Genomic DNA, 57000 nt, shown 5'->3' on the forward strand with positions numbered 1-57000 from the left:
GTGCGGGCGAGCCGGGCGGCACTCATCGGTCCTGGAGCAGCCCGAGGACGTTGCCGTCGGGGTCGGTGACGGTGGCCACGAGACGGCCGCCACCGACGTCGTGCGCGGGCTCCTTCACGGTGGCGCCCGCGGCGGTCACCTCGGCGAGCTTCGCCTCGATGTCCTCCACGTGCCAGTAGGCCACCGGCGAGGTCATGCCCTGCGGTCCACCGTTCGGCACCAGACCGATGTGCTGGCCCCCGGCCTCGAAGCCGACGTAGTAAGACTCGTCGGTCTGCGGCGGTACGCCGAGCAGGGCGGCGTACACGTCCTTGGCCTTGGCCAGGTCGGAAACGGGATGCAGAACGGTCTTGATCCCCTGGGTCGAAGAGCTGGTCATCGTCACTCCTGAAGTCGTGGGTCCGGTCGGGACCGCCCGTCCGCAAGACGGACGGACGGGGGGTCCGGAGGCCGTCCGGCTCGATCGTCCGGCCCGGTGACCTCCAGGACGCCCACGCTAGCCGCGGCTCGGCGGCCGGGGCTTCTCGATTCCTGATCGGTCGGTCGCGTTCGCCTTCTGGAGGACGTGCACCGGGCAGATGTCGGCCCGTACCGGTCAGGCCGGCTTCTCCTTGTGGAATGCGCGTCGGTAGCTGTCGGGCGGGACGCCGACGACCCGTTTGAACTGGCGCCGCAGTGTCGTGGCGGTCCCCATGCCGGTGGCCAGGGCGACCGCCTCGATGGTCTCGTCGGTGGCCTCCAGCAACTCCTGGGCGCGGCGTACGCGCTGGGTGATGAGCCACTGGATGGGAGTCTGCCCGATCACCGAGTGGAACTGCCGTCCGAGATTGCGCGGGCTGGTGTTCGCCTTGCGCGCCATGTCGGTCACCGTCAGCGGCTGGTCCAGCCGCTGCTGGACCCAGGCCAGTAGCTGGGCGAGCGTGTGGTCGCCCGAGACGTGCACCGGCGTGGCCACGAACTGGGCCTGACCGCCGGGCCGGTGGGGCGGCATGACGAGGCGACGGGCGACGGAGTTGGCGACGGCGGCGCCGTGGTCGAGGTGGATCAGGTGCAGGCAGAGGTCCACCGCGGCGGCCTTGCCGGCAGCGGTGAGCACGCTGCCGTTGTCCGTGTACAGCACGTCCGGGTCCACCACGGCCCGCGGGTGGCGTGCGCTCAGCTCCGCCGCGTGCGCCCAGTGGGTGGTGGCCCGTCGGCCGTCCAGCAGGCCCGCCGCCCCGAGCACGAACGCCCCGGTGCACAGGGAAGCGATCCGGGCACCCGCGGCGTGGGCCGCGCGCACCGCTTCGATGACCTCGGCCGGCGGCGGATCGTCGATGTCGGCACACGCGGGCACGATCACGGTGTCGGCTCCGGCCAAGGCCTCCAGCCCGTGGTCGGGCTCGACCACGAAGGGGCCGACCCGCGCCGGCCCGGTGCCGCATAGCAGTACGTCGTACCAGCCCTGCGTGGCCTCGCGCGGGGGATTGCCGAAGATCTCGTAGGCCACGGCCAGCTCGAAGTGCAGCAGGTCACCGGCGGTCAGCAGCGCGACAGTGGGCATGTCCGAAAGTGTACGTGTGATGTCGTTCCGGACCATCACGGTCGGGTCCGGGCTGCCACGAGACTGGGTTCATCAGCACATCGAGAGCGGGGGAACCATGAGTACATCGGCTGCAGTTGTGGTCTACGGGGCGACAGGGCACACCGGTCGCTTCGTCGTCGCCGAACTGCGCAGGCGCGGCATCGCCACTGTCATCTCCGGCCGCGACGCTGCCCGGTTGGAGGCGCTGGCCGCCGAGTGGCCGGGTGTGGTGGTGCGGTCGGCCACCGTGGACGACGCGAGCTCACTGGACCGGGCCCTCGCCGGCGCTGCGTCTGTCATCAACTGCGCAGGTCCGTTCGCGGTGACGGGAGGACCGGTCGTCGAGGCGGCCCTGCGTGCGGGGATCCCGTACATCGATGTCGCGGCGGAGATCGAAGCGAACGTTTCGATGTTCGCCGACCATGCGGAAGCAGCCCGAAAGGCAGACGTCCCCGTGGTGCCGGCGATGGCCTTCTACGGTGGATTGGGCGATTTGCTGGTGACGGCGGCGATGGGGGAGTGGACCACCGCGGACGCGGTGCACGTCGCGTACGGGTTGACCAGCTGGCATCCCACGGCGGGTACGCGGGCGGCCGGTCAGGTGTCCCACGAGCGTCGCGCGGGCCGTCGGGTGCGGTTCGCGGACGGCGCGCTGCAGTACCACGACGACAAGGCGTCAGAGCTGGAGTGGGACTTTCCGGAGCCTCTCGGCCGACGAGCGGTGATCGCCGATTTCACCATGGCCGATGTCGTCACCGTTCCCAGCCACCTGGCCGTACCCGCCGTACACACCCACATGAGCGTCGAAGCCGCGAGGGACCTCGCCGACGAGGGCACGCCGTCGCCGGAGCCGGTCGACGGCCTGGGGCGGTCGGACCAGACGTTCGTCGTCGACGTCCTGGTCCGCGCGGGTGACGTCGAGCGTCGCGCCACGGCCCGGGGCCAGGACATCTACGCGGTCACCGCACCGCTGGCGGTGGAGGCCGTCCAGCGCGTCCTGGCCGGACGGACGCGGACGACGGGGGTGGCCTCGGCCGGCGCGATGTTCGACGCGGCGGACTTCCTCCGGGCGCTGGCCCCGCACGTGTCGGTCGAGCTTCCGCACTGACCGGCCGTACGAGGATGGGGCCGTCACCAGGGGCTATCGGTCCTCGGCGGCGTTCTTCGCGGTCTGAAGGGCCTGGTTGGCGATGGTGATGGCTTCTTGATCGTGGCCCGCCGCCTTCGCCGCCTGGGCCTGGCTGAGGGACACACGGAGCAACTCGACGGTGTGTTCCGGCAGGGTGGTCGAGGCGACGGTGTCTTCCAGTTGCCGGATGATGCCGGTAGCCAGGTCCTCGGACATGGGGCCGTCTCCTCTGTCGCAGATCAAGGTCATGCGACGGTGCCACGGCGCAGGGTGCAGAACAAGGCGCCTTGCGGACGGACCACTCTCATGCGCGACCTGAGGTGGTTTCCCCCTGCCCCGGGGTTTCCCGCCGGCGGGAGCGGGGCCCTCAGAGTCGCGGCAGGCCGCTGGTGATGCGGTTCCACACGGAGCGGGTGGCTCCGAAACCGGTCTCGTGCACCCAGACGTGGGTGCAGCCCGGGCACTGCAGGTGGAGCAGGCTCCCGGTGTTGGACAGCATGTAGCGCCAGTGCCGTGAGCAGCTCCGGCCTTCCCCGCACGGCGCGCACTCGCGGGTGTCGAGACAGTTGGGGCAGGGAACCCAGGCGCGGCGTCCGGGGTCGGCCTGCGGGTCAAGGGGCAGCATGGCCGCTCCCGCGCCGGGGGAGCACATGGGCCGCGACCAGGTCGTCGTACAGGCGCTGCTGCTGCTCGTCGAGACCGGAGTACAGCAGGTCGTACGCCGCCTCCTCGCCCTGCAGCACCTCGATCGGGTCCCAGTCGGGGCCCAGAGCGGCCATCACCTGAGCCCGTCGGAGCACCTCCTGGGAGGTGAGGTCGACGGCGAAGTCGATCAGCCCCGGGGCGGGCGGGCGCGGGTCGGCGGGGTTGCTGGGATCAGAGGGCGGAGTGGGCTGGGCCATGAGGCAGAACTTAGGTAGGCCTTCCTTTCCGGGTCAAGGGAGGGTGGGCGGATTCACATCGGCCGCCCCGGGCGGAGCCCGCCGACAGGGCGGCGGTGAGCGCGCCGTCCGCGTACGAGGCCGCTATCCGCGCCAGATCTTCTCGTACGCCTCGCGGTAGCCGGACGGGTCCCAGGACGTGGCACCGCCGCTGTTCTCGGCCGTGGCGACGTGGACGGGGGCGACGTAGCCGCTGGCGGGCCGGCCCGCGAACGCGCGATTGAACTCGTCGACGATCTGCCAGCCCTGCTGGGACAGGGGCTCGGGGACGGTCGCGGCCTGGAACTGCTTGCTGTTGATGCGCTGGAAGGCGGAGGGGTCGCCGTCGCCCGCGCCGATGTTGAAGGGCGGCCCGGACCCCGGTTTGCCGGCCGCGCGGAGCGCCGGGGCGGCGTCGGCGAAGTAGAGATCGTTGATGGCGACGGAGTACGTCCACTCGTCCTGGAAGCGGGACAGGAGGGAGGACACCTCCTGGGGGGTGCGGCTGCTCGCGTCCGGGATGGGGATGTTCACGTACGCCAGGAGCCGCACGCCGGAACAGGTTGCCAGCTCGCGCTTGATCAGTTCGGCCTTGTTCCTGGCGAACGGGATCGAGTCGTCGGTGAAGAGGACGGTTCCGGCGCTGCCCTTGGACCGGGCGATGATCCAGTCCGCGCTGATCTTCGCCACGTCCTCGACCTTCGTGGTGATGTTGGTGAAGAGCTCGGGCTTCTCGCTCGGGCCGGGGGAGGCCACCGCGTGCCAGCCGATGAGCGGGATCCCCGCCGCCTGGGCCCGGGCCACCTGCTGCGAGGTCAGACCGGGATCGAAACCGCCGATGACGATGCCTGAGGGCTTGAGGGTGATCGCCTGGCTGAGCGCGGCCTGGATGCCGGCGGGCGTGCCCTCTCCGTCGATCACCCGGACCTTCCAGCCGGTGATCTTCGCCGCTTCCTCGACGCCCTTGGCGACGCCCGCGACACCGGGGTTGGTCATGGTCTGCGCGACGTAGACGACGGTTCTGTCGGGAACCGCCGCGGGGCCCGTGGTGGGGCCGGTCCACGACGCATCGGTGTTCTCGGCCTGCCGGACGGCGGTCTCGGCCTTCGCCTGGGTGGCGGGGCAACCGGCGTCCGACGGCCCGGTGCCGGCCTGTGGGCCGCGCTCACAGCCGGCCACCAGGGCGGCGGCTGCCGCGAACAGGGCTGCGGCTGTGACGGTGGTCTTGCGGTTCGAGTACACGGTGCTCCTGACGCGGGTGCGCGTACGAAGTGTTCGAGTAGGGCTCTAAGGGCTCTGGCGGCTCTGGGGGCGGCTGTCCGCGGGGGAGCGGCGGGTCGCGGTGGCGCCGCCGCGCAGGCGGCGGCGGGCCTCGTAGCCGGCCAGGCCGACGGCGATGAGCAGGGTCATGCCGTTGAACAGCGGCGTGGCCCAGAACTGGGCGCCGAGCTGGCCGATGCCGGCGAGGCCGACGGCGAGGACGGCGACGGCCACGAGGGTGCCGAGCGCGTTGGCACGGCCGGGTCTGACCGTGGTGGACCCGAGCAGCGCACCGACGAAGGCGGGCAGCAGGTAGTCCAGCCCGACGCTCGGGTTGCCGGTCTGCTGCTGGGCGGCGAGCAGCACCCCGGCGAAGCCGACGACTAGGCCCGATCCGGCGAAGGCGTAGACGGAGTAGGTGCGGGTGGGGATGCCGATGATGCCGGCGGTGCGCGGGTTGGAGCCGATGACGTACAGGTACCGGCCGAGCGGCAGCCGCTCCAGAACCACCCAGAGGACGGCCGTGATGGCGAGGACGTAGAAGGCGGGCAGCGGCAGGCCGAGGAATCTGGAGTCGTAGACGTCGGTGAAGGAGGCAGGCAGGCCGGCCGGGCCCGGGACGATCCGGGTGCCGTCGGTGATCCAGCCGGTGCAGGCGTACATCATGCTGCCGGTGCCGAGCGTGGCGATGAAGGAGTCGATCTGCCCGAACTCGACGATGACGCCGTTGAGGGCGCCGGCCACCACGCCTCCGAGGACCACCGCGAGGCAGGCGAGGGGCCAGGGCCAGCCCTCGTTGACGATGAGCTGCATGACCATGACGTGCGCGAGGCCCAGCCCGTAGCCGATGGACAGGTCGAACTTGCCGGTGGCGATGGGGATCGTCGCGCCGAGAGCGAGGATCGCGGGGATGGATTGGTTCGAGAGGATCGAGGAGATGTTGTCCCGGGTCGGGAAGGTGCCGGGCAGAGCGAGGGAGAAGACCAGGAAGAGCAGGGAGGTGAGGGCCAGGAGGCCGTAGGTGCCCAGGAGATGGCCGTGCAGGCGGTCGGCCAGGGACCGGAGCGAGGGAGGGATGGTCATCAGCTCGTAGCGGTTCCGGTGACGGGGGGCACGGCCGAAGCGGTCCGGGTGAGTTCGGTGACGGTGAGGGCGTCGCCGGTCAGCTCGGCGCTCACGGTCCCGCGGACGAAGACCAGAGCGCGGTGGCACACCTTGACGACCTCTTCGAAATCGGTGGAGATGAGCAGGACCGCCAGGCCGCAGGCCAGCGCGTCGTCGAGCAGCCGGTAGATCGTCGCCTTGGCGCCGACGTCCACGCTGGCGGTCGGCTCCTCCAGGATGAGCAGGCGCAGGCTCCCCCGGAGCGACCGCCCGACCATCACCTTCTGCTGGTTGCCTCCGGACAGGGTGGCGATGGGCACCTCGCTGTCGCGGGGGTGCACCGAGAACCGGTCGATCAGCGCGGTGGCTTCGGCGCGCTCGCGCCGCGGGCTGATCCAGCGCAAGGCGGGCACGCCGGCTGCCCGGGGGTTCGCCAGGAAGTTCTCCCGTACGGTCAGTTCGGCCGCGCAGCCTTCCTCCTGACGGTTGCCCGCCACGAAGCCGACGCCGGAGGCGAGGGCCTCCGAGACCGTACGGGGGTGGTACGGCAGGCCGTCGAGCAGTGCCCGGCCGCCGAGGACCGGCCGGGCGCCGGCCAGGGCGCGGCCCAGGTCCATGTGGCCCGCGCCGGTCAGACCCACCATGCCGAGGATTTCGCCGGCCCGCAGGTCGAGGCTGACCTGTTCGGTGTACGCGGTGCTCAGGCCGTCGAGACTGAGGAGGGGCGGGCCGGCGGCGCGCACGGCGGCCGAGGTGGTGGTGGCGGGGGCGTATTCGGCCGGTTCGCGGCCCACGATGGCGCGCACCAGGCGGGCGGGGTCGTATCCGGCGAGCGGACCCCGGTCGACCAGGCGGCCGTCACGCAGGACGGCGAACGTGTCGGCGACCTCGTACACCTCGTCGAGCCGGTGGCTGACGTAGAGGATGCCGTGTCCGCGGTCGCGCAGGGCGTGCAGTACGTCGAACAGCCGTGCGCAGTCCTGGGCGGGGAGGGTGGCGGTCGGCTCGTCGAGGACGATGAGCTCGGCCTGTCTGGCCAGGGCGCGGGCGATGGCGACCAGCGAGCGCTCTGCGGGGGCGAGGTCGGCGATCCGGGCGTCGGCGTCCAGATGCCCGGCGACGATCCGCAGGGCCTCTTCGCAGCGCACTCGGGCCTGCCGCCAGGAGACCAGTCCGCAGCGCCGTGGGTAGCCGGTGCCCAGGGCGATGTTCTCGGCCACCGTCATCCACTCGACGAGACCGAGATCCTGGTGGATGAAGGACATGGCGCGGGTGGCGCCGTGGGAGCCGAGCGGGTGCCCGGCCACCGTCACCTCGCCCTCGTCGGCGTGGTGGATTCCCGCGAGCACCTTGATGAGGGTGGACTTCCCGGCGCCGTTGGGGCCCAGCAGCGCGAGGACGCTGCCCCTGTGGATGTCGAGGTCGACCGAGGCAAGCGCGAGGGTGCCGCCGAACCGCTTGCCGAGACCGCGCACGCGGACGAGTGGTTCTCCGTCGAAGCGCGAGGGCGAGGGCGAGCCCGCCGAGGTGTCGGGAGCGTCATGCACAGACTTCTCCGGGGGTCGGCCTCCGAGTTCTTCCCGACTGCATGAGGGATTCTATGTGGATCTGTCACTGTATGTCCGGCATTTGCGCCCCTCCCGAATGCGCCGGTCGCAGGTCACGCGGCGTCCAGGCTGCACTCCGCCCAGATGACCTTGCCGTCGGTGGTGTAGCGGGTGCCCCAGGCCTGGGCGAGCTGCGCGACGAGGAACAGGCCACGGCCGCCCTCGTCCGTGCTGGCCGCATGACGCATGCGCGGGGCGGTGCTGCTGGCGTCGTGCACCTCGCAGATCAGGGTGCGGTCGCGGATGAGGCGTACCCGGATGGGCGCGGTGCCGTACCGGACGGCGTTCGTGACCAGCTCGCTGAGCAGCAGTTCCGTGGCGAAAGCGGACTCGTCCAGCCCCCACTCGCTCAGGCGGCTCACGGCAGCGGCACGGACGTCCGAGACGAGGGCCGGGTCGGAGGGCAGTTCCCAGGTGGCGATCCGATCGGAGGGCACGGCGTTGGTGCGGGCGACGAGCAGTGCGATGTCGTCGCCGGGATGCTCGGGTGCCACGGCGTCGAGGACCGCTTGGCAGGTGTCCTCCGGAGCGCGGTCCGGGTGGGCCAGTACGAGGCGCAGCTCGTCGAGGGCCGCGTCGACGTCGCGATGGCGGTCGTCGAGGAGTCCGTCGGTGTAGAGGACCAGCTGGCTGTGTTCGGGGAGGTGGATCTCGGCTGATTCGAAGGGCAGACCGCCGAGGCCGAGAGGGGGCCCGGCGGGCAGGTCGAGGAGCGTCACGGTGCCGTCGGGACGGACCAGCGCGGGCGGAGGGTGGCCGGCGCGGGCCATGGTGCACAGCTGCGAGGTGGGATCGTAGATGGCGTACAGGCAGGTGGCGCCCACGATGCCGGTGCTGCCGAAGGGGGGATTGTCCCCGTCCTCCTCCCGGTCGAGGCGCACCATCAGGTTGTCCAGGTGGGTGAGGAGTTCGTCGGGGGCGAGTTCCAGTTCGGCGAAGTTGCGTGCGGCGGTGCGCAGCCGGCCCATCGTGGCGGCGGCGTGCAGCCCGTGGCCGACGACATCGCCGACCAGGAGGGCGACGCGGGTGCCGGAGAGGGGGATGACGTCGAACCAGTCACCGCCCACTCCGGACTCGGCGGGCAGGTAGCGGTGGGCGACCTCGACGGCCCCCTGCTCGGGAAGGCCGCGCGGCAGCAGGCTGCGTTGCAGGGACAGGGCCAGGGCGTGTTCGCGGGTGTAGCGGCGGGCGTTGTCCATGCACAGGGCTGCGCGGGCGGCGAGTTCCTGGGCCAGTGAGCGGTCGTCGTCCCCGTAGGGTGCGGGGTCCTGCGAACGGTAGAAGCTGGCGATGCCCAGGAGGACGCCGCGGGCGAGCAGGGGGACGGTGATGAGCGAGTGGATGTTGTGGGCGAGGAGGCGTTCGGCGTGCTCGGGGTCCTGGGAGATCCAGCCGAGGGCGGCCTTCAGGTCGGGGTCCAGCACGGGCTCCCCCGTGTTCAGGCAGCGCATGTGGGGCGTGGCCGGCTGCAGGGTGATCTGCTGTCCCACCGGGTAGAAGGGGCAGTCCTCGCGGATGCCGTGAACCACCGTACGGTGCATTTCGGCGGTGGGCTCGTGGGACTCCTCGCCGCGTAGCACGGCCTCGGGCAGGTCGATGGTGACGAAGTCGGCCAGGCGCGGGACCGCTGTCTCGGCGAGTTCCCAGGCGGTGCGGCTCACGTCCAAGGTGGTGCCGATGCGGTTGCTGGCTTCGGCCAGCAGCTCCAGGCGACGTCGTGCCGCGACGGCGTACTTCCCCACCTCCGGCTCGCCCACCAGCACCAGCCCTCTGACCATCCCGTCGGCGGAGTCGGCGGAGTCGGCGATGCGCGGTGCGCCGGGTGTACGGACCGTCGTCGGCGCCGGACCGGGTGTGACGCGGGGGCTCCGCCCCGGCGGCGGGACGTCGTGGGCGGGCGTCGGGGCGGGGGCGTGCCGCTCCGAGTCCTCGGGGATGAGCGCCTCGATGACGACGCCCTCCACCCCGGAGGTGCTCGTCACGGGACGGCTCACGAGGGTGATCCGGCGGTCGTGGGACAGCAATACCTCGACAGCCGCCCGGTGGGCCGCGGACATCAGCTCGGTGGCCTTCTGCTTGAGGAGCATCTGGTCGTTCTGGTCCAGGTCGCTCTGGAGCAGCTCGTCCATTCCGAGGGGGTACCCGTTGTGTGCGCCCTCGCTGATCCGGGCACGGCTCCCGGCGTCGAGGTAGGCCTGCAGCAGACCGCGCTCCCGCGCCGAACTCTGCTCCATCAGCCGCCGTTCGATGGCTTCGGCCGCCCTGCGTACCAGGGGGACCAGCGCCGGGTCCGCGTCGGTGTAGGGATAACCGAGGCACAGTACGCCCTCGATGTGACCGCTGATCTGGTCGCGAACGGGGATCGCGGTACAGGCACTTGACTGCGAGCGCTCGGCGAAGTGCTCGGCGCCGTAGACCTGGCAGAGCCGCCTCTCCGCGAGCGTGAGACCGATGCCGTTCGTCCCCGCGAACTGCTCGGCGAACACGAAACCGGGAACGCTCTGGATCGCGGGCAGGCGGGTGACCATGGACTTCTCTCCGAAACGGCGTTCGAGCACCGTGCCGTGCCCATCGGCGAGACTGATGTTCATCCGGCTGCCCGCGAAGATCGATTGCAGCCGGTCGAGGACGGGCTCGGCGGCGCGGACGAGCGGACCCTCCGCGTCGAAGTCCTGGGTGAAAGGAAGCTCGGACTGGTCCGGCGACAGCCCCAGCAGCCGACTGCGCTCCCACGAGCTCAGGATCGGATTTCTCACGCTCCCCTCGACCGACTCGACCGATTCGCCGTGCAGGAATCGGTCACGGGAACGCACGGGGCCGATGCGCTCTTCCACGACCCCCATCTGCACCACTTCCCTCGCCGGAATGGTCCCGATAGCCAGATTTGAGTATATTCCTCACGTTTTCAGGATGAGCAGGGGCGAGCGATCGGCAGGCCGGGCGTCACAGGATCGCGACCGGATTGACGGGTGAGCCGGTCCCCCCGGGGACGTTCAGCGGCGTCACGACGAGCATGAACTCGTAGCGGCCGGCCTCGGCGCAGGCGGCCGAGAGTGATTCGAGGTCGAGGTTGTCCAGCAGTGGCACCCCCATGGCCGTGACAGCGAGCGCGTGGACGGGGGAGTGCAGGCCCTCGACCGGCGACGGCCGTACGTCGCTGTCCCCGTCGGCGCCGAGCAGGGCGATGGCGCGCTCGGCCAGCAACGGCATGGCGTCCACGTGCCAGCCCGCACTTGCCGTGTCGGAGTTCCAGGGGCCGGCCTCCCTGCGGCGGCGGAAGCGCCCGGACCGCAGCAGCACCGCGTCGCCGCCCCCGATCGTCACGTCGAGGGCCTTCTCCGCTGCGACCACGTCCTCGGCGTGCACCGCATGCCCGGGTTCCAGCCATGCGATGCCGAGGGCGACGGGCAGGTCGAGGAGTACGCCCTTGGTGACCAGCGGGCCGAGCGCCGGCACGGCGCCGAAGCGGGCACCGCCGGCATCGATCTCCTCGCGCGCCGCGTGACCGTCGTAGAGTTGCCCTCGGTAGGCGACGTGCGACAGTGCGTCGAGATGGCTCACGCCCTTGCCGTGGTAGTCCACGGCGAGGAAGTCCTTGTAGGTGGACGGTTCCGGGGTCTCCACGTCGCCCAGGTCGGACATGTAGTGCAAGGCGGGCTTCGCGTTGTCCGGTCCGGTCCGGGTGTCCCAGGGCAGTCCCATCGGGACGACCGTGCCGGACCGGATCAGGTCGGCCGCCCTGCGCACGTGGCCCGCTGTCACCCTGTTCCACGCACCGCGGTCGGCTGTGGCCCACCGGCCCCATGCGCGGACCGCCTCGAAGAGTGCGTCGAACTCCTGACGGGAGACGGCGGCCCCGCCGCCGGGACCGGCCGGTGGGGGAGTGGGGGCATCGGCGGGGTTGCTGCTCATGTGTTCTCGGCGCTCCATGGTTCGTACGGCTGTCGGCGCGGGGCGCCGGGCGCTACGGCTCCCGGCGCCGGTGAGATCGAGGGCGGGGTCCGGCGCTTCGCGCGCACGATGCGCCCGGCGCCACCCCGGCCAGGATTCCCGCTCGTGTGCGGCACGGGAACGAGGGCGCGCGGACCTGCCGCCGCAATGTTTCAGCAGTCTCGGCCCGCGCCCTCGCGGCGCTCCCTGTTCGGAGTGCGGTGAGCTCGGCTGCGGCGCACGCTTGACGCAGACCGAACCGGCCCCGCTGAGCGCGCGCGACGCCACACGCTCGACACGGCAGAAGGAGGCCGCTGGTGGCTGAAGCGGAAACCTCGGGACGTACGGCCGGTGCGGTGCGCGGGGTGCTCGCCCCACTCGCGCTGGCCCAGTTCATCTGCAGCTTCGCCGGCTCGAACATGAACGTGATGATCAACGACATCAGCACGGACCTGAACACCACCGTGCAGGGCGTGCAGGTCGCCATCACGATCTTCCTCCTCGTCATGGCCGCGCTGATGATCCCCGGCGGCAAGCTGACCGACCGCTACGGCCGCAAGCAGTGTTTCCTGACGGGCCTGACCGTGTACGGCGTCGGCGCCCTGTTGAGCGCGGCCGCGCCCGGCCTGGGCGTCCTCATCCTCGGCAACTCGATCCTGGAGGGTGTCGGCACCGCGCTGCTCATCCCGCCCGTCTACATCCTCACGACGCTGCTCTTCACGGGAGTGACGTCACGTGCCCGCGCGTTCGGTACCGTCATGGCGCTGGGCGGCGTCGGCGCCGCCGCGGGGCCGCTGATCGGCGGACTCATCACCTCGGCCATCAGCTGGCGGGCGGCCTTCGTGTTCCAGGCCCTGGTGATCGCATTGATCATCATGCTGAGCCGCCGGATCAAGGATCCCCTGCCACCGGATCCCACCCGTCACTTCGACACCGGAGGGGCGGTCCTCTCGGCCGTCGGCCTCATCCTCATAGTCACGGGGATCCTGGCAGCCGACGACAACGTCTGGCTGATGATCGGTCTGATCGTCCTCGGTGCCCTCGTGCTGCTGTGGTTCTTCCGATGGGTACGTGCGCAGGAGCGGGCGGGCAAGGAGCCGCTCCTGTCGACGAGTCTGTTCCGCAACCGCACCTCCAACCTGGGTCTCGTCACGCAGAACATCCAGTGGCTCGTGCTGATGGGGACGTCGTTCGTCGTCGCGACCTACCTCCAGGTCGTCCGCGGATACGACGCGATCCAGACCGGCGTGATCTTCACGGCGTCCACGCTCGGCCTGCTCGTCTCGTCACTGGCGGCCGAACGCCTGGCGAAGCGGTGGGCACAGCGCACGCTCGTCATGACGGGGTTCGTCGTGGTGATCGCCGGAATCGTCGTCCTGCTGGCCGTGGTCAGCGGCTCGCCCAGTGCCTGGGCCTTCGCACCCGGACTGCTGCTGATCGGCCTCGGACTCGGTGTGATGCTGACCCCGTCGGTCAACGTCGTACAGTCGAGCTTCCCGGAGGAGCGGCAGGGCGAGATCTCGGGGCTGTCACGCAGCATCTCCAACCTCGGCTCGTCCCTCGGCACCGCGGTCGTCGGCACCATTCTCGTCGCCGGCCTCAGTACCCACGCCTACGCCGCCTCGATGATCACACTGGCAGCCCTGGGGCTCGTCGGCCTCGCCGCGGCGGCGTTCCTCCCCCGGACCCGGTCGCCTGCTGAGACCGCCTGACCGGTCGGGCCGGCCGAAGCCGGGAAGAGCGCGGCCGGCTCCCTTCCCTGCCCGGCCGGGGTCGGACGGCGGGAAGTTCCGTACGGACCTCCTGGGCCGCGGCGACCAGGTGCTCCAGGCAAACCCGCGTCTCGGGTAGCCGCGGGTCTTCAGGCCGCAGTCGGGATTGACCCACAGCCGCTCGGCCGGGATCGCCTCCAGTGCCTTCCGCAGCAGCGCCGACCAGACGCTTGCCGGGCAGGCCGCCCACGGCGGCGAGATCGGCGAGGTTGGCGGCGGCCCGCTCGGTGAAGTCCAGCGCCAGCCCCTCGACGGGCGCCTCGGCCAGCACCGGCAGCGCCTCGCCCAGCCGGTCGAAGTACGAGGCGACCAGCAGCTTGGGCCGGTCCGCGAGCGCGCCGGGCACGCGGTAGGCGCGGGCCGCGGCGCCCAGCTCGGCCCGGGTCCGGTCCTGGACGAGGGCGGGCCCGTCCAGCTGCACCCACTCGGCGCCCGCCGCGCGGAGGTCGGCGAGGACCCGGGCGTAGACGGGCAGCAGCCGGTCGAGCAGTGTCAACGGCTCGAAGCCGGCGGCAACGCCCGGGGCGGGCTTGGCCAGCAGGAGGTAGGTGACCGGGCCGACCAGCACGGGCCGGGCGGCCAGCCCGAGGTCGAGGGCCTCGCGCAGCTCCGCCACCTGCCGGCGGAGTCGGCGGCGAAGGCGGTGTCGGGGCCGAGTTCGGGTACGAGCTAGTGGTAGTTGGTGTCGAACCACTTGGTCATCTCCAGCGGCGCCACGTCCTGGTGCCGCGCGCCATCGCGAAGTAGCCGTCGAGGGCGTCGCCCTGGACCGCGGCGCGGTGCCAGGCGGGGATCGCACCGACCATCACGCTGGTGTCCAGCACGTGGTCGTAGTACGAGACGTCGCCGGTCGGCACGTCGGTGATGCCAGGCTCGGCGAGCCGCAGCCAGTTCGACCGCCGCAGGTTCCGGGCGCTCTCACGGAGGGCTTCGGCACTGACGCGGCCCTTCCAGTATCCCTTCGCAGTCGCGGGCACCGGCCTCTTCAAGAGCCGGGTCCCGGCGCAGGCGACCGGAGCCCCTCAGCCCCGGTCGTACGTGTGGAAGCCGCGGCCGGACTTCCGGCCCAGCAGTCCCGCCTGCACCATCCGCCGGAGCAATGGCGGTGGGGCGTACAGGGGCTCCTTGAACTCCTCGTACATCGACCCGGCGATGGCGGCGACGGTGTCGAGGCCGATGAGGTCCGCCAGCTTGAGAGGGCCCATGGGGTGGGCGCAGCCCAGCTCCATGCCGGTGTCGATGTCGGCGGGCGTGGCGTACCCGGATTCGGCCATCCGAATGGCCGAGAGGAGGTAGGGCACGAGGAGCGCGTTGACCACGAAGCCGGCCCGGTCCCGGGAGCGGATCGTGCTCTTGCCCAGGATGTCGCGGGCGAAGCCGTCCACCGCTCGGACGGTCTCCTCCGTGGTGTGGAGGGAGGAGACGATCTCCACGAGGGGGAGGACGGGGACCGGGTTGAAGAAGTGCAGGCCCACGACCCGGTCCGCGCGGCCCGTGGCCATACCCAGGCGCATGATCGGGATGGCGGAGGTGTTCGAGGCGAGGATGGCCTCCGGATCCTCGACGATCTTGTCGAGCGAGTTGAAGAGCTCCGTCTTGGCCTCGGCGTTCTCGGTGACGGCTTCGATGACGAGCTGCCGGTCGGCGAGCTCGTCGAGGCTGCCGGTGAAGACGAGGCGGGCGAGGGCGTCGTCCGCGGAGAGACGGTCGAGCTTCCCGCGCTGGACGGCCCGTTCCAGGGACATCGCGACACGTTCGCGGGCCGCCCGCGCGGCGGTGGCGTCGGCTTCGCAGACGACGGTGTCGAGTCCCGCGCGGGCGCACACCTCGGCGATCCCGGCTCCCATCTGGCCGCCTCCGACGACACCGACCCGGCGGACAGGGCTGTTCGAGATGTTCATGAGCGGGCGGCCTCCGTACGGCGGACGAGGTGGCGGGTGTAGGCGGCGGTGGTGAAGAAGGGCGGCAGGGTGAGGCCGAGCGCGGTCTCCTCCAGGAGCCGGCGCGCCTCGGCCACCAGGGCGCCGGGCTGTTCCCCGGCGAGAGCGGCGCACTCGGTGTCGAGGAGACCGAGGACGTACTCGCGGGTGAGGGCGCCGTGGCGCACCCACTGCCAGAGCTGCACGCGCGCGATCTCGGCCGTCGCCGCGTCCTCCATCAGCCCGTTCAGGGCGACCGCGCCCTGCCCGCGCAGCCAGGCGTCGGAGTACCGCAGCGCCACGGCGACGTCGGCGCGTACGCCCTCCGGTGTCGGCGGGCCGCTGATCCGGCGCACCGAGAGCAGATCGGCGGCATGGACGGCGACGTCGTCGCGGGTACGGTCCAGTTGGTGCGGCCGGTCGCCGAGGACCGCGTCGAAGACCTCCCGGCAGACGGGCACGAGGCCCGGGTGCGCGACCCGGGAGCCGTCGAATCCGGCCTCGGCCTCCCGTTCCTTGTCCAGCCGGACCCGGGCCAGTGCGGCCTCGTTGGCCGCCGCGTCCGTGCCGGGGACGTGGGCGGCCATGCCTCCGACGGCGTGGGCGCCGCGCTTGTGACAGGTGCGGACGAGCAGTTCGGTGTACGCCCGCATGAAGGGGGCGGTCATGGTGACCTTGGCCCGGTCGGGGAGCAGGAAGTCGGTGCGGTGGGCGAAGGTCTTGATCAGGCTGAAGAGGTAGTCCCGGCGGCCCGCGTTCAGGCCGGCGCTGTGCTCGCGCAGCTCGTAGAGGATCTCCTCCATCTCGAAGGCGGCGGTGACCGTCTCGATGAGTACGGTGGCCCGCACGGTGCCGCGGGGGATTCCGAGGAGCTCCTGGGCGAGGACGAAGACGTCGTTCCAGAGGCGGGCCTCGTAGCGGTTCTCCAGCTTGGGAAGGTAGAAGTACGGGCCGTACCCGGCGTCGATCTGCCGCTGCGCGCAGTGGAAGAAGTACAGGCCGAAGTCGACGAGCGAGGCGGAGACCGGGCGGCCGTCGATCTCCAGGTGCTCTTCGAGGAGGTGCCAGCCGCGAGGGCGGACCATGATCGTGGCGAGGTCCTGCCCGAGCCGGTACTCGTTGCCCCCGGGCGTGGTGAAGTCGATGCGCCGGTCGATCGCGTCACGCAGGTTCAGCTGCCCGCCGATGATGTTGTCCCAGGTGGGGGAGGTGGCGTCCTCGAAGTCGGCCATCCACACCCGCGCGCCGGAGTTGAGGGCGTTGACCGTCATCCGCCGCTCGGGCGGGCCGGTGATCTCGACCCGGCGGTCGGTCAGGCCCGGAGCGGGCGCGGCCACCCGCCAATGCGGGTCGGCGCGGACGGCCGAGGTGGCGACGGAGAAGTCGAGCGCAGTGCCCGAGGCCAGCTTGGCCGACCGGCGCCGTCGCTCCTTGAGGAGCTCCGGCCGGCGCTCGCCGAAGGCGGTGTCGAGACGGCCGATGAACTCCAGCGCCTCGGGGGTGAGGATCTCCTCGTGACGGTCGCCCGGTGCCCCGAGGACCTGGACACGGCGGGTCAGTGCGTGGGTGGACATGGGGTCTCCTGAGGGAGGACGTTCGGGGGAGGGCGTTCGAGCGAAGACGGTCCAGGCAGGGGGGCCGGCCCGGCCCCCGCCTGCCTGCCGGAGGCCGGGGTTCCCGGCAGCGGCCCGGCTAGTGGAACTGCTCTTCCTCGGTGGAGCCCGCGAGCGCGGTGGTGGAGGAGGCGGGGTTGACTGCGGTGGAGACGAGGTCGAAGTAGCCGGTGCCGACCTCGCGCTGGTGCTTGACCGCGGTGAACCCATGGGCCTGCGCGGCGAATTCGCGCTCCTGCAGGTCGACGTACGCGGTCATCCCGTGCTCGGCGTAGCCGCGGGCGAGGTCGAACATGCCGTGGTTGAGGGAGTGGAAGCCGGCCAGGGTGATGAACTGGAAGCGGTAGCCCATGGCACCCAGCTCCCGCTGGAACTTGGCGATCTGGTCGTCGTCCAGGGCCGCCTTCCAGTTGAAGGAGGGCGAGCAGTTGTAGGCGAGCATCTGGTCCGGGTACCGGGCGTGGATCGCCTCGGCGAACTCGCGGGCCTGCGCCAGATCGGGCGTGCCGGTCTCCACCCAGATGAGATCGGCGTACGGGGCGTATGCGAGGCCGCGGGCGATGACCGGGGCCATGCCGTTCTGCACGTGGTAGAAGCCCTCGGCGGTGCGCTCGCCGGTGACGAACCGCGCGTCGCGCTCGTCGACATCGCTGGTCAGCAGGTTCGCGGCGAGGGCGTCCGTACGGGCGATGACCAGCGTCGGGGTGTCGGCGATGTCGGCGGCGAGGCGGGCGGCGTTGAGGGTGCGGATGTGCTGGGAGGTCGGCACCAGGACCTTGCCGCCGAGGTGGCCGCACTTCTTCTCGGAGGCGAGCTGGTCCTCGTAGTGGACGCCTGCCGCACCGGCCGCGATCATCGCCTTGGTCAGCTCGAAGGCGTTGAGCGGGCCGCCGAATCCGGCCTCGGCGTCCGCGACGATCGGAGCCAGCCAGTCGGTGCGGTCCGCGCCGCCCTCGGCAGTGGCGATCTGGTCGGCGCGCAGCAGGGCGTTGTTGATCCTGCGCACCACCTGGGGAACCGAGTTGACCGGGTAGAGGCTCTGGTCGGGGTAGGTGTGCCCGGCCTGGTTGGCGTCGGCGGCGACCTGCCAGCCGGACAGGTAGATGGCCTGGAGCCCGGCCCGGACCTGCTGGACGGCCTGACCGCCGGTGAGCGCGCCGAGGGCGTGGACGTAGTCCAGCTCGTGCAGCTGCCGCCAGAGCCGTTCGGCGCCGCGGCGGGCGAGGGTGTGCTCCTCGCGGACGCTGCCGGAGAGCCGGACCACGTCCTCGGGGGTGTACGTGCGCTCGATGCCCGCCCAGCGGGGATCGGTCGCCCACCGCCGCGCGAGGTCCGCTGCTGCCGCCGTCGTCGTCTCTGCCTGAGCCATGAGGTCACGGTCTCCATGAGTGTGAAAGATGCCAAGCGATGGCACCTCGTGCCGAGTGATGGGTTGCGGCCGCCGGGGCTGGGTCCCGTGCTTCGCTTCAGCCGCCTGATCCGGCGGGCCGTGGTTACGACTCTCCCAGCGGCACCCAGTGCCAACAACCATGGACGGCTGCCAAGTTATGCGAATCTTCTGAAGGGCTTTTGCGAATCTTGCAAAGGTCGGAGCGGTCGGATCCTCGCGTACGCTGACGACTGTTCGGACGGGCCGGGGCGGGTGGACGAGTGGGCGAGGGGCGCGGTGAGCAAGACCTACGCGGGAACGCGGCTGAGGCGGCTGCGCGAGGAGCGGCGGATGAGCCAGGCGGAACTGGCCCGGGTCCTCGGCATCTCACCCAGCTACCTCAACCAGATGGAGCACGACTCGCGGCCGCTGACCGTACCGGTCCTGCTTCGCCTGACCGAGGCCTTCGGCGTCGACCCCGGCTTCTTCTCGGAACGCGACACCAGCCGCCTGGTGGCGGACCTGCGCGAAGCCCTCGCGGGTGAGGTCGCCGAGGCCCGCGTGTCCCCTTCCGACCTTGCGGAACTCGCCTCGCGGATGCCCGCCGTCGCGCAGGTCCTCCTGGACCTCGGCCGACGCGGCCAGGTGCTCGCCGAGCGGCTCTCGGACGCCGCGGAGAGCAGGGACGGCGCCGCCGGCGCGCCCCGCTCCCCGCACGAGGAGATCCGGGAATTCTTCTACCGCCGCCAGAACTACCTGCACGACACGGACCTCGCCGCCGAGAGCCTCGCCCGCGAGATCGGCATCCGCCCGGGCGACGTCCTGCGAGCCCTCGCCCGGAGGCTCACGGAGCGCCATCAGGTGCGGGTCACCTCCGCCACCGACATGCTCCACCACTACGACCCCGCCGCCCGGGTCCTGCGTCTCTCGGCCCGGCTGCGCCCCGGCCAGCAGGCATTTCGCATGGCCACCCAACTGGCCCTGCTGGAGTACGGCGAAGAGCTGGACCAGCTGGCCGCCGAGGACTTTCCGGACGGCTCCACCGAGCACGCCCTGGCGCGGATCGGGATCGCCAGCTACTTCGCCGCCGGACTGATCCTCCCGTACACCGCCTTCCACGCGGCCGCCGAGGAGTACCGGTACGACATCGAACGCCTCACGGACCACTTCGGTGTCGGCTACGAGACCGTCTGCCACCGGCTGAGCACACTCCAGCGGCCCCGGCTGCGCGGCGTCCCGTTCTCCTTCGTCCGGGTGGACCGGGCGGGCAACATGTCCAAGCGGCAGTCGGCCACCGGCTTCCACTTCTCCCGCGCGGGCGGCACCTGTCCGCTGTGGAACGTGTACGAGGCCTTCGCCGCGCCCGGCCGCATCCACGTCCAGATCGCCGCCATGCCCGACGGCGGGCGCTACCTGTGGACGGCCCGCGCCGTCACCCGCCACCGCGGCGGCTGGGGCGAACCCGGCAAGACCTTCGCCATCGGGCTGGGCTGCGAGATCCGGCACGCGTCCCGCCTCGTCTACTCCGACGGACTCGACCTCGACAACACCGCCGCCGCCACCCCGATCGGCATGGGATGCCGCCTGTGCGAACGGCTCGACTGCCCCCAGCGAGCGGTGCCTCCGCTCGGCCGGCCCCTGGCCGTGGACGAGAACTCCAGCACCTTCGTCCCGTACCGGATCGTCGGCGAAGCCCGCGACGGGGCCCGCGACGGGACCTAGTTGCGTTGTCCGGACATCTCGCGACCGGCTACGGCGCGCCCAACCGCCTGGCTTCCCGCTCCGTCACCGGCTCCCCGGCCCTGACCCCGTGCAGAACGTGCGCCAGCACCTCCGCGCCCCGGACCACCCGAGGACCCGGCCGGTTGAAGTACGCGGGCCCGTCCAGCACCCACACCTGACCCGCGCGTGCGGCAGGCAGGTCCGCCCAGCCGGGGAGCGAGGTCAGGAGATCCACCTCGCGCACGGTGCGTTCGGGGGAGAAGCCGCAGGGAAGGACGAGCGCGACATCTGGGCGGGCCGCACGCAGCGCCTCCCAGGTGACCGGCCTGGTGTGCTCGCCGGGCGAGGCGAGTAGCGCCTGCCCGCCCGCGGTGACGATCTGCTCGGGCACCCAATGCCCCGCCGGCCACAGGGGGTCGAGCCATTCGATGGCGGCCACCCGGGGGCGGGGCAGGCCCTTCGTCAGGCGCGCCACGTGCGCCAGGCGCTCCCGCAGTTCGGCTCGCCGCCGCTCGGCCCGGTCCCGCACGCCGAGCAGTTCGCCCACGGTGACCAGGCAGTCCAGTACCTCGTCCAGCGTGCGCGGTTCCAGACTCAGCACCCGTGGCCCGGGGCCGCCGCGGACACGTACGGCCTCGGACACGCCCTGGTACGACACGGCGCAGACGTCGCACAGGTCCTGCGTGAGGATGACGTCCGGGGCAAGGTCCGCCAGCGCCTCGGTGTCCAGCGTGTAGAGCGAGGAGCCGGAGTGGGCGGCGCCCCCGACCGCGTCGGAGATCTCCCGGCTGGTGAGCGTGTCGGCGGCGAACTCCGCGCCCGTGACGACCGGGACCGGGCCGATCACCTCGGCCGGCCAGTCGCACTCGTGGGTACGGCCCACCAGGTCACCGGCCAGACCGAGGTCGGCCACGATGTCGGTGGCCGCGGGCAGCAGAGAGACGATGCGCATGCGCCGACTCTAGGACAGGCCGGTCCCTTGTCCGCCATTCGTGTCATTCCCGCACATCATCGCCGTCCCACCGTCCTAGGATGATCCGGCCGCGGCCGCCGGCGGCGCGGCACGTCAATGCGATGTCCAGCAGATGGAAAGGGAGTTGAGGGATGAAGCAACTGCGCGTCCTGGTCGCTGTCGGAGTCCTCGCGCTGGGATCGGTCGGTGCGGAAGGCGTCGCCCAGGCCGCCCCGTCATACCCCGACTGCCCGGCAGCGCAGATCTTCGCCACCGACAACACCGCGATCATCACGGACCCCGCCGACCCCCGGCTCCAGACCCGCCTGATGCGCTTCGACCACGAGGTACGGAAGATCATCCACGCCAACGGCGCGAGGCCCGGCGCCTCGACCCTGCTCGACGGCGTGTTCTGGTCCGACGACCTGAAGCAGCCCACGTACGAGCGCTCGCGCGAGTTCGAGGTCAACAAGGCCGGCCGCGACGGGCTGCACCACATCGCCGGCGTCATCGCCAAGCAGTACCACCAGGAATCGGTCCTCACCTTCCGGTGCCTGCCGCGCACCGCCCCGGACACCGACGCGGTCGAGATCCGGGCCGACGGCGTCAGCGCGACCCGCCTGCACGACGCGCTGATCGCCGACCCCGAGGCCCGCGACCGGCTCGGCGGCGGTTCGGTCGCCCTCGACGGGCAGCTCATCCTCGTCGCCCCGCTCGAAGACCTCGGGCTCGCCCGGAAGTTCACCGCCGCTCTCGGCGTCGACTGGAACGCCGCCCAAGTCCGCTTCGGGGACGAAGAGTTCGTCGCATAGGCGGGATAGGCCAGGCGGGGCGCGGCGAGCTCAGGCTGTGCGACGGACCGTTCAGCCGGTGTTCTCGTCCAGGGGGACGACGAGTCCGATGCTCTCGGCCGCCACGGCGATGGCGTAGTCGAAGAACGCGGCTTCGTCCCTGACACTGTCGTGGGTACGGCTGAAGACCTGGAACACCAGGAGTCCGACCAGATTGCTCCACAGGACGATGCCGCGCTCGAGGATGTCCGAGAAGGGGGCCTCCGGCACGCCGCCGAAGAGCTCCGTGGCCGCCGGCAGGAGCAGCGGCGGGCCGGGTACCGTCCGCCGGGGCGGGGTGAGTTCACCGCCCTCCAGCGCAGACCGCACGATGCCGGCGAGTACCGCGGGGGTGCGCGAGGCGGGCGGCACCGTGTCCTGCGGGGCGTGGTAGCCCGGCACCGGCGAGCCGTAGATCAGCGTGAACTCAGCGGGGTTGTCGAAGGACCACTGCCGCAGGGCGCGCGTGACCGACAGGAGCCGTGCACCGGCAGACGCACGGGCCTGCACCGCGGCCCCGTCCGCCCGCTCCATCGCGGCGCCGGACGCGTTGTAGGCGTCGATGACCAGTGCGGTCAGCAGGTCGTCCCGGTGCGGGAAGAGGGATTCCACATCGGTGACGGCAAGACCGCTGTCGCGCGCCACGGCATCCAGGGACAGCCCTCCGGCACCCAGCTTCCCCAGCTGCTGCCGCGCGGTGTCCTTGATCACCGTCGACGCCGTCACATTGCCGACGGTCGAACCTGTTGCTGAAACGTCCATGCCGGAACCGTACCCGGCGGCGCCGACAGCCTTGGGTGCGGCCTCCCGAACTCCCCTACCGCGGACGGTGATCCGGCCACCCCCGACCGTCGGGGAACCTCAGCGCCAGCCGGGGTGGCCTTCGGAGGAGGTACCGGTGGTGAGCGCACGCTCGCCCGTCCCGTCGGTGCGCACGGCCCAGACGACGGGCTTCTCGTACGGGCCGCGGACGAATGCCACCCAGGTGCCGTCGACGGACCAGGTGGGGTCCATCTCGTGGGCGGCGGTGGCCACCAGGTCACGATCGTGCGTGCCGTCGGCGTCCACGAGACGGATGTCGCCCTGACTGCCCGTGCCGTACGTCCCCGCGGTGTACGCGAAGGTCGTGCCGTCCGGGGACCACACGGGGTCGAGCGCCGGATGGGGCAGCCGGGTCACCTGCTGGGGCGCGCGGTCCGGGGCTGCGGGGTCGACCACGTGGATCTGCCAGTTCTCGGGCGCCGTCTGCAGACAGACGGCGATGCGCTTGCCGTCCGGAGACCACGCGGGATCCTCGACCTGGCCCGCGCCCGTGGTGATCTGGGTGGCGGAGCCATCGGCGACGGTGACCACGAACAGTTGCTGTACGCCGTCCTTCTTGCGGAGTACGGCGAGCCGGCTGCCGTCCGGCGACCAGGACACCCTGCCGCCGGCGATGGAGGCGACCCGCCGCGCGTTCGAGCCGTCGGCGTTGGCGGTCCAGACCGCCGACCCCTCGGACGTGGAGCGGGTGAACGCGAAGGACCTGCGGTCGGGGGACCACTGGGGCAGGGTGTCGCACGCGCCCCCTGCGACGAGCTGCACGGGCGTGGCGGCCGCGGCGTCCCGGCGGGCGATCACGCCGTGACACGTCCCGGGCCAGCCCGGGGCGGTGTCCTGCCGGATCAGCAGGGGGTCGGTGGGGAAGGGGGCGGGGGTGGAGGCGGATCCGGTCGGCGTGAGCGCGCCGGGCTTGGCGTTGTCGTCGGGGGAGCCGGTCCAGGGATGCCACACGAGCAGTCCGCCGGCCGCGAGGGAGATCACGAGCGCTGCCGCAACGACCGCGCGGCGGCGCCGGGGCTCCGCGTCAGCGGTCTGCTGCGGCCCGCCCGCGGCTCCGGGCCGGGGTGTCGGGATGGGGGTGGGGGTGGGCGGCGCCGCGGGCCCCGTGCCCACCGCCGAGGTCTCGGTCCTGGGCTGCTGCCTACGGGGCTCCGCATCTGTGACCTGGTGGGCGTCCGGTCCCGGCGCAGGGTGCTGCGCTCCCGGGGTGTCGCGCGGCGCACCCGGCGCGGCGGGCTGCGCATCCGGCTCCTGCCGGGGCAGCAGTTGTGTTGCCGCGTCCGGCAGCCAGCAGTCACCGGCCGCGTGGCGGATCGTCAGGCTGCCCAGGAAGGCCGACGGAGTGGGACGTGCCTGCGGGTCCTTGGACAGGCAGGCGGCGACGGCTTCGCGGAGCTCACCGGGGACGGCGGTCAGGTCCGGTTCCTCATGGACGACCTTGTAGTGCCGGGCCGCCGACGGGCCGTCGCCGAACGGGGAGCCACCCGCCGCCTGGGTGAGCACCACTCCCAGAGCGAACATGTCGACCGCGGGGGTGACGGCGCCACTGGTGAGTTGCTCGGGTGCCAGGAATCCCGGCGTGCCGATCTGCAGGCCGGTCTGGGTCAGAGCCGTTCCGTCCAGGGCGCGCGCGATGCCGAAGTCGATGACGCGCGGCCCGTCCTCCGCGATGATGATGTTCGCGGGCTTGAGGTCGCGATGGATGACCCCGGCCCGGTGGATCGCCTCCAGGGCCTCGGCCAGGCCGGCCGCCAGTACGGTGAGGGTGTCCAGGGGCAGCGACCCGACGCGCGCGAGCACCGCTTGCAGGGTGGGGCCGGGGACGAAGGCGGTTACCAGCCAGGCCGGCTCCCCGTCCGGGTCCGCGTCCACGACCGGTGCGGTGTGGAAGCCGCCGACCCGCCGCGCGGCCGCGACCTCGTCGGCGAACCTGCGCTTGAACCCCGGCTCGGTGCTCAGCTCGGGACGTACGACCTTGACGGCCACCGCACGGCCGGACTGGGACCGGCCCAGGTAGACGACACCCATGCCCCCCTGGCCGAGCCGTCCCACCAGTCGGTAGCGGCCCTCGCCGACCGAGGTGGGATCGCCCGTTTCGAGCGGCTTCATGGGTCCCCCGTTTCACACCTTGCGCGATGACAGCCCCTCCCTACCTGCAGCGCCGACCATCAGTCAAGCTCGGCGCTTTTCGGCCACCGGATCACGACAGGCGTGCGAGCTCGGCGCGGATCTCCTCCTCGCGGCTCGGGGCGTCCAGGCTGCGGACGAGGGCGAGCGCCTCCCGCAGCGCCTCGCGGGCGAGGTCGGGCCGACCGCTGTGTTCCTGGACGCGGCCGAGGGCGGTGAGCATGGTGGCGAGAGCGCCGCGGTCCCGCTCGGCCCGGTGGAAGGCGATCGCGGAGCCGAGCGTGCTCTCGGCCTCCGGGTAGCGGCCCGCCGCGTCGTACGCTAGAGCGAGATGCCACGCGCACCAGGCCTCCTCGCCGGGATTGCCCCGGTCCCGGCTCAGCCGCAGTGCCTCCTCCTGGGTGCTCACGGCGTCGTCCGGGCGCCCGCTCTGCAACTGGGCGTCCGAGATGTGGGCGGCGAGCCAGATCCGCGCCCCGGTGTCGCCCTGCGCGTCGTAGATACGGCCTGCCTCCGCGTACCGGAGCATGCCTTCCTCCGGGTGGCCCGACTGGCATGCGAAGTCGCCGTAGTGCGTGAGCACCCAGCCACGGCGGCCGTCGTCCCCGCGCTCGGTGGTGATCTCCAGGGCCCGCTCGTACAGCGCGGCGATGCCGTCGGTGCGGCCGAGCAGGCGCCGGGCCTCGGCCAGATGGATGAGCGAGCCCAGTTCGGCGGGACCGTCTTGCTGTTCCCGTGCCGCCTCCACCGCCCACGCCTTGGCGGCTTCGAGGTCCTCCCACCTCCCGCGGTACGCGAGCAGCCCGTACAACGACGTGGCCAGCGCGGTGACCAGGTCCCATTCGCCGCTCTCGTGGGCGGCGCGCAGGCCTGCCTGCACGTTGGTGTGCTCCTGGGCGTACCAGGCGAGCGCCTCCTCGGGCGGCCGTTCGTGCGCGCCGGGCAGGGACATCCACGCGGCCAGTGACCGCTCGTACCACTGGACGGCACGGCGCAGGGTGGCCTTCCGGTGCGGTTCGGGGTCCTCGTTCTCCGCCCGTTCGCGAGCGTAGAGCCGCAGCATGTCGTGGAGCTGGTACCGGGCGACCGCCTCGCCCCGGATCTCCACCAGTTGCTGGTCGGCGAGTTCGGCGAGCAGTGCCTCCGCGTGCTGCGCGGACAGCTTGGTGGCCCCGGCGGCGGCCTCGGCGCTGAAGTCGACGCCGGGCAGGAGGCCCAGACAGCGGAAGAAGCCCTGGGTGTCCTCCCGTAGGAGCTGGTAGCTGAGGTCGAAGCTGCTGCGCAATCCTGTGTCTCCGGTCCGTAGGCCGAGTAGTGATGCCCTGTTGCCGGCGAGTCTGTCGGCGAGGACCGACAGGGGACGACGGCGCAGCGTCGGCGAGGCGGCGGCCGCCGCAGTGACACGGATCGCCAGCGGCAGCCCGCCCACCAGCGTGACGATGGAACGGCAGGCCTCCCGGTCGAAGACCGCCCGGCTGCCCACCATCCGTTCGAACAGGCGCAGTCCTTCGTCATCAGGCAGCGGGTCGAGCGGCAGCAGGTCGGCCCCTTCGAGCGCCGTGAGCGCCGAACGGCTCGTCACGACGGCCGCGCTGCCCGGCGCGTCCGGGAGCAGCGGTTCCACCTGCCGGGCGCTCACCGCGTTGTCGATGACGACGAGGCTGGGGCCCTGGCGCAGGATGCGCCTGAGCTCGCGGCGCCGTTCGTCCGGTTCGTGGGGCATCAGGTCGGGCTTCACACCGAGGTGGCCGAGGAGCTGGACGACGGCGGCGTCGGTGGAGACGGCCGCTTCGGAGGCTCCGCCGAGGTCGACCAGGACGCGCGCGTACGGGAAGACGGACCCCAGCCGGTGGCCGAGCTGCCGGGCGAGCGTGGTCTTGCCGACGCCGCCCATGCCGTACAGGACGACGACCGGGACGGACTCGCCGAGTTCCCGGGTGAGCAGGGCCGTGGCCTCGGCGGCCTCCTGCTCGCGGTCGGTGAAGTGAGCGCTGGGCCGGCCCAGGGCCAGCCGTCCGCCGCTGGCGACGGCGGGACGCGAAGGGACGGACGGGGAACGCGGGCGGACGGTGACCCAGGCCCCGAGGCCGAGCTGCCGCCACCACCGGCTGCTGCGGCTGCCGTCGAGGGCGGCGAGTTCGGTCACCGGCACGACGGTCAGGGACGAAGGCCCCTCCGGGCCGTGGTGCCCGGAGATCACCCCCACGGCGAGCGGGCCGTGCACGGGATCCTGCACGAACACCACGGCTCCCGACATGCCCTGCCACTGCGATCTGCGCGCCGACCCGGCGGGCGGGGCGGGCGGGGTGGCGCCGGTCTCCAGGTGCAGCAGTCCGCGCCGGATGTGGAACCCGGGCAGGACGCTGCCGTACACCTCGACGCTGTCCCGTAGCCGGGGCAGGTCCGGGGCGTGCGCCGGGTGCGTGTTGAATCCCGGAAAGCCCATCGCCCAGCAGTCCGGTACGGGGGTGATCCCGCTCCGGTCGATCCGGGCGAACGCCACCTTGGACGGGGGCCGGGGGAAGTCCTCGTCCGCCACGTGCAGCACGGCGATGTCGGGGCCGCCCGGTGGCCCGGCGGCCACCACGGCCGCCCTGTACTCGCGGTGATCGAGTCGGCGGACCAGGACCTCCTCGTCCGGGGCGGGGCCGGTCGTCACGTTGTGCGCCGCCGTGAGCACGTACGAGGCGCCGACCGCGTGGCCCGAGCCCACGGTCCACGCGGATCGACCGGCCCCGGCCGGGCGTCGGCGCAGTACCTCCACTGCGTGATCCGTCAGGTTCACCGTTCGTCGTCCCGTCTGTCGGCACGGTTCAGGGCTTCTGGTGACTCTCGTCGAACACCTTGACGGTCTCCCCCTGGCCGTTCACGGGAGGCTGGAGTGTGAGCGTGATCCGTTGTACCTGTTCCCTGGCGTACGAGCCCTCGCTCTCCATCTCCACCACCCAGAAGCGCACCCCTGCCTTGCCGCCGCCCTGACGCGTCACTCCGACGTGGAACTCCAGCTCGATATGGCCGACTTCGAACCGGATGCCGGCGCCGTCGGCCGCCGCGACGGCCTCGTCCAGCTCGGTACGCAACGCCGCTATGGTTTCCGCGAGCCCCAGCTTCACCGCTGTTCCCCCTCCGGATGCCCCCGCCCTCGTACGGGCGCGGGGCAAGTCTTCCCACTCCGGAAGCGAAAGCCACTTCAGGGGAGACGCACGTCACATTCGGGGCCTGTCACATCTTGCCGAGCCGCTGTGTCAAAGAGGCGTAACCATCGACAACGGCAAGGAGTGCACCATGGATGCGCGTTTGAACCTCTTCGACAACGCGGTCGCGGCCAAGTCCCTCAGGCACTTCGTCTCGGCGAACAAGGCGGTCTCGGACTCGACGCTGCCGGCCGCGACCCAGGAGCTGGTGAAGATCCGCGCCAGCCAGATCAACGGCTGCGGTTTCTGCACCGACATGCACACCAAGGACGCCGCGCACGCCGGGGAGACCTCCACCCGCCTCAACCTGGTCGCGGCCTGGCGGGAGGCCAAGGTGTTCACCGATGCCGAGCGCGCCGCCCTGGAGCTGGCGGAGCAGGGCACCCGCATAGCCGACGCGGCCGGTGGCGTCACCGACGAGGCCTGGGCCGACGCCGCCAAGCACTACGACGAGGACCAGCTCGCCGCCCTGGTGTCGCTCATCGCCATCATCAACGCATTCAACCGGGTGAACGTCATGGTCCAGCAGCCCGCCGGGGACTACCAGCCCGGACAGTTCGGATAACGGTCGTACGCGACCGGCGGCGGCAGCCGGGGCGCCTCTCAGGTGAAGGCCCCCGCGCGCGCCGCCGCCACGGCTGCTCGCACCGCCTGCTCCGCCGCGGCTTCGTCGAGGGGGGCGCCGGTGACCAGGAACCGGTAGTACAGCGGGGCCGAGACGGCCCGGACCACTTCTTCCGCGTCAGTACCCGTAGGCAACTCGCCCCGCTCGACGGCTTGTCGGACGCACGGCGCCCACTCCGCGACGCGTACCTCGTAGAAGCGGTGCAGGGCCTCGGCCGTCCTCTCGTCGGTCGTGGCCGCGGCGATCACCGCCTTGAACAGCGCGCCCTGGCGGGAGTCCGTCAACGTGCGCCGTACGAGCAGGGCGTTGGCCCGGAGGTCTTCGAGCAGGGAACCCGTCTCGGTGTGCGGCAGCGACTGCTCGGCCATGTCCGTCAGCAGGTCGGCGACGAGGGCGGCCACGGTTCCCCAGCGGCGGTACACGGTCGTCTTGCCCACCTCGGCTCGCCGGGCGACCTCGGCGAGATCCAGTCCGTGGAAGCCCGCCTCCGCCAGGGTGTCCCCGGCCGCCTGCAGCACCGCCGCCCGAACCCGCGCCGTACGGCCCCCGGGACGCACGGTCCCCGGATCGGGATCTCTGGTCTTCATAACGGGTCTCCGGTTCCATTAGTCGTCGTTCGCTGTTACGTTGGACCCACCTTAAAGGGTCTGTGGTGCTGTTAACGCTCGCTGAAGGAGTCCGTCATGGAATACAGGCAGCTCGGTGCGTCCGGTCTCAAGGTTCCCGCCCTGAGCTTCGGGGCCGGCACGTTCGGCGGCCAGGGGCCGCTGTTCGGCGCCTGGGGCAGCACGGACACGCAGGAGGCGCGCCGGCTCGTGGACATCTGCCTGGAAGCGGGCATCACGATGTTCGACACCGCCGACGTGTACTCGGCGGGGGCGTCGGAGGAGGTACTGGGGGAGGCGATCCGGGGCAGGCGGGACCAGGTCCTCCTGTCGACCAAGACCGGCCTGCCGATGGGCGACGGGCCGGGGGACGCCGGCTCGTCCCGCTCGCGCCTGATCAAGGCGACGGAGGACGCCCTGCGCCGGCTCGGCACCGATCACATCGACCTCTTCCAGATGCACGCCTTCGACGCCGGCACCCCGGTCGAGGAGGTGCTGGCCGCGCTCGACCTGCTGGTGCGGGCCGGCAAGATCCGGTACGTCGGCGTGTCCAACTTCGCGGGCTGGCAGCTGATGAAGTCCCTGGCCGCGGCCGACGAGCGCGGCTACCCCCGGTACGTGGCGCACCAGGTCTACTACTCGCTCGTCGGCCGCGACTACGAATGGGAGTTGATGCCCCTCGGTCACGACCAGGGCGTCGGCGCGATGGTCTGGAGCCCCCTGGGCTGGGGGCGCCTGACGGGGAAGCTGCGCCGGGGCCTGCCGCTGCCGACGCAGAGCCGGCTCCACCAGACCGCCGACTACGGGCCGCCGGTGGAGGACGCGCACCTCTTCGATGTCGTGGACGCGCTCGACGAGGTGGCGAAGGACACCGGCAGGACGATCCCGCAGGTGGCCATCAACTGGCTGCTGCAGCGTCCCACGGTGTCCTCCGTCATCATCGGAGCGCGCAACGAGGAACAGCTCCGCCAGAACATCGGCGCGGTCGGCTGGACGCTGACGGCGGAGCAGGTGGCCCGGCTCGACGCCGCGAGTCACAAGCCGGCGCCGTACCCGTACTTCCCGTACGAACGGCAGGAAGGCTTCGCGCGCCTCAACCCGCCGATGATCTCCGCCGCGCCGCGGCGGGCGTCATGACCCCGCGGCGGCGGTCGCTGCCCCGGCGGTGCGCCGGGCAAGCGCGTCGGAGGTCCTGACCGTGATGTAGAGCGAAGCCGCGAGGGCGAGGACGAGGACGGCGCCCATGGCGAAGACGCTGCCGCTCGACACGGCCGGGGGACTGCCCGCCTCGGAACGGGCCGAGCCGCCGAGGAAGGGGACGATGGCCAGGACGCCGAGCCCGAGGGCCACCTCGGCCCAGACCACCTTCGGGAAGTGTCCCAGCGTCAGGTGCAGGAGCGAGGACGTCGCGTCGTCGCGGCGGGCCCGGGCGATACGGGGCATCAGCCAGAACTGGTTGATGCCGCCGGCCGTGACCATGCCGAGGACCAGCAGGATCTTGACGAGCAGGAAGAGTCCGTAGGTCGTCGTCCAGAGCTGGCTGACGGCGCCGACGTGCTTCCAGCTCATCCACAGACCGGAGGTGAACACCGCGCCGACGCAGACGAGGGCGACGAAGGCGAAGCGGCGCCAGATGTCGGCCCACAGGGCGCCCGCGCCCTCGCTCATACGGCTGCGGGCGCCGGCGAGGGCGGCGAGCAGGGCCAGCCCGCCGACCCAGACCACGCCGCTGACGATGTGGGTCTGGCCGAACACGAGGTCCAGCCACTTGTCCCCGTCCTTCGGCTTGGTGGCCGGGACCGCGGCGACGAGCGTGACTGCGAGCGTCAGGGGCAGGCTGGTCATCGCCAGGGCGTTCAGGTGCCGGCGCGCCCGGGGGAGGAACAGCGAGATCAGGACGGCGGAAGCGAGGACCAGTACGAGGTTCTGAACCACGTAGATCGTGCCCTGCGCGACCCAGGCCCCCTTAGCCGCCGGCGCCGTCAGGAAGTCCCAGATCCGTCCCGGCGCGAGAGCGTCACCGAACGGCATGCCCTTGCCGGCCCGGGCCACGCGGCCGGCCAGCTGGAAGTAGCCCGCGACCAACAGCACCACCCCCGCCCAGGCGAGGTACCCGGCAGTTCTTCGTCTCATGACGTCGACGTCACCGCTGTCGTTCCCCGGTGCGCGCAGTGCGGGGCGGACGGAGGCCGCGTAGGTCACGGTGGCGCCGATCGCCCCGGACAGGCCGATGAAGTAGCCGGACTTGGTGAGGATGCGCCACAGCGGAGGCACGGCGTAACCGGCCTCGGCGGCCAGGGATATGGAAATCATAAGGGCAGGCTAACCTAAGTACTCCCGCACTCCCCTCTCTCGCATGTGCATGATCAAACTGTTATCTCGGGCCGGCCCGCGCGGGCGGGCCGGGTCCCCGCTACTTCAGGCCGATCTCTTCGCACGCGGACTTGAGCCTGTCCGTGCAGATCTCGGCGACCGTGTAGACGCCGTCATCGACCACGGTGGACTTCACGTTGGCCTTGGTCAGCGGGACACCCGGGACGAGCACCGATCGCACACCCTTGGTCGTCGGGCTGTCGACGATCTGGTTGATGATCCCGTCGATCTTCTCTCCCTGGGCCAGGGTGACGGCCATCTCCGCGGCGGCCGCGGCCTCGGGGGCGTACCGCTTGTAGACGGTCATGTACTGCTCGCCCGCGACGATCCGCTGCACACCGGCGAGTTCGGCGTCCTGGCCCGTGACCGGCGGCAGGTTGGACACGCCGGCAGCCTTGAGGGCGGAGATGATGCCGCCCGCCATGCCGTCGTTGGCGGAGTAGACGCCGATGATCTTCCCCTTGCCGAGCGCGGAGAGCGCGGCCGTCATGTTGGTGTTGGCGTTCTCCGGCTTCCACTCGACGGTGTCGTACTCCTTGCCGACGTTCACCTTGCCGTCGAGGACGAAGTGCGCACCGGACTTGAAGCCCTTGGCGTTCGGGTCGGTGACCGAGCCGTTCATCATGACGATCTGGCCGTCCTTGGCCTTGTCGCCCAGCGCCTCCAGCAGCGCCTTGCCCTGGACCTTGCCGACGTCCTCGTTGTCGAAGGAGGTGTAGGCGTCGATCGGGCCCTCCGCGAGACGGTCGTAGGCGACGACCGGGATGCCCGCGTCCTTCGCCTTCTTGACCGAGCCGGCGATGGCCTTCGCGTCCACGGCGTCGATGATGAGGACGTTCACCTTGTTGGCGATCATCATGTCGACCTGCGAGTTCTGGGCGGCCGCGTTCTGCTTGGCGTTGGCGTAGACGACTTTGCCCTTGCCGCGCGTGAGTCTGGAGACCTCCTTCTCGATGAGCGGCTTGTCGAACTTCTCGTAGCGCGCGGTCTGGTTCTCCGGAAGCAGGAGGCCGACCTTGATCGCCTCGGAGGCCCCCGGTCTCCCGTCGGCATCCTCCGCGCCGCAGGCGGCGAGCGAGACGGTGATCGCGGAAGCGGCGACAGCCACGGCGGCACGACCCAGATGCGTGTTCACGATGTAAACCTCCCTGACGAGGCCGTGTCGTTGCGGCCGAGGTAGACGCAGTCAACTCGGCGAGGAGACCACCGTCAAGAAGTGAACTATTAACGAGATGGCAACGTTGCCATCACTATCCGCAATCGCGCAATTCGGCGTTTCACCCGGTTTTTCAGTACAATTGACCCCCCGATGTCACTTCAACTTCTGAACCAAAAAAAGTTCGCCCCGACGATCAACTCGCCGGGTCAGGGCGACTCCTGGAGGTACGCGGCGATCATGGCCAGGTCGCCCGCGATGGCCACCACGTCGACGGGGTTGGCCGTCGGTGTGGATGCGCCGTTGACGCCCGCGAAAAAGGGGTCGAAGCGGCCGCCGCCCTTGTCGAGGTAGCCGGCGATGGTGATGGCGCCTACGGCGAGCCGGTCGTTGAGCGAGTCGCCTCCGACGGCCGCGCCGGTCTTCCCGAACACCTTCCCGCGCGCCGGGCAGCTCCGGCAGTTCTCGGCGAGCAGACCGTCGACGCCGAGGACGGGCAGGGCCTCCCGGAAGCGCCGCGCGTCCGGGGTGTGCTGCCAGTACGCCAGCATCTGTACCAGCGCCTGGGGCGTGGCCCGGTCGGCGGGGTTGCCGCCCCGGCCGTCCATGAGCTGCACCTGTCCGCGGTCGACGCCCGCCCGCTCCAGGAAGCCGGAGAGCACCGGGAAGCCGTCGGCGCACTGGTTGCTGCCGGTGGTGACGGCCATCAGACAGATGGCCAGGTTGGCGCCCAGGTTGTGACTCACCTTGAGGATCAGCTTGGCGTACTGCTCGTACGGGGGAGAGGTGTACGCCGCAACCCGCGGACGGCCGTCGTAGTCGCGCGGCAGCCGGGCGACCGGGTTGGGACCCGTCGCGTCGCCGGTGACGTGCACCCCGTCCCGGCCGAGCGCCTCGATCAGGGCGGTCCGGCCGAACGCTGCCGGATCCGTGATGGGGGAGGTGCGCAGCACCGGCTCGGCGTCCGCCGCGATCGTGCCGGACAGGCGGATCCGGGTGCCGCCTTCGGTGGCGGTCACCGTGATGTTCGTCGGCTTCCCGGCAGCGACGGTCTTCACGGTGGACGTGACCGCGTACGGCGCGACCTTCGGCCGCCAGTCCGACCGGGCGTCCGCGCCCGCCCGGTGGCCGGGTGTGGTCAGCAGGTCGATGAGGTTGTCGTTGATGATCAGGGGCGTCGGGGTGGGGTCGAGGACCGGGTCGGGGGCGAAGAGCCGGCTGTCGACGATCACGTCGCCGTCGACGCGGGTGATGCCGGAGTCACGGACCTGCCGGGCCAGCAGGTCGATCCCGGCGAGCGGGTTCTCCGGGGTGAGGGTCGCCCCGGGGAAGTCGTTGGCATAGGTGTGGTCGAGGTCGGTGTACGCGACGGTGCCGTCGGGGCGCGTCCGGCCGCCCAGGGTGAGGTCGCCCTGGGCGACGAGGTCGAGGTTGCCGGTCAGCACCGCCCCGTGACGCTCCCCGACCGCGTAGAGGGGGGTCACGAAGCGGTGGTCGGCGCCGAGGGTCTGCCACGTGCCGGAGATGGGGAACAGCTTCGCCGTGGAACCGGGGATGAAGAACTGTCCGGGGAACAGGCTGTGCAGCACCCGTCCGTCGGCCGGTTCGGTCTGCAGCAGTCCCCACTGGGCGTTGCGGTACTCCGGCTTCCGCATGATCTCCGTGATGCGCGGGTCGAGCCGGCCCGGATCTCCCACACCGGTAGGCCACGGAGTCGGCGAGGGCGAGGGCGACGGGGCCGCTCGGGCACCCGTACCCGAGGCGAGCGCCACCAGCAGCAGGGCGGCGCAGGCGGCGGCCACACGGCGCCGCAGCGCCGCGAAGCGGATCGGATCTGCCACAGCGCGCTCCGTTCGTCGCGGCTGTCTTCTCCGGCCCCGAGGCCTGTGACCAGGGTGGCACGGCACGATACGGCCCGCACGTCGCCCCGGACGGCCGACTTGGGCCCATCGGGGAGTGCGATGGCCGGTTGACATGGAGTGTGCTCCAACTCCTAGCGTCCTGGGCAGATGATTTCGAGCTCAGGAGGCAACAGCATGACCGACATCCACACCCGGCACCTGGGCAACCTGGCGGTCTCCGCGCAGGGCCTGGGATGCATGGGCATGAGTCACGGATACGGCGCCACGGACGACGCGCAGTCGATCGCAACACTCCACCGTGCGCTCGACCTCGGGGTGACCTTCTTGGACACCTCCGACTTCTACGGTGCCGGGCACAACGAAGAACTGATCGGGAGGGCCGTCGCCGGGCGTCGCGACGAGGTGGTGCTGGCAACGAAGTTCGGCTTCGCGAACCGCCTGGGCGAGCCCACCCGGGTCCGCGGCGACGCCGCCTACGTGCGGCAGGCGTGCGAGGCGTCGCTTCGCCGGCTCGGGGTCGACCACATCGACCTCTACTACCAGCACCGGGTCGATCCGCAGGTGCCGATCGAGGAGACCGTCGGCGCGATGGCCGAGCTGGTACGGACCGGGAAGGTCCGCCACCTCGGGCTGTCCGAGGCAGGCGCGGGCACCATCCGCAGGGCGCACGCGGTGCACCCGATCACCGCGCTGCAGAGCGAGTGGTCGCTGTGGACCCGCGACCTGGAGGCGGAGATCGCCCCGGTCTGCCGCGAGCTCGGCATCGGCCTGGTCCCGTTCTCCCCGCTCGGGCGCGGCTTCCTGACGGGCCGGTACAGCTCGGTCGACGGGATGGCCGAGACCGACGTGCGGCGCAGCCAGCCGCGCTTCGCCGACGGCAACCTCGAACGGAACCTGAAGATCGTCGCCCAGCTCGACGAGCTGGCCGCGGCGAAGGGTGTCACCACCGGCCAGCTCGCGCTGGCCTGGGTGCAGCACCGGGGCGCCGACGTGGTGCCGATCCCCGGCACCCGGCGGCAGCGGTACCTGGAGGAGAACCTCGCGGCCCTGGCCGTCGAGCTGTCGCCCGAGGATCTCGCCGCCATCGAGGCCGCCGCCCCGGCCGAGCAGATCGCGGGCACCCGCTACGACGCGACCAGCCTCACCTTCATCAACAGCTGAGCCAGCCCCCGGACCTGGCTGAATATCGTCGAGCACCCATGCAAACTCTGCACGGCACAAGATCACTACTTCGAGGTAAGACCGAGGGCTTCTGTTAGTCGGGTGGGTGCACCGGTCGTTAGTGTTCCCGGGTATCTGGACGGATTCCCTGATATTCGTCCCCCTTTTTCCTCTTTCAATCCGGTGACGCGCACTACGCCGATCGCCGCCCTTACGAAGGAGACCTCGCCCGATGACCGTTGACACGAGCCCGGAAGCGCAGCTGGAGCAGCCTCGGCAGTCCAGCCTGGGCACGGCGGCCGCCCGCAACCTTGCCACCACGACCAAGTCCGCCCCCCAGATGCAGGAGATCACCTCCCGCTGGCTGCTGAGGATGCTCCCCTGGGTGCAGACCAAGGGCGGCACCTACCGGGTGAACCGGCGGCTGAGCTACGCCGTCGGCGACGGGCGCATCGAGTTCGTGCAGGACGGTGCCAACGTCCGGGTGATCCCCCGCGAACTCGGCGAACTGGCCCTGCTGCGCGGCTTCGACGACGTGGAGGTACTGAACGCGCTCGCCGGCCGGTGCGTCCAGCGCGACTTCCGTGCGGGCGAGGTGCTGGTCGAGCGCGGTGCCCCCTCCGAGCACATCCACCTGATCGCCCACGGCCGGATCAACCAGACCTCCGTCGGCAAGTACGGCGACGACGTAGCCGTCGCCGTACTCGCCGACGGCGACCGGTTCGGTGAGAACGCCCTGCTGGACGGGGGCGCCGGGTGGGACTACACCGCCACCGCCGAGACCGCCGGCACCCTGCTCACCCTGTCGCGCGCCGACTTCGCCGCCGTGCTGGCCTCGGCACCGAGCCTCCAGGCTCACATCCGGGAGTTCAGCGCGCTGCCCCATCAGCGGCAGAACAAGCACGGCGAGGCCGAGATCGCGATGTCGGCCGGTCACACGGGCGAAGCCGAGCTGCCCGGCGCCTTCGTCGACTACGAGCTCAATCCGCGTGAGTACGAACTCTCCATCGCGCAGACCGTTCTGCGGGTCCACACGCGGGTCGCCGACCTGTACAACGAGCCGATGAACCAGACCGAGGAGCAGCTCCGGCTCACCATCGAGGCGCTGCGCGAGCGCCAGGAGCACGAGCTGGTCAACAACCGGGAGTTCGGTCTGCTCCACAACGCCGACTTCAAGCAGCGGATCCAGACCCACTCCGGCCCGCCCACTCCGGACGACCTCGACGAGCTGCTCTGCCGCCGCCGCGGCACCAAGCTCTTCCTCGCCCACCCCAGGACGATCGCGGCGATCGGGCGCGAGCTCAACGCCCGCGGGCTCTACCCGGACCACGTCGACGTCGGCGGGCAGCAGGTCCCGGCCTGGCGCGGGGTCCCGATCCTGCCCTGCAACAAGATCCCCATCAGCAAGGAGAACACCAGCTCGATCCTCGCCATGCGAACCGGCGCGGACAACCAGGGCGTCATCGGTCTGCACCAGACCGGTCTGCCGGAGGAGTACGAGCCGGGCCTGTCCGTGCGCTTCATGGGGATCGACGAGCGGTCGATCATTTCCTACCTGGTCACCACGTACTACTCCGCGGCCGTCCTGGTGCCCGACGCGCTCGGCGTGCTGGAGAACGTGCAGATCGCCCGCCGGCGCGACTAGGGCCTGCCCGACGGCCATGGCAGCCCGGACCTTCCCGGGCCGTTCGAGCATGCCCGGGATCCGGGACAGCCACCCATCTCACCAAGGAGCTACGGATGCCCGATCCTGGGCTTTCCCCTCTGCCGTCGAGCCTGCCCGGCGCTGCGGCGCGCTTCGGGGCCCACGTTCTCGCCAATGCCGGCGCCAATGCCGGCGCCAATGGCCACGTATCCGGCGCCGAAGCCGCCGTCGGCGTGCTGCCCGGCGGGTTCTCCCTGCCCGGTCCGCCCTCGGTCCCCGTGCCTGCCGCGGGGGCGGTGCCAGTGGGGGAGGTACCCGTGGGCGAGGGCGCTGCCGCGGCGCGGCAACCGAGCCCTGCCCTGGAACGGATCCTGCGAGGCCCCAGTGGACTGGGTACGGCGAGCCTGCACCTGGCCCGGTACGAGGTGCCCGTGGCCGTGGGTCCACCGGCGCCCGGGGCGCCGGTGGCGGGCCACCCCATCCCGGGCCTCTACCACCACCCGGTGCCAGACCCGGATCCGGCGCGGGTGGAGGAGATCAGCCGCAGGATCAAGGCATGGGCGCTGGACGAGGTCGAGCTGTACCCCGAGGACTGGGAGGACCAGTTCGACGGGTTCTCAGTGGGGCGCTACATGGTCGCCTGCCATCCGGACGCCCCCACCGTCGAGCACCTGATGCTCGCCACGCGGCTGATGGTCGCCGAGAACGCGGTCGACGACTGCTACTGCGAGGACCACGGCGGCTCGCCCATCGGCCTCGGCGGACGCCTTCTGCTGGCGCACACCGCTCTCGACCCCCTCCACACCACGAAGGAGTACCAGCCGCAGTGGGCGCAGTCGCTCCATGCGGACGCCCCCCGGCGCGCCTACCGCTCCGCCATGGAGTACTTCCTGCAGCAGTCCACCCCCTCCCAGGCCGACCGGTTCCGGCACGACATGGCCCGTCTGCACCTGGGTTACCTCGCCGAGGCGGCCTGGGCCCAGACGGAGCACGTGCCCGAGGTGTGGGAGTACCTGGCCATGCGGCAGTTCAACAACTTCCGCCCCTGCCCCACCATCACCGACACCGTCGGTGGCTACGAACTCCCGGCGGACCTGCACGCCCTGCCCGCCATGCAGCGGGTCATCGCGCTCGCCGGGAACGCCACCACCATCGTGAACGACCTTTACTCATACACCAAGGAACTCAACAGCCCCGGCCGGCACCTGAACCTGCCCGTCGTGATCGCCGACCGGGAGGGCACCTCCGAACGGGACGCCTACCTGAAGGCGGTCGAGGTCCACAACGACCTGATGCGCGACTTCGAAGCCGAAGCCGCCGCCCTGGCCGCCGCCTGCCCCGTCCCGAACGTGCTGCGTTTCCTGCGGGGCGTGGCCGTATGGGTCGACGGCAACCACTACTGGCACCAAACCAATACCTATCGCTACAGCCTGCCTGATTTCTGGTAAAGAGAGGACTCATCCATGACTAGCACCGATCTCGCCGCCGCCACCTCCGCCAACACCTCAATGTTCATCCCCACCCCGACGACTCCCTACCAGGGCGACATCGCCCGTTACTGGGACCACGAGGCCAGGCCCGTGAACCTGCGCCTCGGCGACGTCGACGGCCTTTACCACCACCACTACGGCATCGGCGACGTCGACCACGCGGCCCTCGGCGACGCCGAGGACAGCGCATACGAGAAGAAGCTGATCGCCGAGCTCCACCGCCTGGAGTCGGCGCAGGCCGAAGTCCTCCTGGGCCACCTCGGCGCCATCGAGCGCGACGACACCCTCGTGGACGCCGGCTGCGGCCGCGGCGGCTCGATGGTCATGGCCCACCAGCGCTTCGGATGCAAGGTCGAGGGCGTCACCCTGTCGGCCAAGCAGGCCGACTTCGCCAACCAGCGTGCCCGTGAACTCGGCATCGAGGACCACGTCAACGCCCGCGTCTGCAACATGCTCAGCACGCCCTTCGAGACCGGGCAGGCCGCGGCCTCGTGGAACAACGAGTCGAGCATGTACGTCGACCTGCACGACCTCTTCGCCGAGCACTCCCGCATCCTCGCGGTCGGCGGGCGCTACGTGACCATCACCGGCTGCTGGAACCCGCGTTACGGTCAGCCCTCGAAGTGGGTTTCCCAGATCAACGCGCACTTCGAGTGCAACATCCACTCCCGCCGGGAGTACCTGCGGGCGATGGCCGACAACCGCCTCGTACCGCAGGCCGTCATCGACCTGACTCCCGAGACCCTGCCCTACTGGGAGCTGCGGGCCACGTCTCCGCTGGTCACCGGGATCGAAGAGGCGTTCATCAACTCCTACAAGGACGGCTCCTTCCAGTACCTCCTGATCGCAGCCGACCGCATCTGACCGACCACCGGCTGAAAGGCCGGGCCCGTCACCCGACGGAACCGGCCGTCAGTCCCGGAAGCGTGCTTCGAGGGACTCGACGAGACCGTCGATCACGCCGCCGGGTGACGGGCGGTGGTGCGGTACGGCCCATCGCGTGATCCTGGCCCGCCCAGCGGCTCCGGCCGGTTCGCGGAGCGATGGCTCATCGACCCGGCCGGCACGGAACGGACGCGCGATCGGGTCCCGCGGACACGGCCCTTTCCCGCTCAGCCGCGGCCGTGGTCGCTGTTGTTGCGGACGGGCTGTACCGGACGCCACGGCGCGAAGGCGCTCGCCCCGCGAGGCAGGATGCTCGCCAGTTCGGGGCAGTGCCGCAGGATGACGCTCGTCATGCCGCCCCGTTCGATCCAGTCCATGCCGAGGGGCGTGTAGACCTCCGGCCGGAAGTCGACCGTGAGGAAACGGTCGCTCTGCAGCCGTCTGCTGGCCATCAGGATGAACACGCGGAAGGCGGTGTCGCTGAAGCCGAAGCCCGTTGGCGGATTCTCGGCGAACAGCCCCACCACGGTGTCGATGTCGTCCACCGAGCGGTACACGTCCCGAAGCCGTGCGACCGTCTCCGGATCGGAGGAGAGGTCCTCGAACCGACGGATCCGCGGCTTGTGCAGGCCGGCTCGGAAGTCGTTGTAGCGCGGGACGCCGCGGCGCCGGGTGCGGACCAGGTCGACCACGGACAGATCGATCACCTCCCCGTCCCGCTCGAATGCCTGGAGGGTGCGCGGGAAGTTGTGCAAGGTGATCGCCCCGGGGTGGGCGATGCCCAGCGAGTACAGCGTGTTCACCAGGCCGGTCTTGCGGATGAGCGGCTCCGCGGCGGCGCCCTGGAGCGCGGTGAAGTCAAGGGTGTCGAGCCGGCGGCCGAACCGGTGGTCGACGAGTTCGTAGTCGTCGGGAATCAGGGGGTGCATCCGGTAGACGGTGACGAAATCCTCCGTGAGGGAGTACGGGGCACCGTGGTGGTCGGGCAGGGTCTTGGGGATGCCCTGCCGCCCGTTCGCCTCCAGCAGCCAGACGCCCAGCTGGTCCAGCCAGTTCTTTGGCGGCCCCTGCCAGTTGGTCTTCATGCCGATGTCGAGGGTCTTGGTGGCGAGGATCGCGGGAGTCCACTCCACCGTGTGGATCTTCGCGATCAGAGCGGAGATGACCAGCCGAGCCGTGTGGTAGACCCGCTCTTCGTCCATGCGCGGATATTCGCGCCGCAGGGCTTCGCACACCGCGTTGTGCTCACGGGCGAACAGGGTGTGCATGGCGCTGAGGCCGAGCCACCAGTTGTCGGTGAACCCGGTGAGCGGGACGCCGTTCGAGCCGTTCGGCAGGTGCCCCTCCTCCAGCCGGAGGCCGGCGCCGCCATCGGCGTCGCGGAGCGACTTCGCGACGGACTGGTCGCCGCCGTACACCTCCGAACCGTCCCACCAGTGCGAGACGTCGCTGGCGAACAGGATCGGCGACCCTTCGCCGCCGGGCGGACGCACCGCCTCGTCCTCGCCGAAGCGCATCACCTTCTCCCGCGGTCCGCCCGGGGTGTTCTGCCAGGTCTCACCGGGCGGCAGCGGTACCTCGACGCTCTTGGTGCCGACCGGAAACCTCTTGTGCTTGACCCAGTCGTGCACCTGGAACTGGATCCACGCGGCGGCGATGATGTTCAGCGACGTCGCGGGGATGAAGGCGTCACGCCGGAGCAGTTCTCTGCTGACGGTGACGGGATTGGGCGTGTCGAACTGGTCCGGGCGGTATACGGGCGCCATGGTGCGGCCGAACGTCGCGCCGACAGCGCCCATCCGCGGCGCCGACAGGTCGTTGTAGGTGCCGTCGTAACTGCGCCTGACCAGCAGTTCCTCGTCGAGCGGGGCCTCCACCGGCAGGGCTTTGGGCGGGGCCTCGTGGAGTTCGGTGTCGATGAGGTTGTGCCGCCGCAACGTCTGCCGGTAGGCCATGAGGTTGAGCAGGCCGAGGGGGGTCGGCAGCCGGTGCCACGGGACGACGCGGTTCACGGTGCGGAAGGCGGCCCGCAGCGGTGCCCCGAGCAGAGCGTTGCGCCGTGGCGCGACGGTCAGGAAGCGGTGTCCGAGGCGGTGAGCGCTGCTCGCCTCGTAGGCGAGCTTGCGAGCTCGGTTGAGGTTGCCCAGGGGACGGAAGCCCTCTGTGGTGTGCCACGGGTTGAACGCCAGAAGATCGACCCGCGATGCGGAGGCTCGCGCTTCGGCGGTGTGGATGTCCTGGCGCGGGATGGTCAGCGTGGCCACCGGCAGGATGGGCGCGTCCTCCTCCTTCCAGTCGGCCGCGCCGTCCTCGATGGAGGTGCGCCGGGCGTCCACGTAGCGCTGCACGCAGAGCTCGAAGACGACATCCGTCTGACGCAGGCGCTGGGAGAGCTCGCGCCGCAGGTATTCGGGATCGGTGCGCGGCGTTGCCGGGGCCTGTGAGGCGTTCGCGGCGGGCCGCAGCTGATAGCGCACGGGTCCGCAGTCGCCCCACAGGATCGCGCCGCGACTCCAGTACGTCTCCAGCGCCAGGCTGGGCACGGTGCGCCTGGTTCCCGCGACGACGTTGTGCCGCATGCGGGCAGCCGTGGGCCAGCCGACCGCCAGGGGCAGCTTGACGAACAGGGCGTACCCCTTGGCGAGCCGCGAGTCGGCACCCGCCATGGCCTTCGCGAAGGCGACGAACTCACCCGCGGTGCGGGCGTGGGAGACGGGGAAGCTCGTCATCAGCAGATCGTGGGTCTCATCGGGGCCCACCTCGACCCGCAGTGCCGCACCCCGCAGATCGGGCGCGAAGTCGGGCTGACGGACACCGCTCGCGTTGGAGAGCCGGACCGTGACCGGGTATTCGGCTCCGGGCGTGGCGAAACCCGTCCGCAGGGCCTCGGGAAGGTCGTCGTGGAACCTCAGCCGGGCGTTCTCCACGCCGAGGACCGCCTTGGCGTGGAATGTCCGTTCCAGAGCGGCGGAGCCGCTGCGTTTCTTCACCTTGAGCTGCACCCGTAGGAGGTCACCCGCGAGTCGTTCGAAGACCAGCCGCTCGGCCTCCGGGCTGCCGCCGATGTAGCGCTCGTACCGTTCGGGCTCGTCCATGCGCGCCTCTTCGCGAAGGGGGGGGTCTGTGCACTCTGCAACGACGTTGCCGTACCTCGGGGACGCTGTCGTGCGGAGCGAGGCAGACGGGCGACGGATCCCACCGGCGCGGGCGGCCGGGCGGCGGGATGCGGCCCCCGTCGCGGCCATGATGGCCAGGCCACACCCCGCCTTTCTGAACCTACCCAGATCGGGGCGAAACGTGCGTTTCATGTTCGATTGTCCAGAACGGTCTGCATCCCGGTCGACGCCTGAGGACGGCGGGCGGACGATGGAACGGACGGAGATCCTTTCCTCCCGGGAGGAAGAAATGAACCGGCGGAACCGGCCCACACGTCTGTCCGTACTCGCCCCGCTCGCCGCCGCAGCGATCCTCGCCGCGCCGGCCGCCCTGGCCTGGGCCCCGGCGGCGGCCGCCGCCCCCGCAGCCACGTGCTCCATCTCCGGTGTGCTGGACAACGGAAAGGTGCGCCTCTCCGGCGGCGGTTTCACGCCGGGACCCGCGTTCCTGACCTCTCCGACCGCGGCGGGTGGGCAATTCACCATCGGTGCGGACGGCGGCTTCCAGATGGTGAACGTGGAGAACGCCCAGTACACCGTGTCGCAGGGCAACGAGCACACCCAGTGCAGCGGCTTCTCAGGATGAATCGGAACGCGGCTGAGGGCTGCGGGACTGTGCGAGTAGGCGCTGGATCCAGCGGGTACGGGCGTTGCGCGCGTCCCGGCTGAGTGCCGCCTGCGGTGCCAGGCCGTCGAAGCCGTGACAGGCACCGGGCCATACGTGCAGTTCAGCCTGGCCGCCGGACTGCCAGATCGTGTTCGCGTACGCCACGCCCTCGTCCCGGAACGTCTCGGCCGACCCGACCTCGACATAGGCCGGGGGAAGTCCGGAAAGGTCGGTGGCGCGGGACGGGGCCGCGTAGGGCGGCAGGTCCGCGGCACCGTGGCGGTCACCGAGCAGAGCCTTCCACGCGGTCGCGTTGGAGGTGAGGTCCCACACGTCGATCCCCGTCATCTGGTGACCGGAGAAGGTGATGCCCCGGTCGTCGAGCATCGGGGACAGCAGCAGCTGCCCCAGTGGCTCGGGACCGCCGCGGTCACGGGCCAGCAGGGCGAGGGCAGCGGCGAGCCCGCCGCCGGCGCTCTTGCCTCCGATGATGATCCGGTCCGCGTCGACGCCCAGATCGGCCGCGTGCCGGGCCGCCCAGACGAGTCCGGCGTAGCAGTCGTCCAGCGGTCCCGGGTACTGCGCCCGCGGAGCCAACCGGTACTCGACCGAGATGACGGCCAGTTCCAGTGGGAGGACCCACTCGCGAAGAATCCGCGGAAGCACGGACCACGCGTTCCCCATGATCATGGCGCCGCCGTGCATGTAGTACAGCAGCGGCAGCGGCCGCCCGACGAGCCCGGACGGCCTGGCGCTCACGAGCGTGACGTCCGGTCCGTCCGGCGGTCCCGGCACACAGAACTCCGACACCTCGAAACGGCCGTCGGCGCGGAGGTCCTCGGCCGTCGGCCGGGGCCGGCTCACGGCATCCCGCTCTTGCCTGGCCTCAAGACTCTCCGGGGAGATCGGCTCCCTCGAACCCTTGCCCAAGGCCGCCAGCGCGACGCTCACTTCAGGGTCGAAGGGGGGCGCCGCCCTCGGTACCGGGACACGGCGGGATTCCGACGGCGCACGGCGGACACTCATATCGCCCAGCCAATCACACCGCCGGGCGGCACGTTGTCAGGGGGCTTCCAACCCTTCCTCGCCGCCGAAGTTCCAGGCTTCGATGTCGCGGTAGTGGATCGGTCCCGGCCCGCGGCCGAAGTTGCTGCCGACCAGGTGCAGGCGTTCGGCCTGCCATGGGCGGCCGGTGAAGGCGGCGAGTCCGGCGGCGGCCTCCACCGCGCAGGAGGGGTCGTTCCGGCGGGCGCGGGCCAGCGTCAGATGGGGGTTCAGCGGCCGCTCCACAAAGGTGACACCGCATTCCCTGACCACCGCGCGTACGTCGGTGGCGAGCCGGTGCAGCCCCTCGAGGTCTCCGCCGATCCCGCTCCACAGCACCCGATCGCCGAAGTGTCCGCCGCCGCGCAAGTCCAGTTGCAGGGGTCGGCGCGTCGCCGCGAGGTCGGCGAGCGGTGGCTGCAGGAGCGGGACGGTCGTCACCGGGAGCTCGCCGAGGAAGGCCAGGGTGATGTGCCAGTCCTCGATGCGGTTCCATCGCATGCGCGGGTACGCGTCGTAGGCGGGCCGCAGCTCCCGTGCCAGCTCGTCCTTCGCGTCGTCGGGCGGGGCGAGGGCGATGAACACGCGCACGGTCGAGGTCTGGACCTGTTCGTTCACGAGGGACTTCGTACTCATCGCGTGGCGCCCAGCCGCTCACGCCACCAGTCCACCGTCGCCTTGACCTGCTCATCGACGGGGGTGGCTCGTACCGTGAACTCCGCTTCGTACGCGCTGGAGTCGACGACGAACGGACGGTCGAACTGATAACGGATCTCTTTCAGTTCCCGGATCAGGGGAGAGAAGACCGACGCGACGCCCAGCACGGCCGGCGACAGTCTGCGCACCGTGACCGGCCCCGTCTGCGACTGAGCGGCAAGGCGGTCGACCATCTCCCGGACGGACACTGCGGGCTCCGTCGGGACGTGCCAGGCCCGTCCCCAGGCCCGCTCCTCGCCCGCTGCCTCGGCCAAGGCCCTGGCCACATCGGGGAGATAGCTCCAGCTGTGCGGGGCGTCCGGGTCCCCGAGCGTGGAGACCGGCTTGCCGCGCAGCAGCCGTGGCATGACCCGTGCGGCCAGGTGCCCGCCGTCGGTCACGCCGGGCCCGAAGAAGTCCGAGGCCCGCACCTCGACCGCCTTGATACGACCCTGCTCGTGCAGGTTCCGCGCCTGCTCCCAGAGGGCGACGCGCACACGCCCCTTGGCGCCGGTCGCCGCGAGCGGCAGCTTCTCGGTCATGGGACCGTCCACCGGACCGTAGCCGTAGAGGTTGCCCAGCATGACCAGGACGGCCCCGGTGTCCTCGGCAGCCGCGCAGGCCGACGCGGCCAGCGGCGGCCATTGACTCGTCCAGTGATGGTAGGGCGGTGCGGCGCAGCTGAAGATCGCGGCCGCGCCCTGCGACGCCTCGATCAGTCGCCTGCTGTCCGTCGCGTCGAAGGCGACGTGCTCGATGCCGGGCTCCGGGCGCCGGCCCGATCTGGTGACGACCCGTACGGAGTGCCCCTGCTCGGCCAGCAGCCGGGCGGTGGCCGCCCCGGCAGGCCCGAATCCCATCACGACATAAAGACTCACCCGCGAACACTAGCGCGAGTGCGTGTTGCGCTCATGCCAGGCACCCGCTGTGCTCGACGGGCGCGGTGACCCCGGCCGCGACACGCCAGGTGCCGGGCGCAGCCGGAATTCGCCCGGCACGGCAAGGGCAGGTCTACGGTTGGCCACGTGCTGAGCCACGTGCAGAACGCCGAGGTCGAGGTATTGATCGTCGGCGGTGGGCCCGTCGGTCTCACCGCCCGGGCGCTGCTGGAACGCTGGGGCGTGCGGACGCTGCTCGTCGAGAAACACCGCGAGCTGTCGCCCTTCCCCCGGTCCCGGCTGGTCAACGCGCGCTCGATGGAGATCTTCCGCCAGCTCGGCCTCGCCGCCCAGATCACGGCCGCCGCGTTCGCACCGGAATTCGGGCGCGTCCGCTTCCGTGACACCCTGCACGACAGCGACTTCGCCAGCGCGGCGATGGTGGGGGTCAACGCGCCGATCCCCGAAAGCCCCGTGATCGGTGTGGTCACCTCGCAGGACCGACTGGAGCCCACGCTGCTCGCGGCAGCGGACGCGCAGATGCGGTTCGGGGTCGAACTCGTCGGCCTGGCCGAAGAACCCGAGAGCGTCGTCGCCTCGCTCGTCGACCGCCGAGGCGGTGAAGAGGTCTCGGTCCGGGCCCGATACGTGATCGCCGCCGACGGCGCGAACTCCACCGTCCGGCAACGGCTGGGCATCGCCACCGCCGGCCCCGGAGCGATGGCGGGCTTTACCACCGTCGTGTTCGACGCCGACCTCAGCCGCTGGTGCGCCCAGCAGCCCGCCGGGGTCTACTTCACCGCGCACGGATCCTTCGCCCCGCTCTACCCCGAAGGGGGCTGGGCCTGGGTCGGTCCCACGCCGGAAGACGCCGCAGGCGTCGACTGGTCCGACCTCGTCTCGCGCGCCCTCGGGCCCAGGACGGACGTACGAGCGGAGGTGGTACGGGTTCAGCACTGGGTGATGAATGCGTTCGTCGCCGAACGCTTCCACCACGGCCGGATCCTGCTGGCCGGCGACGCCGCGCACGCGATCCCCGTCTTCGGCGGCATGGGCATGAACGCGGGCATCGCCGACGTGCACAACCTGTGCTGGAAACTGGCAGGCGTGCTCAAAGGGTGGGCCGGATCAGCCATGCTGGAGACGTACGAAACGGAACGGCACCCCGTTGCCCAACTGACTCTCCGCCAAGCGGTGGCCAACACCCAGCTGGCGCTCCAGGTGCAGAGCCGGCGCCGCGAGCAGCTCCGAACCGGCGGAGCAGCGTCGGCCCCGACCGAACTGCCCTGGTCTGACCGGTACTTCGCCCAGCTCGGTCTCGTGTTCGGCGTCACCTACCACTCCGACGCCGTCCTGGCCGGCGGCAGTATCCCACCCGAGCAGTCCGACGCGGGCACGGACTACGTCCCCACCGCGGAGCCGGGCCACCGCATGCCACACCTCTGGCTCACACGTGACCGATCCACGCTCGACGCCTTCGGGGAATGGTTCACCCTGCTCACCCCGGACCCCACCACCTGGGAGCGACGAACGGCCGCACCATGGCCGCTGCGCGTCGAGACCCTCACCGCCGAGCACGCGGACCTCTGCAGCCTTCCCCCACGCGGAGCACTGCTCATTCGGCCCGACGGCCACGTGGGTGCCCGCTGGCACGACCGCCCGTCGAGCGACTCCGCCCTCCGCCACGCCCTCACCGCGATCACCGGCTCGGCACCCCCCTCGTAACTCCCCGGAACGGTCAGTGGACGACGCTGAAACTGCGCCACGGCAGGGTGCCGGGCGCGGTCACGTTCGAGGTGGACATCGGGACGTAGATTCCGGGGGCCTCGTCGGTCTTCTGGCACTCCGGTGTCCGGTACATGATGACGTCGAGCTCGGTGTTGTTCTCCACGTGCGATGCGCCGCGCGGAAGGCTGATCTTGTGGCAGCCCTGGACGGGGGTGTTCGTGTACGAGAGCACGACCGGGGAGTCGGCGGCGCGGAAGCTGAGTTCGCCCAGGGTGTTCTTGCCGGTCGAGCAGGCCGTGGCCGTGAGCAGCAGTGCCGCCCCGGTGATGACGCCGATATGCCGGAGGTGGGACATGGTTCGGTCCTCGTCTGTCCAGTGATGGCTGCCGTTGACCGCAGCATGGCGTGCCACGCGCCGGGAGGCATCCGTTGCGCATCCAGCGGGATGACGGCCGAAGGGGGGAGGGCGCCCCGCGCGGCCATGTGCGGCGGCAGGGGAGTACTGGAGCAGGCGGGATGCACGTGTGGACAGTGTGACTGTAAGTGACGAAAGTCGTCGGCTGCCCGCACCCCTGGACTGCCGATTGCGCCGAGCGGGTGCCGTGCGCGGTGTAACGGACCGGTGGCTTGCTGTCACAGCCCCAGGGTGATGGCCAGTCGGGTGAGCTCGGCGGTGCTGTGGACGTTGAGCTTGGCGCGGATGCGGCGGAGGTAGGCGTCGACGGTGTGCTTGGAGAGTCCCATGTGGCGGGCCGTCTGCAGGTAGGTGTGACCTGCGGCGATGTGTCGCAGGGCTTCCTGCTCGCGGGGAGCCAGCGCAGCTGCGGGGGCTTCGGTGTGCGGCGTCGAGAGTGTGAGGCTCATGGGATTTCCTCCGCCAAATCGGCTAGGTCATCGCTGCTCACGTCCTCGGAAGCAGGGGACTAAATGTCCCTTTTGTCTCTTGTTAAGAGCCTGACCGGCCGACTTCATGAAGGTGTCCGCCGACTGTCACAGGCGTGTGACAAGGCACGTCCGTACGGGTGCGCCGACGCGGTCAGTGGCGGTGTCGTCACGTGTGGGGCAGCGCCCTCTGCAGCTTTGCGTGCAGGTCCTTCGCGAGTTGCAATTCCGATGGGGGTTTGTCGGCGTAGAGGCGGCGCAGTTCGGTGGTGAAGGTCTGGGTGAAGGCGCCGTACAGCGGGGTACGGGGGCGCTGGACGGCGTTCTGCAGCGCGGGGAGAAGGGTGTCGCGCGCGTACGCGGGGCGGCCCTGCTTGTCCCGCGGCATGCGGTCGGTGCTCTCGGCGGACGAGGTTGGGGACGGGGACGGGGACGCGGTGGCAGACGGGGCGGCGGGTTTGTCCGTGGCGCACGTCAGGCCGTTGTCGTTGTACGCGGACAGCCTGGTCGCCGCGAACCCCTCGTCGAGCAGACAGCGCTCGCTGTCCCGGCCGGTGAGGAACCTGATCAGCGCCTTGGCCGCGGTGCCGCGCTTCGACGCCTTGGTCACGGCCAGGTTCTGGCCTCCCAGCACCGCTCTGCCGGGCAGCGGGGCCACCCCCAGCTGCTGGTCGTTCAGGGATTGGTGCAGGCTGCGGTAGGCGTACGGCCAGTGGCGCAGGAAGGCCGTTCGGCCGTCGGCGAAGTCGCCGAGGGATTCGGCCTCGGCGGAGCGGCTGGCATCTCCCAAGGTGTACGGAGCGTTGGTACGGTCGCGCAGCTCCTTCAGCCCTGCCTCCAGGTCCTGCACGGACCCGGTGTACTGTCCGGCCCCGTCGGTGAGGCGGAGGCCGTCGACGGCGGAGGCGAACGACTCGATGCCGTTGACAGTGAGGCCCTCGTACGGTGCGAGCTGGGTGGTCCACCCCTTCTCGTAGCCGGACTGCGCGCTCCGACCGGCGTCACCCATGGTGTCGATCAGCTGCTGGACCGTGGACCACTCCGTGCCCTTGCCGAGTTCGGTGTTCGTGACGCCCGCGTTCTTCAGGTAGTCGCGGCGGTAGAAGAGCAGCCCGACATCGCTGTTGAACGGGGCGGCGTACAGCTTCCCGCCCCAGCTGGCCGTGGCGGCGACGGACGGGATGACATCCGCGTCCACCAGGTCGTCGGGGAGCTGCTGGACCAGGCCCGCGTCCGCGAACTCCGGTACCCAGGTCACGTCGAGGTTGACCACGTCGTACTCCGCACTGCCGGACTGCAGCGCGCCCAGCAGCTGGCTGCGCTGCTGGTCCGCCGAGCCCGGCAGCTCGACCAGGCGGGCCCGGAAGCTGGAGCCGGTGTCCTCCTGCTGCCGGTTCCACTGCTCGATCAGCTTCTGCCGGACGCCGCCCTTGCCGGTGACGTCACGTCCGCTGGCCACCACGATGTCGCCCTCCGCGGCACCGTTGTCAGCCGGCTGGCCCGTGGCCTGTGATCCGCCGTCGCCGGCCCCGTCGCACGCTCCCAGCGTGAGGACCGCCACGAGGACCGCGGCCAGGGCGCGTGGGCACCGGCCGTACGTACCGCGCCGTCTGCTGCGGGGCGTCATTCGGTGCCTCCTGTTCCCGCTCGGGCGACCTCGTCGCGCAGCCCGGCCACCAGATCGGTCCGGGTGTCCAGGCAGCGCCCGCCGGTCGCCTCGGAGATGACGGCGTCCGGCTTGCCCTTGTCACAGCCGCCGCTGTCCAGGGATGCCATCACCACCGGAACCTTCCGGTCCCGTGCGTACGCGCGCAAGGCTTCGAGGTGTCCGCCCTCGGTCAGCCGGTTGTTGTCCTCGTCGTCGGTGATGAAGACGATCAGCCGCGGACGGTCGTCGTCGGCGCCGCGCTGCGCCATGTACTCCAGGGCCGAGGCCAGGGCCTGGTACGGATCCGCCTCCAGGTCCTTGACCTGGGCCCGTTGGTCGATGGCACGCTCGGCCTCCTCGCGCCGGTACCGGCCGAACGGCAGCAGCTCCTGGTGCGCGAGCGGGGCGCCGGGCGCGGCCGCGACGGCCCAGACGCCGTACTCGTCCTGGTTGCCCAGGCCGCCGAGCGACTGCTTGACGATGCCTGGCGCGCCGCCGGGCCCCTGCCACAGGTCGCCCATCGAGCCGGAACTGTCGAGCAGGAACAGCACCCGCCCGGGCCCGCTGGCCTCCCGGTACTCCTTCAGCGCCGTGGCCATCGCGGCCTGGCGGGCCGGGGCGGCAAGGCTACGGGGGTTGCCCAGGGCGCCGAATCCGCTGAAGGTGAGGTCGGGGGCGAGGGGGCGGTGTTCCCCCGCGGGGCTGCGGAAGCCGTCCTTGCCGAACTCGACCAGTCCGCCCCGGATCTCCTCCCCGGCCTTCCCCTTGCCGCCCGCCGCCGAGCCCTGACCCGTGCCGGTCAGCCAGGCGCGGAACCGCTCGACGGCGTCCTGCCGGGCCGCCTCGTCGCGGACGGCCTCCCGCCACCGCACCCGTACGAACGTGGGGTCCAGGCCCGGCGCGTCATCGGGATAGGCGGCCATCCGCCGGGCCCGCGTGGTGCTGTGGCAGCCCACGCCGGACTTCAGCAGGAACTCCGGCACCAGGGCCGCGGTGCGGTCGTCCACGGAGTCGTCGTCGGGCAGGACGCACAGTAGGTCCCCGCTGGTGGGCGAGGGCGGTCCGGGCTGCCTGACGCTGCGTTCGGCGGTGGCGGCAGCGCTCATCCCTCCCGTACCCCCGGCACCTCCCGCACCGTACAGGCCGATGGTCGCCACCAGGCCCGAGTCCGTGCGCTCCGGGTCCGGACGCCGTACCTCCGCCTTCGCGTCCCGCTTGCGCAGTGCATCCATCAGCGTCGCGAGCCCGCCGTTCCGGTCGGAGATCCCCTCCGCCGCGAGCTGCTGGGGCACGGCGAGCACGAGGGGCGAGTAGGCGAACGGGGCGGGGTCGACGAGCAGTTCCGCGTAGCTGCGCTGGTTTTGGGGCGGGAGGGCGCGGGTGGCGCTCGCCCGAGTCGCGGGAATCCAGATGTCCGGCTGGGGGCCGATGTCGCGCTGCGGATTGACGGCCTCGGTCGTGGGTCTCTGCCACGGGTCGGACTGGTCGTGGAACGCGGCGACGACCTCCGCGGCGCCGGCGCTGTACACGGTGATGCCATTGCGCCGGCAGCCGTCGTCGGCCCGGTTCGCTTCCGACACCAGGTACACCTCCGTCGCCTTGCGCACGGTGGACTCGAGGTCGGGGTCGGTGAGCAGCCGGAGTTCGAGCGGCGGCTTGCAGGGGCGCCCGTCGGCGAGGTATTCGGCGAGTAGGTACCCGGCGGGGAGGAGACCAGCGAGAACGATGAGCACCGCGGCGCTGACCGCCGCCACGCGGGTCCTGCCGGTGAGGCGTCGACGGTCGGTCCGGCCCGGCTCGTCGGCAGGGCGCGGGCGGCGACTTCCGGGAAACGGCCACAGCGGCCGGCGGCCCCATAACGGCATGCGTGTCACGCCCGCGTCGGCTGTCACGCCCGCGTCGGCCGTCACGGCTGCCTCGGCTGCCGCGCCCTGGAGCTGCGGGCCGTCGGCCCCGGAGCCCGCCTCGGCCTCCGGCCGGCCCCCGCCCTGCACGTCCGGCGCGTTCGCGTCGGCTGCGGAGCCCGCTGCGAGCAGCACGTCCGTGCCCGAACCGGCCGGGCGGCTCTGCGGCTCCCAGTTTTCTGGGGGCTCGCGCAGCGTCGTGTGATGCGTGGACATGTACGCCCACAGCCGCTCCGCCAGTTCCTTGAAACCCACGGGAGCCACGGGATCCCCGGGTCCGTCGTCGACGCGCAGGAGGCGTATCAGCTGCGCCGTGAAGGGAGTCGGGGTGGCGTCGTCCCCCGCGTCGATCCGGTTGTTGGCCTGCACGCTCATCAACAGCGAGATCCGCTGCCGCTGGGAGGTGTCGAGCGCGTCCCAAGCCGCCGAAGCATTGCCCGCGTAGCAGCAGTCGAGCACGACGACCACGTGTTCCGCGTTGGTGTGGGTCAGCACGGTCAGGACGCTCTTCCAGGGCACGGCGCCTCGGAACACCGACTGTGTGCCCGCCTCGATCGTTGCCGCGCCCATCAGGAGCCACAGTTCGTCACCGGTGCTGGGCACGGCGCCGTGTCCGGAGAAGTAGAGCAGGAGCAGGCCCTCGGCCTCGTCGACGGCCTCGTCCAGTCGGCGGTCGAATTCGTGCACGTTGCGCGGCCGGAAGACTCCGATCTCCTCCTCGCCGAACATCCCGCCCTCGCGCAGCGCAGCCGCGAGGCCGACGAGATTGTGCTCGACCGCCTCAAGGTTGCCGGATACTCCGAAGGGGTGACCGGGCTGCGTGAACTCGTACGCGGGTACGCCGACGAGCAGTGCCCGGTTCACCCGCCCGCGCGGGTCGAAGCGCGCCACCGGACTACCTCGCGTCGCCGTCCGGCAGGACCTCGACCTCCGGGGGTTCGCCCCGCTCCACGGAGCGGCGGTTCTCCCGCCACGCCTGGACCCCGCTCTTCGCCTGCTTGTACACGTCGTCGAAGAGCGTGGGGCCGACGATGCCGACCAGGACCAGCAGGATCTCCAGCCCGGCCCCCATCGGGCTGCCGGGCTGCTCCTCGGCCCCTGCACGCTCCCTGATCTCCAGGGCGCCGCTGCTTCTGAGCGCCTCCAGCTTGTGCTCCCGTTCGAGCCACGCCTTCAGGGCCCCGACATCGCTCGCGCTCGCATCCTGCCCCAGGCGTATGCGGACAGCCCTGTTCGCCAAACCTTCCCCCTCGGTCATAACTCAACATCATGGCACGCGTTTTGGGGGCGTGGGGAGACATCGGTCCAGTACGGATCCGCGCCCGCGCGCGCCGGGGCTTGGCCAGGAACAACGGCGCCGGGGCGGCAGGTCGTGACGGTTGGCGCACACACGTGCACGAGTGACGCAGGAGATCGTCGAGTGTCGCAGCCGGGAAGCCGTCGAGCAGTCGGTACGTGCCTCGCTCAACTTTGCCACCTATGACTCCGCCGGCTCTCAGGTCGCTTATGCGCGTGCGTCACCGATCGGGCCACCTTCGCATGGCTGTGTGACGTGTATGTGGCTCCTGCACATCGCGGGAAAGGCCTCCGTACCTGGATGGCCGGCGCTGTTCGCGACCACCTGGCCCCTTACAACCTCAAGCGCGTCCTGCTTTCCACCCTCGACGCCCATGAGGTCTATTCGAAGGTCGGGTTCGTTCCCTTCCCGAATCCCGAAAGACTGATGATCCTGGATCCGGCGCAATGAGTCGATTGAAGGAATGGTCGCCCCACGCAGCAGATGCCGGAGAGGCTGTGGGCCTCTCCGGCATCTGCTGCGTGGGGCGGCTCGCCGGGACGGGATCCCGGGGGCTGCGGGGCTGTCAGTGCCCTCACTTACCGAGCTTCGCCTTCAGGTCCTGCTTGATCTGGTTCTTGATGACCTGCTTGTTGACCTTGCTCACGGTGCCGCCCTTGCCGGTGCCGTCGCCGCCGACGGACGTGGCGTCGCCCAGGTTGGTGGCGTCGGCGCTGGCGTTGCCGCCGGTGGCGCTGCCGGTGGTGATCACGCACTTGCCCTTGCAGTTGCCGACGCCGGAGTTCGCGGCGCCACCGGTGGCCGTACCACCGACCGTGGTGTTCTCGGCGTTGGAGTCACCGCCGGTACCGATGCCGTCGGCGCTGTCGTCGCTGTGGGCGAGGGAGACAACCTGCTGCGGGGCGGCGGCCGGGGCGGCCATCGCGGTCGCCGGCAGGGCGATACCGCCACCCACCAGCGCCAGGGAAGCTCCGGCCAGAACGATACGACGGGTCGAGAAACGCTCGAACATGATAATTCTCCATTCGGTGTAAAAAAGAGGGGTGAATACCGTCCCGCAGAAAAGGCCGGGGGTAATTGTTTCGGCCCTTGTTCTCCGGGGGTTCCCGGTGAGGGCGTACTTCAAATAAACCCTGCGAGGGGACGGCTGTCACACCACTTGAATACGTGGCTTGACGTCCGGAATCAATTTTGGTAAAAGCCGCCTTCATTCGGGACGGGGTCCACGGCGACGATCGGGCAGGCGCCGAGACCGATGCCCCCGACGGCCCGGGCCGGCCAGCCCCTGAAGTACGGCAGGGCCCCGCTCGCGCGTCTTGGCCCTTCTGCGCCTTCGGGCCCCGTCCGAGCCATCCCTCGCCCGTACCGGGCGCCGGCGCGCCCCGTACGGATCACACCGGGAAGCCGACGCCCGCTGCTCATGATCGGCCGTCCTCGGCCTTGTCGCGGGGGGGCGCTGGTGGCGGTTCCCGCCCCGGCCTCAGTTCCCGATGGACGGCGCGGTACCCGCCCGCGACGGCGGGGTGGGCTGCGGGGAGCCCTGCAGGGCCAGCGCGGTGAGCACGACCAGCGAGTCCGTCCAGCCCAGGGGCGCGACCGAGGACGGCAGCCCGGCGCCGTTCACGGTTTCGGGAAGCTCACCCAGCCCGTTCCGCTTCGACAGAACCCAGTCCAGCACCCTGCCCGCCCTCTCCTGCTCGCCCGTCCCCGACCACGCGAGCGCGAAGAAGGAGGTACTGGCCGTCCAGGCGTACGATCCCCAGCTGAAATCGGGGTCGTCGCCCGGCGAGACACCGCCGTTGGGCAGCAGCAGCGCCCGGTAGGTGGAGTCCAGTGCTCCGCCGAGGCCGGGCGGGGCGGCGTTGAACGGGGGCGCCATGAACGCCACCGCACTGTCCCGGCCGTGCTTGCCGTCGACGGTCCGCTGGTAACCCAGCGGGGCGAAGGCGTCGGCGATACCGGCGGACAGCCGCCGGGCCGCGTCCCCCCAGCGCTCCGCGTCCTCGCCCATGCCCAGCCGGGCGGCCAGGTCCGCCGAGGCGTTGAGCCCGGCCAGCAGCGGAGCGGCGGTACCGATGTTGGTGGTCGCGGTGTCCAGCTCCCAGTAGTCCGGGGACGCCGGGGGCAGCCCGTCCGGCCCCAGGGACTGCGCCGCGTAGTCGGCGGCCTTCCGTACCATCGGGTACAGCGCGCGCAGTCGTTCGTCCCGCCCGTCCGGCGGCGCCGCCCGGTACCACTGCCAGGTGGCCCAGGGCACCCAGCCGTTGCCGTCCAGCTGCCACTTCCGAGCGTCGGGCGGTCCGCTGCCGTCCAGCTTGGTACGCGCCTCCCAGGTCCCGTCGGCCCGCTGGGTACGCGCGTCGTAGCCCAGGATCCGGTACGCCTCCTCGTCGTGCCCGGTGGCGGCGAAGGCGACGGCGGCGAAAGCACCGTCCCGGGGCCAGGAGTACTGCCAGGCCGGCGACCATCCCGCGGCGAACGCGCCGCCCGGCTTCAGCAGCGCCCGCATCGACAGCAGGGCGCGCTGCGCACCAGCCCGCTGCGCGGCGGTGGTCCCCGGCACCTGGCCCGCGGCCAGCCAGGCGCGGCTCTCGTCGACCTGCGCGAGGGCGCCCGGGTCGTCCGCCGCGACCACGGTGGACGCGGAGGCTCCGTCCGGCAGGTACCGCCACCGGCCGGACGGCAGACGCAGCACGTTGCTGCCGTCCACATAGGAGGCGCCTACGGCGAAGGAGGGCAGCACGGCCTCGGTGGTCACCCGGTTGGTCAGCAGTCCCGAGGTACGGGCGGCCAGCGCCGAGGTGGGCACGTAGCAGGGCTCCGTCTCCCCGCAGCGCGCGCTCCCGGTGGGATTCACGTGGAAGGCCAGCCGGGAGGCGTCGGCGTGCCAGCCGCCCCAGTACGTCCTGTCGTAGTTCCAGCTGGTCAGCGAGCCGGGTACGGACTGCCGCGTGCCGTACCAGGCGATGGGCTTGCTCTCCGCCGTGGTCGCCTGGACGAACAGGTAATACGTGGCGTCCGCGGTGACGGCGGCGCTGACAGGGAATTCGACCCAGCCCGCGCCGGCCCCGCCCAGGTCGGCGAGGTCCAGCGTCTTCGACGCGATCACCGACCCGGCGTCGGTGCGGACCCGGCGGACCTGGGCGGTCACGGTTCCGGTCGCGGCACCACTGCCCAGGTAGACACTGACCCGGGAAAGCTGGGTGCCGGAAACGGTGAAGGCCTGGGCCGCCGCGTTGTTGGTGGACTTCACGCTGAACAGGGCGGTTTCGCGGTCGGTCTGCCCGTCGTAGGGCACGACTGCTGCCGCGTTGGGGTCGGGGAGCACTGCGGGAACGCCCGTCAGTGTCAAGGAGAGCAGGGCGGGCAGCAGGGTCCTCGCGATCGCCATCTGTTACAGGCCCTTCCGTCGCTCGACGGGCGCGCCGGGCGAAGGGTGCCGGGACGCCGAAAGCTGGACCCACCATGCACGCATCCGGACCTGGAGATGGGGGAGTCGGGACGTGTCCCACCGGATGGGGTCGT

At 71.1% G+C, this 57000-nt stretch carries 45 protein-coding genes and 2 pseudogenes; 13 read left to right on the forward strand and 34 right to left on the reverse strand.

Going from position 1 to position 57000, the window contains the following annotated elements; all coding sequences use genetic code 11:
* Positions 1-22: 22 nt before the first annotated feature.
* Together ACFYOB_RS26965 and ACFYOB_RS26970 are read right to left on the reverse strand one after the other, a co-directional pair.
* Entirely contained in the window at positions 23-379 is a 357-nt protein-coding gene (locus ACFYOB_RS26965; protein WP_388563639.1) for a VOC family protein, read from the reverse strand.
* Between the two features lie 216 nt (positions 380-595).
* Positions 596-1543: a helix-turn-helix domain-containing protein gene (locus ACFYOB_RS26970; protein WP_388563641.1), complete on the reverse strand. Its 948-nt coding sequence runs from the start codon at positions 1541-1543 to the stop codon at positions 596-598.
* Positions 1544-1640: 97 nt separating this feature from the next.
* Here ACFYOB_RS26970 and ACFYOB_RS26975 point away from each other — a divergent pair, with 97 nt between their 5' ends.
* Positions 1641-2672, forward strand: coding sequence for a saccharopine dehydrogenase NADP-binding domain-containing protein (locus tag ACFYOB_RS26975; RefSeq protein ID WP_388563643.1), 1032 nt, complete (start codon positions 1641-1643; stop codon positions 2670-2672).
* A 33-nt stretch (positions 2673-2705) separates the two neighbouring features.
* Here ACFYOB_RS26975 and ACFYOB_RS26980 read toward each other — a convergent pair whose 3' ends face one another.
* The 8 genes from ACFYOB_RS26980 to ACFYOB_RS27015 form a co-directional block, all read right to left on the reverse strand.
* Positions 2706-2909 carry a hypothetical protein gene (locus tag ACFYOB_RS26980; protein ID WP_388563645.1) on the reverse strand — a complete coding sequence of 68 codons (204 nt, stop codon included), beginning with the start codon at positions 2907-2909 and terminating at the stop codon, positions 2706-2708.
* A 151-nt stretch (positions 2910-3060) separates the two neighbouring features.
* Positions 3061-3318: a hypothetical protein gene (locus tag ACFYOB_RS26985; protein WP_388563647.1), complete on the reverse strand. Its 258-nt coding sequence runs from the start codon at positions 3316-3318 to the stop codon at positions 3061-3063.
* Complete coding sequence (locus ACFYOB_RS26990; protein WP_388563649.1) at positions 3305-3595, reverse strand: DUF6400 family protein; 291 nt, start codon at positions 3593-3595, stop codon at positions 3305-3307. Before ACFYOB_RS26990 ends, ACFYOB_RS26985 begins: the two co-directional genes overlap by 14 nt.
* A gap of 123 nt (positions 3596-3718) precedes the next feature.
* The gene (locus ACFYOB_RS26995) at positions 3719-4855 is read right to left on the reverse strand and encodes a substrate-binding domain-containing protein (protein ID WP_388563651.1); all 1137 of its coding nucleotides are present in this window, start codon (positions 4853-4855) and stop codon (positions 3719-3721) included.
* Positions 4856-4900: 45 nt separating this feature from the next.
* A complete protein-coding gene (locus tag ACFYOB_RS27000) occupies positions 4901-5956 on the reverse strand; it encodes an ABC transporter permease (RefSeq protein ID WP_388563653.1) in 1056 nt (351 codons plus the stop codon).
* Positions 5956-7524 (reverse strand): sugar ABC transporter ATP-binding protein, encoded by a 1569-nt coding sequence (locus ACFYOB_RS27005; RefSeq protein ID WP_388563655.1) that lies wholly within the window; start codon positions 7522-7524, stop codon positions 5956-5958. The genes ACFYOB_RS27000 and ACFYOB_RS27005 overlap by 1 nt, the downstream gene beginning before the upstream one ends.
* A gap of 113 nt (positions 7525-7637) precedes the next feature.
* Positions 7638-10427, reverse strand: coding sequence for a SpoIIE family protein phosphatase (locus ACFYOB_RS27010; RefSeq protein WP_388563657.1), 2790 nt, complete (start codon positions 10425-10427; stop codon positions 7638-7640).
* 100 nt (positions 10428-10527) lie between these two features.
* Positions 10528-11496: a cyclase family protein gene (locus tag ACFYOB_RS27015; protein ID WP_388563659.1), complete on the reverse strand. Its 969-nt coding sequence runs from the start codon at positions 11494-11496 to the stop codon at positions 10528-10530.
* 335 nt (positions 11497-11831) lie between these two features.
* Between ACFYOB_RS27015 and ACFYOB_RS27020 the strand changes: the two genes are divergently transcribed.
* Positions 11832-13226, forward strand: a complete 1395-nt coding sequence (locus ACFYOB_RS27020) for an MFS transporter (RefSeq protein ID WP_388563661.1) — start codon at positions 11832-11834, stop codon at positions 13224-13226.
* Positions 13227-13428: 202 nt separating this feature from the next.
* On the opposite strand, the pseudogene ACFYOB_RS27025 reads toward ACFYOB_RS27020, so the two are convergent.
* From ACFYOB_RS27025 to aceA, 4 genes and pseudogenes are all read right to left on the reverse strand, one after another.
* A pseudogene (locus tag ACFYOB_RS27025) lies at positions 13429-14248 on the reverse strand (5-methyltetrahydropteroyltriglutamate--homocysteine S-methyltransferase); the annotation flags it as partial.
* Between the two features lie 60 nt (positions 14249-14308).
* Positions 14309-15187, reverse strand: coding sequence for a 3-hydroxybutyryl-CoA dehydrogenase (locus tag ACFYOB_RS27030; RefSeq protein ID WP_388563663.1), 879 nt, complete (start codon positions 15185-15187; stop codon positions 14309-14311).
* Positions 15184-16779: a malate synthase A gene (gene aceB, locus ACFYOB_RS27035; protein ID WP_388563665.1), complete on the reverse strand. Its 1596-nt coding sequence runs from the start codon at positions 16777-16779 to the stop codon at positions 15184-15186. Before aceB ends, ACFYOB_RS27030 begins: the two co-directional genes overlap by 4 nt.
* A 118-nt stretch (positions 16780-16897) precedes the next feature.
* Positions 16898-18187, reverse strand: a complete 1290-nt coding sequence (aceA, locus tag ACFYOB_RS27040) for an isocitrate lyase (protein WP_388563667.1) — start codon at positions 18185-18187, stop codon at positions 16898-16900.
* A gap of 297 nt (positions 18188-18484) precedes the next feature.
* On the opposite strand from aceA, the gene ACFYOB_RS27045 reads away from it, so the two are divergent.
* The gene (locus ACFYOB_RS27045; RefSeq protein ID WP_388563669.1) at positions 18485-19909 is read left to right on the forward strand and encodes a short-chain fatty acyl-CoA regulator family protein; all 1425 of its coding nucleotides are present in this window, start codon (positions 18485-18487) and stop codon (positions 19907-19909) included.
* A gap of 28 nt (positions 19910-19937) precedes the next feature.
* Here ACFYOB_RS27045 and ACFYOB_RS27050 read toward each other — a convergent pair whose 3' ends face one another.
* A complete protein-coding gene (locus tag ACFYOB_RS27050) occupies positions 19938-20861 on the reverse strand; it encodes a cobalamin-binding protein (protein WP_388563671.1) in 924 nt (307 codons plus the stop codon).
* 152 nt (positions 20862-21013) lie between these two features.
* On the opposite strand from ACFYOB_RS27050, the gene ACFYOB_RS27055 reads away from it, so the two are divergent.
* Positions 21014-21673, forward strand: coding sequence for a hypothetical protein (locus ACFYOB_RS27055; protein ID WP_388563673.1), 660 nt, complete (start codon positions 21014-21016; stop codon positions 21671-21673).
* Between the two features lie 51 nt (positions 21674-21724).
* On the opposite strand, the gene ACFYOB_RS27060 is transcribed toward ACFYOB_RS27055, so the two are convergent.
* From ACFYOB_RS27060 to ACFYOB_RS27075, 4 genes are all read right to left on the reverse strand, one after another.
* The gene (locus tag ACFYOB_RS27060) at positions 21725-22453 is read right to left on the reverse strand and encodes a TetR-like C-terminal domain-containing protein (RefSeq protein ID WP_388563675.1); all 729 of its coding nucleotides are present in this window, start codon (positions 22451-22453) and stop codon (positions 21725-21727) included.
* 99 nt (positions 22454-22552) lie between these two features.
* Complete coding sequence (locus ACFYOB_RS27065) at positions 22553-24622, reverse strand: protein kinase (RefSeq protein WP_388563677.1); 2070 nt, start codon at positions 24620-24622, stop codon at positions 22553-22555.
* Positions 24623-24713: 91 nt separating this feature from the next.
* Positions 24714-27425, reverse strand: coding sequence for a tetratricopeptide repeat protein (locus ACFYOB_RS27070; RefSeq protein ID WP_388563679.1), 2712 nt, complete (start codon positions 27423-27425; stop codon positions 24714-24716).
* 28 nt (positions 27426-27453) lie between these two features.
* Positions 27454-27753: a trypco2 family protein gene (locus tag ACFYOB_RS27075; RefSeq protein WP_388563681.1), complete on the reverse strand. Its 300-nt coding sequence runs from the start codon at positions 27751-27753 to the stop codon at positions 27454-27456.
* A 172-nt stretch (positions 27754-27925) separates the two neighbouring features.
* Between ACFYOB_RS27075 and ACFYOB_RS27080 the strand changes: the two genes are divergently transcribed.
* Positions 27926-28399 carry a carboxymuconolactone decarboxylase family protein gene (locus ACFYOB_RS27080; protein WP_388563683.1) on the forward strand — a complete coding sequence of 158 codons (474 nt, stop codon included), beginning with the start codon at positions 27926-27928 and terminating at the stop codon, positions 28397-28399.
* A 38-nt stretch (positions 28400-28437) separates the two neighbouring features.
* On the opposite strand, the gene ACFYOB_RS27085 is transcribed toward ACFYOB_RS27080, so the two are convergent.
* Positions 28438-29046, reverse strand: coding sequence for a TetR/AcrR family transcriptional regulator (locus ACFYOB_RS27085; RefSeq protein WP_388563685.1), 609 nt, complete (start codon positions 29044-29046; stop codon positions 28438-28440).
* 96 nt (positions 29047-29142) lie between these two features.
* Between ACFYOB_RS27085 and ACFYOB_RS27090 the strand changes: the two genes are divergently transcribed.
* A complete protein-coding gene (locus ACFYOB_RS27090) occupies positions 29143-30201 on the forward strand; it encodes an aldo/keto reductase (protein ID WP_388563687.1) in 1059 nt (352 codons plus the stop codon).
* Here the strand turns inward: ACFYOB_RS27090 and ACFYOB_RS27095 are convergent.
* From ACFYOB_RS27095 to dacB, 3 genes are all read right to left on the reverse strand, one after another.
* Complete coding sequence (locus tag ACFYOB_RS27095) at positions 30196-31377, reverse strand: copper resistance D family protein (protein ID WP_388563689.1); 1182 nt, start codon at positions 31375-31377, stop codon at positions 30196-30198. The genes ACFYOB_RS27090 and ACFYOB_RS27095 overlap by 6 nt on opposite strands.
* A 100-nt stretch (positions 31378-31477) precedes the next feature.
* Positions 31478-32572: a substrate-binding domain-containing protein gene (locus ACFYOB_RS27100; protein ID WP_388563691.1), complete on the reverse strand. Its 1095-nt coding sequence runs from the start codon at positions 32570-32572 to the stop codon at positions 31478-31480.
* Positions 32573-32802: 230 nt separating this feature from the next.
* On the reverse strand, positions 32803-34434 hold the full coding sequence (gene dacB, locus ACFYOB_RS27105) for a D-alanyl-D-alanine carboxypeptidase/D-alanyl-D-alanine-endopeptidase (protein WP_388563693.1): 1632 nt from the start codon (positions 34432-34434) through the stop codon (positions 32803-32805).
* A gap of 195 nt (positions 34435-34629) precedes the next feature.
* On the opposite strand from dacB, the gene ACFYOB_RS27110 reads away from it, so the two are divergent.
* The 4 genes from ACFYOB_RS27110 to ACFYOB_RS27125 all read left to right on the forward strand — a co-directional run bounded on the left by ACFYOB_RS27110 (position 34630) and on the right by ACFYOB_RS27125 (position 39615).
* On the forward strand, positions 34630-35616 hold the full coding sequence (locus tag ACFYOB_RS27110) for an aldo/keto reductase (protein ID WP_388563695.1): 987 nt from the start codon (positions 34630-34632) through the stop codon (positions 35614-35616).
* 232 nt (positions 35617-35848) lie between these two features.
* On the forward strand, positions 35849-37261 hold the full coding sequence (locus tag ACFYOB_RS27115) for a family 2B encapsulin nanocompartment shell protein (RefSeq protein WP_388563697.1): 1413 nt from the start codon (positions 35849-35851) through the stop codon (positions 37259-37261).
* 95 nt (positions 37262-37356) lie between these two features.
* The gene (locus tag ACFYOB_RS27120; protein ID WP_388563699.1) at positions 37357-38709 is read left to right on the forward strand and encodes a family 2 encapsulin nanocompartment cargo protein terpene cyclase; all 1353 of its coding nucleotides are present in this window, start codon (positions 37357-37359) and stop codon (positions 38707-38709) included.
* Positions 38710-38724: 15 nt separating this feature from the next.
* Positions 38725-39615, forward strand: coding sequence for a geranyl diphosphate 2-C-methyltransferase (locus tag ACFYOB_RS27125; protein WP_388563701.1), 891 nt, complete (start codon positions 38725-38727; stop codon positions 39613-39615).
* 248 nt (positions 39616-39863) lie between these two features.
* Here ACFYOB_RS27125 and ACFYOB_RS27130 read toward each other — a convergent pair whose 3' ends face one another.
* Positions 39864-42731 (reverse strand): peroxidase family protein, encoded by a 2868-nt coding sequence (locus tag ACFYOB_RS27130; RefSeq protein ID WP_388563703.1) that lies wholly within the window; start codon positions 42729-42731, stop codon positions 39864-39866.
* A 310-nt stretch (positions 42732-43041) separates the two neighbouring features.
* Here ACFYOB_RS27130 and ACFYOB_RS27135 point away from each other — a divergent pair, with 310 nt between their 5' ends.
* On the forward strand, positions 43042-43377 hold the full coding sequence (locus tag ACFYOB_RS27135; RefSeq protein ID WP_388563705.1) for a hypothetical protein: 336 nt from the start codon (positions 43042-43044) through the stop codon (positions 43375-43377).
* Here the strand turns inward: ACFYOB_RS27135 and ACFYOB_RS27140 are convergent.
* Genes ACFYOB_RS27140 through ACFYOB_RS27150 form a run of 3 tightly spaced genes read right to left on the reverse strand, consistent with a single transcriptional unit; the run spans position 43369 to position 46016 of the window.
* Entirely contained in the window at positions 43369-44424 is a 1056-nt protein-coding gene (locus ACFYOB_RS27140; RefSeq protein ID WP_388563707.1) for an alpha/beta hydrolase, read from the reverse strand. The genes ACFYOB_RS27135 and ACFYOB_RS27140 overlap by 9 nt on opposite strands.
* 36 nt (positions 44425-44460) lie before the next feature.
* Complete coding sequence (gene thpR / locus ACFYOB_RS27145; RefSeq protein WP_388563709.1) at positions 44461-45060, reverse strand: RNA 2',3'-cyclic phosphodiesterase; 600 nt, start codon at positions 45058-45060, stop codon at positions 44461-44463.
* A gap of 14 nt (positions 45061-45074) precedes the next feature.
* The gene (locus tag ACFYOB_RS27150; protein WP_388563711.1) at positions 45075-46016 is read right to left on the reverse strand and encodes an NAD-dependent epimerase/dehydratase family protein; all 942 of its coding nucleotides are present in this window, start codon (positions 46014-46016) and stop codon (positions 45075-45077) included.
* Positions 46017-46163: 147 nt separating this feature from the next.
* Here ACFYOB_RS27150 and ACFYOB_RS27155 point away from each other — a divergent pair, with 147 nt between their 5' ends.
* Complete coding sequence (locus ACFYOB_RS27155; protein ID WP_388563713.1) at positions 46164-47741, forward strand: FAD-dependent monooxygenase; 1578 nt, start codon at positions 46164-46166, stop codon at positions 47739-47741.
* Positions 47742-47754: 13 nt separating this feature from the next.
* Here ACFYOB_RS27155 and ACFYOB_RS27160 read toward each other — a convergent pair whose 3' ends face one another.
* From ACFYOB_RS27160 to ACFYOB_RS27180, 5 genes are all read right to left on the reverse strand, one after another.
* On the reverse strand, positions 47755-48099 hold the full coding sequence (locus ACFYOB_RS27160; protein ID WP_388563715.1) for a hypothetical protein: 345 nt from the start codon (positions 48097-48099) through the stop codon (positions 47755-47757).
* Between the two features lie 278 nt (positions 48100-48377).
* Positions 48378-48608, reverse strand: coding sequence for a response regulator transcription factor (locus ACFYOB_RS27165; RefSeq protein ID WP_388563717.1), 231 nt, complete (start codon positions 48606-48608; stop codon positions 48378-48380).
* Between the two features lie 187 nt (positions 48609-48795).
* On the reverse strand, positions 48796-50253 hold the full coding sequence (locus ACFYOB_RS27170; RefSeq protein ID WP_388563719.1) for an extracellular solute-binding protein: 1458 nt from the start codon (positions 50251-50253) through the stop codon (positions 48796-48798).
* A complete protein-coding gene (locus tag ACFYOB_RS27175; RefSeq protein WP_388563721.1) occupies positions 50250-53069 on the reverse strand; it encodes a caspase family protein in 2820 nt (939 codons plus the stop codon). The genes ACFYOB_RS27170 and ACFYOB_RS27175 overlap by 4 nt, the downstream gene beginning before the upstream one ends.
* Before the next feature lie 4 nt (positions 53070-53073).
* A complete protein-coding gene (locus ACFYOB_RS27180; protein ID WP_388563723.1) occupies positions 53074-53418 on the reverse strand; it encodes a hypothetical protein in 345 nt (114 codons plus the stop codon).
* 184 nt (positions 53419-53602) lie between these two features.
* Between ACFYOB_RS27180 and ACFYOB_RS27185 the strand changes: the two are divergent.
* Positions 53603-53925: pseudogene (locus ACFYOB_RS27185) on the forward strand (GNAT family N-acetyltransferase); the annotation flags it as partial.
* A gap of 124 nt (positions 53926-54049) precedes the next feature.
* Here the strand turns inward: ACFYOB_RS27185 and ACFYOB_RS27190 are convergent.
* Together ACFYOB_RS27190 and ACFYOB_RS27195 are read right to left on the reverse strand one after the other, a co-directional pair.
* Positions 54050-54487, reverse strand: coding sequence for a hypothetical protein (locus ACFYOB_RS27190; protein ID WP_388563725.1), 438 nt, complete (start codon positions 54485-54487; stop codon positions 54050-54052).
* A 468-nt stretch (positions 54488-54955) separates the two neighbouring features.
* Positions 54956-56866 (reverse strand): hypothetical protein, encoded by a 1911-nt coding sequence (locus ACFYOB_RS27195; RefSeq protein ID WP_388563727.1) that lies wholly within the window; start codon positions 56864-56866, stop codon positions 54956-54958.
* Between the last annotated feature and the right edge of the window lie 134 nt (positions 56867-57000).

Source organism: Streptomyces sp. NPDC006463, from assembly GCF_042870715.1.
Classification (GTDB): Bacteria; Actinomycetota; Actinomycetes; order Streptomycetales; family Streptomycetaceae; genus Streptomyces.

Bases quoted from the DNA above. Each gene is read 5' to 3' on its own strand.
- ACFYOB_RS26965 (WP_388563639.1), bottom strand. From the start codon at position 379: ATGACCAGCTCTTCGACCCAGGGGATCAAGACCGTTCTGCATCCCGTT.
- ACFYOB_RS26970 (WP_388563641.1), bottom strand. From the start codon at position 1,543: ATGCCCACTGTCGCGCTGCTGACCGCCGGTGACCTGCTGCACTTCGAG.
- ACFYOB_RS26975 (WP_388563643.1), top strand. From the start codon at position 1,641: ATGAGTACATCGGCTGCAGTTGTGGTCTACGGGGCGACAGGGCACACC.
- ACFYOB_RS26980 (WP_388563645.1), bottom strand. From the start codon at position 2,909: ATGTCCGAGGACCTGGCTACCGGCATCATCCGGCAACTGGAAGACACC.
- ACFYOB_RS26985 (WP_388563647.1), bottom strand. From the start codon at position 3,318: ATGCTGCCCCTTGACCCGCAGGCCGACCCCGGACGCCGCGCCTGGGTT.
- ACFYOB_RS26990 (WP_388563649.1), bottom strand. From the start codon at position 3,595: ATGGCCCAGCCCACTCCGCCCTCTGATCCCAGCAACCCCGCCGACCCG.
- ACFYOB_RS27000 (WP_388563653.1), bottom strand. From the start codon at position 5,956: ATGACCATCCCTCCCTCGCTCCGGTCCCTGGCCGACCGCCTGCACGGC.
- ACFYOB_RS27010 (WP_388563657.1), bottom strand. From the start codon at position 10,427: ATGGGGGTCGTGGAAGAGCGCATCGGCCCCGTGCGTTCCCGTGACCGA.
- ACFYOB_RS27015 (WP_388563659.1), bottom strand. From the start codon at position 11,496: ATGAGCAGCAACCCCGCCGATGCCCCCACTCCCCCACCGGCCGGTCCC.
- ACFYOB_RS27030 (WP_388563663.1), bottom strand. From the start codon at position 15,187: ATGAACATCTCGAACAGCCCTGTCCGCCGGGTCGGTGTCGTCGGAGGC.
- aceB (WP_388563665.1), bottom strand. From the start codon at position 16,779: ATGTCCACCCACGCACTGACCCGCCGTGTCCAGGTCCTCGGGGCACCG.
- aceA (WP_388563667.1), bottom strand. From the start codon at position 18,187: ATGGCTCAGGCAGAGACGACGACGGCGGCAGCAGCGGACCTCGCGCGG.
- ACFYOB_RS27050 (WP_388563671.1), bottom strand. From the start codon at position 20,861: ATGCGCATCGTCTCTCTGCTGCCCGCGGCCACCGACATCGTGGCCGAC.
- ACFYOB_RS27055 (WP_388563673.1), top strand. From the start codon at position 21,014: ATGAAGCAACTGCGCGTCCTGGTCGCTGTCGGAGTCCTCGCGCTGGGA.
- ACFYOB_RS27060 (WP_388563675.1), bottom strand. From the start codon at position 22,453: ATGGACGTTTCAGCAACAGGTTCGACCGTCGGCAATGTGACGGCGTCG.
- ACFYOB_RS27065 (WP_388563677.1), bottom strand. From the start codon at position 24,622: ATGAAGCCGCTCGAAACGGGCGATCCCACCTCGGTCGGCGAGGGCCGC.
- ACFYOB_RS27080 (WP_388563683.1), top strand. From the start codon at position 27,926: ATGGATGCGCGTTTGAACCTCTTCGACAACGCGGTCGCGGCCAAGTCC.
- ACFYOB_RS27085 (WP_388563685.1), bottom strand. From the start codon at position 29,046: ATGAAGACCAGAGATCCCGATCCGGGGACCGTGCGTCCCGGGGGCCGT.
- ACFYOB_RS27090 (WP_388563687.1), top strand. From the start codon at position 29,143: ATGGAATACAGGCAGCTCGGTGCGTCCGGTCTCAAGGTTCCCGCCCTG.
- ACFYOB_RS27095 (WP_388563689.1), bottom strand. From the start codon at position 31,377: ATGATTTCCATATCCCTGGCCGCCGAGGCCGGTTACGCCGTGCCTCCG.
- ACFYOB_RS27110 (WP_388563695.1), top strand. From the start codon at position 34,630: ATGACCGACATCCACACCCGGCACCTGGGCAACCTGGCGGTCTCCGCG.
- ACFYOB_RS27115 (WP_388563697.1), top strand. From the start codon at position 35,849: ATGACCGTTGACACGAGCCCGGAAGCGCAGCTGGAGCAGCCTCGGCAG.
- ACFYOB_RS27120 (WP_388563699.1), top strand. From the start codon at position 37,357: ATGCCCGATCCTGGGCTTTCCCCTCTGCCGTCGAGCCTGCCCGGCGCT.
- ACFYOB_RS27125 (WP_388563701.1), top strand. From the start codon at position 38,725: ATGACTAGCACCGATCTCGCCGCCGCCACCTCCGCCAACACCTCAATG.
- ACFYOB_RS27130 (WP_388563703.1), bottom strand. From the start codon at position 42,731: ATGGACGAGCCCGAACGGTACGAGCGCTACATCGGCGGCAGCCCGGAG.
- ACFYOB_RS27135 (WP_388563705.1), top strand. From the start codon at position 43,042: ATGAACCGGCGGAACCGGCCCACACGTCTGTCCGTACTCGCCCCGCTC.
- ACFYOB_RS27140 (WP_388563707.1), bottom strand. From the start codon at position 44,424: ATGAGTGTCCGCCGTGCGCCGTCGGAATCCCGCCGTGTCCCGGTACCG.
- ACFYOB_RS27160 (WP_388563715.1), bottom strand. From the start codon at position 48,099: ATGTCCCACCTCCGGCATATCGGCGTCATCACCGGGGCGGCACTGCTG.
- ACFYOB_RS27165 (WP_388563717.1), bottom strand. From the start codon at position 48,608: ATGAGCCTCACACTCTCGACGCCGCACACCGAAGCCCCCGCAGCTGCG.
- ACFYOB_RS27170 (WP_388563719.1), bottom strand. From the start codon at position 50,253: ATGACGCCCCGCAGCAGACGGCGCGGTACGTACGGCCGGTGCCCACGC.
- ACFYOB_RS27190 (WP_388563725.1), bottom strand. From the start codon at position 54,487: ATGTTCGAGCGTTTCTCGACCCGTCGTATCGTTCTGGCCGGAGCTTCC.
- ACFYOB_RS27195 (WP_388563727.1), bottom strand. From the start codon at position 56,866: ATGGCGATCGCGAGGACCCTGCTGCCCGCCCTGCTCTCCTTGACACTG.